We start from the raw sequence: 52,433 nt of genomic DNA, 5'->3' as shown, positions 1-52,433 counted from the left end.
CCCCCGGAACCCCCGGCGCCACCAGCAGTGACGCCGTTGCCGTTCGCGCCGTTCGCGCCGGCACCACCCGCCCCGCCGGAACCCAGCAGCCAAGCCGAGCCACCGGCTCCGCCGGCCCCGCCGCTGGAACCCAGGGCGGTGGCCGTTCCACCCGCCCCGCCGATCCCGCCGTTGCCGTACAGCCATCCGCCGTTGCCGCCGGCCCCACCGACTGCGCCCGCGCCGCCGCTGCCGCCGGCCCCGCCGTTGCCGATCAACCCCGCAGACCCACCGGCACCGCCGGCCGCCCCGGCCGTGGTCTGGGAAAAGCCGTTGCCGCCGTTGCCGTACAACAACCCACCAGCGCCGCCGTTCGGACGGGCCGCCGTCCCGTCGGCGCCATCACCGATCAGCGGGCGGCCCAGCAACAACTGGGTCGGGGTATTGACGAGGTCCAGCACCGGCTGCAACGGCCCCGCGTTGAACGACTCCGCCAAGGCATACGAATTACCGGCACCGGTCAATGTCTGCACAAACTGGGCATGGAACGCCGCCGCCTGTGTGCTGGCGGCCTGAAAGGCCGCGCCGTGCTGGCTGAACAGCGCCGAAATGGCAACCGACACCTCATCGGCGGCGGCCGCGGCAAGTTGGACCGTCGGAGCCACCGCCGCCGCGTTCGCGGCCTCGATGGTGGCTTTGACACCAGCCAAATCATTCGCCGCAGTTGTAATTGCCCACGGATTTACAAATGAAAACGACATGCGCGGACTCCTTCGACGGACGGGAGCCTACCGCTGTTCCACCAATGGATAACGTCTTTTCGTCACCGGACTAATTAGCGGTTGAGTCAGATAATTGCCGTGCCAACCGGGCAACGAATTCGCCGACGTCGGCGGGACTGTCCAAGGCGAACAAAGCAGCGGTGGCGCGATCGCCATCGTCATTGTGCCGCACCACAATTGGGATGCCGTCGGCACGTACCGCGTCGAACGCGTCTTCGTCGGTGATGTCGTCGCCGAGATAGATCGGTGTGAGCGCACCGGATCCATCCTGCTGCATCTGATCGATCACCCAGCGCAACGTCTTTCCCTTGTCCCAGTCGACATCAGGGCGCAACTCGATGACTTCGCGGCCCGTCGTCACCCGCAACTCGTCCCGCCGACCGGCGGCACGCACCGCGGCGGAAACCTCGCCGATCCGGTCGCGCGCCGCGTTGCGATAGTGCACAGCCACGCCAAATCGCTTGTGTTCCACCACGACACCCGGGATCGTCCGGAGCTGATCACGCAGCTCGGCGGCGGCCTGCTCGAGTATCGGGATGGCCTGCGCCGCCGCGTCGTTCTGGTGGTGCGTGCCGTCGGGTGCGGTCAGCTCGAACCCATGGCTGCCCGCATACCAAATGCCCGGCAAGCCCACCCGGCGCGACACATCGGCAAGATCGCGACCGCTGAGCACTGCGACCGGGCACTGGGCGGCCAACTGCTGCAACGCCTCAGCGGCGCCTGGGGCGGGTACGGCCGCGTCGGGATCGTCGACGATGTCGGACAGGGTGCCGTCGAAGTCGAAGAACACCGCGGGCGACTGGGTGCTCAAGCCGTCGGCCAGACCGAGAGCCTGCAACGCGTCGGGCAGCTCGGACATGCGGCGATCCCCGGATCGCACCAGGATTTCGTTCAGGTCGGTGAGAACGGCATCGGCGCCGGCTTGACGCAATGAATCGTCCTGCCCGCCGACGTCGACACCGATCACCAACGCGAAACCACCGTCCCGCGCCGCCTTGACGCCCGCCGCATCAACCGCCACCACCGCGCATCGACCCGCACGCACGGTAAGGCGTTCGGCTGCCTCGACCACCGGGTTCTCGTCGGAAAACGCGGCGGTGCCGACGCCGACGTCCCGCAACTGCCGGAGCAGCGCTTCCTTACTGGGTAACGAGGTGTCGAACAGCACGGCGTCGTGGCGACGCGGGTCGATGGTGACTGGCTCCAACTTGTGCACGCCCCACCTTCTCACGGTGGTCAACGTGGTTGGGGTGGGTCAGCGGCGCGCTAGGGCGGGGTGCGCGGAAACGCGTCCCCGCGACGGGTGGACGGTGCGCTTGCGGCGGTTCTTGGTGAACAGCAGGACGGAGTCCTGACTCAGCGCCACCAGCCGGGCCATCCCTCGTTCGATGCCGGCGATCAACTGCTCCATGTCGGACCCGGCCTCGTACTCGGCGGTGATGCCGAACACCAACTCGTCGCCGTAGCTCAGGGCGGCGACCCCGGTGCTCAGTTGCTGAGCGGTGGGCGGGATGGGCAGCAACTGGTCGACGCGTTGGCCCATCAGCTGCAACCGACGCCGCGGACCCGCTACGTTGGTCGCCAGCGTGACGAAGCGCTGGGGTAGCCGGGTAAGGGTTTGAAATGCTTTGGCGGCCAGGATGAATGGCGTGTCGAAGCCGTTGGTGGCCGGACGTTGTGCATGCTGGCTCAACCGGCCGTGTACGGCCCGAAGTTGTGCGACCGGGTCGTCGTGCTCGACGGGGAGGTAGGGCAGCAGCGCCGAGATGCGATCGTCGGCCTTGGCGACGGTGCGCAGTGAATCCGCACGCGGCTCTTCGCCGCGTTCGAGTAGGACCGACCGGAAACCTTCGGTGATCACGGCCAACGCAACATCATTGGCGGTCACGCCGAACTTGCGGCTCACGGCTTCGACGTCGGCGCGGGGAACCCGCACCGTGCCGTACCGGCGTCTGGTGGCCACCGACTCGGCCGGCGACATCCAGATCGCGGGCCAGGACAGCACGCGCGCCGCGGTCTTGAATACGGTGGCGTACGCGCTGACGACGGTCTCGGCCCAGCTGCGCGGCGGCGGCTGCGAGGGTGACCCCGATTTGACGGCAACGTCAGTAGCGAACATGTCGGCGTCGGTGTCGGCGTCATCGCAGAGTCGGGTGAGCAGGTGGGCCGGAGAAATCTCGTCGGCCATGCAGTGGTGGATCTTCATCAAGATCGCCCACCGATCGTCTTGAAGGCCTTCGATGATCCAGCACTCCCACGGCGGGCGGTTCAGCGCGACGGGGCGCTCCAAGGCGTGCGCGATCACCTGGAACAGTTCGCCGTCGTCCCCCGGTTGGGGTAGCGCCACCCGCTGGATGTGCTGGGTGAGGTCGAATTCCGGATCCGCCGTCCAGCCGGTGCGGAGCACCTGCATGCAGCGCGGCACGTCCTGAATCCGTTGCGCAAGAAAGCTTTTGAACTGATCAAAGTGGGGAAGGGGGCCGTCCATGATGGCGACCGCTCCGATTGACATGCTGGCGTCTTGGTCCGGCTCCGAGGCTCTGAAAAAGGTCGTATCCAAGCTCGTCAGTTGTCCCACAATTACCCCCCAAGTGCTGTTTTCTCAACGTGTACCAGTATCTGTTGCGAACGGTCGCGACGGTAGACCCGCAAGGTTAACAACATGTTTTGCCGATAAAGTCATGTTTAACAGCGGCGATAGACCCTCGGCTTGTGCCCCGCTCACAATTGCTCAGCCATGGTTTAACACCATGGTACAAGCGCGACCAGAGCCCGCTATCGAACAAACTTTCGATAGACTGTTGCGCATGGGCTGGGGCAACGGTCCGCCGAGTTGGGCCGAAATGGAGCGCGTGCTGGACGGCAAACCGCGTCACGCGGGTGCGCCGGCCCCGGCGGTGCCCGCCGATGATGCCCCGGTGTCGCACAAGCGCGGGGCGTACCGGCCGGCGGCAAAGGATCGGGTCCGCTCCTCCGTCGCCTATGCCGAGCTGCACGCGCATTCGGCATATAGCTTCCTCGACGGGGCCAGCACGCCCGAGGAGTTGGTCGAAGAAGCGGCGCGGCTTGATCTGCGCGCACTGGCGCTGACCGACCACAACGGTTTGTACGGGGCGGTCCGGTTCGCCGAGGCGGCCGCCGAGCTCGACGTACGGACCGTCTTTGGGGCAGAGCTGTCGCTGTCTGCCTCGTCCGCATCGGAGCCCCGCACCGAGCAACCGGACCCGCCCGGTCCGCACCTGCTGGTGCTGGCCCGTGGCCCGGAAGGGTACCGGCGGTTGTCCCGGCAACTGGCCGCGGCGCATCTGGCCGGCGGCGAGAAAGGCAAGCTGTGCTACGACTACGACGCACTCACCGAAGCGGCCGGCGGGCACTGGCACATCCTGACGGGTTGTCGGAAAGGCCATGTGCGCCAGGCCCTTTACCAAGCAGGACCGGAAGCGGCCGAACGGGCGCTGGCCGACCTGGTAGACCGGTTCGGCGCCGAGCGGGTCAGCATTGAGTTGACCCGTCATGGTCAGCCGCTCGACGACGAACACAACGCGGCACTGGCCGCGCTGGCACCGCGATTCGGGGTCGGCGTCGTCGCCACCACCGCAGCGCACTTCGCCCATCCGTCCCGCGGGCGGCTGGCCATGGCGATGGGCGCAATCCGGGCCCGGCAGTCCCTGGACGCCGCCGCCGGATGGCTGGCTCCGCTGGGTGGCGCCCACCTGCGGTCGGGTGAGGAGATGGCCAGGTTGTTCGCGCAGTGGCCCGAGGTGGTGACCGCGGCGGCCGAACTCGGCGAGCAGTGCGCCTTCGGGTTGGCGCTGATCGCACCGCAGCTGCCGCCGTTCGACGTGCCCGACGGGCACACCGAGGACAGCTGGTTGCGGGTGTTGGTCATGGCGGGTGCCGACGACCGCTACGGTCCGCCGGAGCGGGCGCCGCGCGCTTACGCCCAGATCGAGCACGAGCTGAAAGTGATTGCCCAGCTGGGCTTTCCCGGCTATTTCCTGGTGGTGCACGACATCACCCAATTCTGCCGGCGCAACGACATCTTGTGTCAGGGCAGGGGGTCGGCGGCAAATTCCGCGGTGTGTTTTGCCCTCGGGGTCACCGCCGTGGACCCGATTGCCAACGAGTTGCTGTTCGAGCGCTTCTTGTCACCGGTCCGCGACGGGCCGCCCGACATCGACATCGACATCGAGTCGGATCAACGCGAGAAGGTCATCCAGTACATCTACGACAAATACGGCCGCGACTATGCCGCCCAGGTCGCCAATGTCATCACATACCGGGGGCGCAGCGCCGTGCGTGACATGGCCCGCGCCCTGGGTTTCTCCCAGGGGCAGCAGGACGCCTGGAGCAAGCAGATCAGCCACTGGAGCGGCAGGGTCGATTCTCCCGACGTCGAGGGCATCCCCGAGCAGGTGATCGACCTGGCCAACCAGATCCGGAACCTGCCGCGACACATGGGCATTCATTCCGGTGGCATGGTGATCTGTGACCGCCCTATCGCCGACGTGTGCCCGGTGGAGTGGGCCCGCATGGAAAACCGCAGCGTGCTGCAATGGGACAAGGACGACTGTGCGGCAATAGGTTTGGTGAAATTCGATTTGCTCGGGCTGGGCATGCTCTCGGCGCTGCACTACGCCCGAGACCTGGTCGCCGAGCACAAGGGCATCGAGGTGGACTTCGCCCGGCTGGACCTCTCCGAGCCCGCGGTGTACGAGATGCTGTCCCGCGCCGACTCCGTCGGTGTGTTCCAGGTTGAGTCACGAGCTCAGATGGCCACCCTGCCAAGGCTGCGGCCACGGGTGTTCTACGACCTGGTGGTGGAGGTTGCGTTGATCCGTCCCGGCCCCATCCAGGGCGGGTCGGTGCACCCGTACATCCGGCGGCGCAACGGCATTGACCCGGTCACCTACGAGCACCCGTCGATGGAATCGGCGTTGCGAAAGACCCTGGGCGTACCGCTGTTTCAGGAACAGCTGATGCAGCTTGCCGTCGACTGCGCCGGCTTTACCGCCGCCGAGGCCGACCAGTTGCGGCGCGCCATGGGGTCAAAGCGCTCCACCGAGCGCATGCGCCGGCTACGCGGCCGGTTCTACGAGGGCATGCGCACACTGCACGGCGCCGACGAGGACACCATCGACCGGATCTACGAAAAGCTGGAAGCGTTCGCCAATTTCGGCTTCCCGGAAAGCCACGCGCTGTCCTTCGCGTCCTTGGTGTTCTACTCGTCGTGGTTCAAACTGCACCACCCGGCGGCCTTCTGTGCCGCGCTGCTGCGTGCCCAGCCGATGGGGTTCTATTCACCGCAATCGCTGGTGGCCGACGCGCGCCGGCACGGCGTGCTGGTACACGGGCCCGACGTCAACGCCAGCCTGGCGCACGCGACGCTGGAGAACGCGGGAACCGAGGTGCGACTCGGGCTGGGCGCGGTCCGTTTTATCGGGGATGACCTTGCCGAGAAGTTGGTCGAAGAACGAGAAGCCAACGGCCCGTTCATTTCTCTGTTGGACTTGACATCGCGATTGCAGTTGACCGTGCCGCAGACCGAAGCGTTGGCGACGGCCGGGGCGCTGGGTTGCTTCGACATGTCGAGGCGGGAGGCGCTGTGGGCGGCCGGTGCCGCGGCCACTCAACGACCGGATCGACTGCCCGGTGTGGGTTCGTCATCGCATATTCCGGCACTGCCCGGGATGAGTGAATTGGAGTTGGCTGCCGCCAACGTGTGGGCGACCGGTATCTCCCCGGACAGTTATCCGACGCAGTTCCTGCGGGCGGATCTGGACGCGATGGGGGTGGTGCCCGCCGCGGCGCTGGGATCGGTGCCCGATGGTGATCGGGTGCTGGTCGCCGGCGCGGTGACCCACCGGCAGCGTCCCGGGACGGCCCAGGGGGTGACGTTCATCAATCTCGAAGATGAAACCGGGATGGTCAACGTCCTCTGTACGCCGGGGGTGTGGGCGCGACACCGCAAGCTGGCGAACACGGCGGCGGCGCTGTTGATCCGTGGCCAGGTCCAGAACGCCAGTGGCGCAATCACCGTGGTGGCCGAGCGGCTGGGGCGCATCAGCCTCGCCGTGGGCTCGAAATCGCGGGACTTCCGCTAGCTCGCGGGACCTCCGCCAGTCCTGGGCGCGAGCGCGCGCAAAATGCCAGCCGCGACGGCGTGTCGCCGTACAAACGCGCGCGCTCGCGGAAGGAGAAGGCGGCCCAACGGTACAATTTATGCAGCATGTGCTGCGTTTGACAGGGTTTGACGGGTCCTGTCCATGAGGGTCGCCGGCCCCGAAAAGGGTGTCCGAGACTTAACAGCAGCCAGTAAATCGACAGCTTTGAACTCGGCCCGGCAGGGCCCGGAAAGGGTGCCGCTTGTGAGCGCGTTCCTCACCACAGCGGCTCAGCCGCGCAACCCCGAGGCAGACGTCGTGGCCTGGCACGCCATGACCCCGGCGGAGGTGCTGGAACGCCTTGATTCGAGTGAAGACGGCCTGACCGAGGATGAGGCCCTGCGGCGCCGGGCACAGTACGGCCTGAACCAGCTTGTCCGGGCGAAGTCACAGAACGTGCTGGTCCGCTTCCTCCGTCAGTTCCACAACGTGTTGCTGTACGTCATGTCGGGCGCCGCCGTGATCACCGCGCTGCTGCAGCACTGGGTGGACACCGCGGTGCTGTTCGCCGCGGTTGTCATCAACGCCATCGTCGCCTTCATTCAGGAGGGCAAGGCGGAGGCGGCGATGAACGCGATCCGGGCGATGCTCTCCCCGCACGCGACGGTCGTGCGTGCCGGCCGGGACAAGGACATCGAGGCCGCCGAACTGGTCCCCGGGGACATCGTCAAGCTGGTGCCCGGTGACCGGGTACCAGCCGATCTGCGGCTGATCTCCGTGGACGAACTGCAGGTCGATGAGGCGGCCCTGACCGGCGAGTCCCTGCCGGTGGACAAGTCCACCGAGGCCGCGCCCGTCGACGCGACCATCGGGGACCGGTTCGGCATGGCCTACTCGGGCACGATGGTGCTGCACGGTCAGGCCGTCGGAATCGTGGTCGCCACCGGCAGCGCCAGCGAGATCGGTCAGATCGACCAGATGCTGAAGAAGATCTCGACGTCGAGCACCCCACTGCTGCGTCAGATCAGCCACTTCGGCCGCGTGCTCGCGCTGGTCATTCTGCTGTTCAGCCTGGGCGTCTACGCGTTCGGCGTGCTGTGGCACGGGCACAGCGTCAAAGAGATGTTCACCATGACGGTGGCGCTCGCGGCGTCGGCCATCCCCGAGGGGCTGCCGGCGATCATCACCGTGACGTTGGCGATCGGTGTACAGCGAATGTCGCGTCGACGCGCGATCATCCGTCGCCTACCGGCGGTCGAGGCGCTCGGGTCGGTGACCGTCATCTGTTCGGACAAGACCGGAACGCTCACCACCAACGAAATGACCGCACAGCACGTCATCTGTGCGGGGCAGACCTTCGATGTCGAGGGAGCGGGATATACGCCCAAGGGTGAGCTGGCGCTGGACGGGCAGGTGATCAACCCGGCGGACTACCCGGCGTTGATCGACACCATCCGTGCCGGGGTGCTGTGCAACGACTCCACGCTGCGACACGAGGACGGCGCCTGGACCGTCGTGGGGGACCCGACCGAAGCGGCGCTGCTGGTGTTGGGCATCAAGGTGGGAATGCCCTACCGCGCCACCGAAGCCGAATTCCCGCGGGTCAGCACGGTGCCCTTCGAATCCGAGCGTCGCATGATGGGCACGCTGCACGCCGATCCCCATGGTCGCCCGCTGATATTGGTGAAGGGCGCGCCCGAACGCGTCCTCGATCTCTGCGTGGTCCAGCGCGACCAGCACGGCGACAGCCCCATCGACACGGAGTATTGGCACCGGGTGGCCGCCGAGACCGCGGCACGAGGCTTGCGGGTCCTGGCGATCGCCGAGCGGCACGGCATGCCGAGGACTCCGGAGACATTGGAGTTCGAGGATCTCGACGGCGGCTTCACCCTGCTGGGTCTGGTCGGAATCATCGACCCGCTACGCCCCGAGGCGATCGCGGCCGTTCGCGAATGTCACCGCGCCGGAATTCGGGTCAAGATGATCACCGGTGACCATGCCGGCACCGCCCGCGAGATCGGCAACCAGCTCGGTATGAGCGGTGACTCACCGGCCGTCACCGGTACCGAGATCGCCACGATGAACGACGCCGAATTGCAGGCCGTGGCCCGTGACTGCGACGTGTTCGCCCGGGTCAGCCCGGAACACAAGCTGCGTTTGGTTCGGGCATTGCAGGCCGAGGGCGAAGTGGTCGCCATGACCGGCGACGGTGTCAACGACGCGCCCGCGTTGAAGAAGGCCGACGTCGGCGTCGCCATGGGCACCAATGGCACCGAGGCCGCCAAAGAAGCGTCGGACATGGTGCTCGCCGACGACAACTTCGCCACGATCGCCGCGGCCGTCGCCGAGGGGCGGACGGTCTATGACAACATCCGCAAGTTCATCCTGTTCATGTTGCCCACCAATGGTGGTGAGGCGCTTGTTGTTATCGCCGCGATCCTCTTTCAACTCACCCTGCCGTTGACGCCCGCGCAGGTGCTTTGGATCAACCTCGTCACCTCCGCGACACTCGGGTTGGCCCTTGCCTTCGAGCCGCCCGAGTCCGATGTGATGGACCGAAAGCCACGGCCGCGCAACGAAAGTCTGCTGTCGCGATACTTCGTGTGGCGGGTGGTTCTGGTCTCGGTGCTGATGGCCGGCGGCGCCTTGAGCATGTTTCTGCTGGAGCTCCGGTTGGGCACCAGCGTAGAGATGGCGCGGACCATGGCGGTCAACGCAATCGTGGTCGCGGAGATGTTCTACTTGCTGAACAATCGGTTCCTGATGGCCCCGGTGCTCAACCGAATCGGCTTGTTCGGCAACCGAATTGCCCTGCTTACCGTGGTGGCCTGTGTGGCGTTGCAGCTCGCGTTCACCTACGCCCCGGCCATGAACGCCTTCTTCGGGTCCACCCCGTTGGGCTACGTGGAGTGGATCAAAGCCGCGGGGGTGGGTGCGTTGGTCTTCGTAGCAGTGGAGGTCGAAAAGGCCATCGTGCGGCGCCATCGGGCCAGGCGATGAGCGGCCCGCAACCCGTGTCATAGCGGTTCGAAAACGTCGCCCGACAAGCGCGTCGGCTCCCGCGGGAGCATAGTTGGACACGCTTGTTGCCACGCTGCCTTCGGCCCGAGAGGACGGACATCTTGCCCCAACGCGACGACGCCAAAGTCTGGTTCCTCACCGGAGCATCACGGGGGTTCGGGCTCGAGATCGCACGCAAGATCTTGAGCCAGGGAGACAAGGTCGTCGCCACCGCGCGACGCGCAAACCAAATCCGCGAGCAGCTTCCCGACGCGGGGGACAACCTGCTGACCGTCGACCTCGACGTCACCAACGGCGAACAGGCCGCCGAAGCGGTCGAGTCCGCGGTCGAGAAGTTCGGACGGGTCGACGTACTGGTGAACAACGCCGGGCGCGGCCTGCTCGGAGCCGTCGAAGAATCGTCCGACGTCTCGGCCCGTGCCGTCTACGAGGTCAACGTGTTCGGCACGCTCACCATGCAGCGGGCGGTGCTGCCGGTGATGCGTCGCCAACGTTCCGGGCACATCATCAACATCAGCTCGATCGGCGGACTGCTCGGCTCACCCGGGTGGGGCGTGTACTGCTCCACCAAGTTCGCGGTGGAAGGTTTCAGCGAAGCGCTGGCCAAAGAGGTTAAGCCACTTGGCATTTGGGTCACGATCGTGGAACCGGGCTACTTCCGCACCGACTTCCTCGACGGGTCCAGCCTCGGAACCGAGGAAACCATCATCGCCGACTACGAATCGACCGCGGGCGCGGTGCGTACTCGCGCCGCCGAACTCAATCACGAGCAGCCCGGCGATCCGGTGAAGGCCGCGGCCGCGATCGTCGACATCGCCGCGGTGGCGGAGCCCCCGGTGCACCTGCTGTTGGGCAGCGACTGCGTCGCGGCCGTCGAGAACAAGATCCAGCAACTGCAAGCCGAGATCGACGCCTGGCGGGCGGTCTCGCTCTCGACCGACCACGACTAAGCGGGCGGGATTTTGCCCCCGGCTGAGCGGGAAGGCCATCCCGGTAGCCTCCACGTATGACCCTCAACCTGTCCGTCGACGAAGTCCTGACCACCACGCGTTCGGTGCGCAAGCGCCTCGACTTCGACAAGCCGGTGCCGCGCGAGGTGTTGCTGGAATGCCTCGAGCTGGCGCTGCAGGCGCCCACCGGTTCCAACTCCCAGGGCTGGCAGTGGGTGTTCGTCGAAGACCGCGACAAGAAGCAGGCGATCGCCGACGTCTATCGGGGAAACGCCCTGCCCTACCTCGGTACACCCGCACCCGAGTATCCCGAGGGCGACCCGCGCAACGCACAGATGGGACGGGTCCGCGACTCGGCACGCTACCTCGCCGAGCGCATGCACGAGGTGCCCGTCCTGCTCGTTCCCTGCCTGAAAGGACGGCCGGAGGAGTCGCCGTTGGGTGGCGTCTCGTTCTGGGCTTCGCTGTTCCCGGCGGTGTGGAGCTTTTGTTTGGCACTGCGATCCCGCGGGCTGGGATCCTGCTGGACCACGCTGCACCTCCTCAACGACGGCGAACGCAAAGTGGCCGACGTACTCGGCATTCCGTACGAGCAATACGCCCAGGCGGGCCTCTTCCCGATCGCCTACACCAAGGGCACCGACTTCCGGCCCGCCAAGCGGCTGCCCGCCGCGGACCTCACGCATTGGAACAGCTGGTAGCGGCTGGTAGTAGTCCAGTTTCGCCAGTAGGGCGCGCTGACCGCTGCTCTCTGGTTATATGTCTGCCAAACGCAGCGCTGCGTTATGGGGCAGCAGCTCCGCTCTGCGGCTGGTGAGCTGGTAGCGGCCCCTCGTAATGAGTGGTAAGTGAGGTTGTCAATGCACTTTTCGGCCCCGGTGGGCAGCCCTGCGCACGGTCTCGTGATGTCAGTTCTGGTGTTGGTGGGCATCATTGTCGCCACCGCGGTGTGGGTGTACGCGGATGCCAAGGCGTTCAGCGGGCGCGGCCGGCCGATCGTCTCGTCGCTGGGTTCGGTCCAGCTCGACACGCCGATGGCGTGGTTCCTGGCCTGCCTGCTGATGTGGGAGATGGTCTTTCCCCACTACATCGACAGTCGGAGCATGTCCTAGCCGCAGGTCAGATCGCGCCTGAGTACGCGTGCTGTCGCCAGGCCTCGTAAACCGCGACGGCGGCGGCGTTCGACAGGTTCAGTGAGCGCCGACCGGCCAGCATGGGAATGCGCACCTGGGTGGTGATGTGCTCGTCGGCCAGGGTCGCCTCGTCCAGACCGGTGGGTTCGGGCCCGAACATCAGCACGTCGCCGGCTTGGTAATGCACGTCGGAGAATCGACTGCCCGCCGATGTCGTAAAGGCGAACACCCGTGCCGGCATCAGCGCCGCCCACGCGGCCGAAAGCGACGCATGGACGGTCACCGAGGCCAGGTCGTGGTAGTCCAGGCCCGCCCGGCGCAGCTTCGGTTCGGACAGGTCGAAGCCGAGCGGCTCGACCAGATGCAGCTCGCAACCGGTTGCCGCCGCCGTCCGGATGGCGTTGCCCGTGTTCGGCGCGATACGGGGGGAGTAGAAGAGCAACCGGAACACCGGTCGATCATGCCCGACCAAGCGAGTCGAACCTGACAGCAGTCGCTTCGACGCCCGTACGGCTTTCTCTGGCTTCTTGTCGCTGCATGGACGGGGGACTCGAAGCTGATTTGTTGACAGTGGGTCTAGGTTGCTAAGTGTGTCGTGACAGGGAGCAGAAATGAGTGCACCGCAAACCCCGCCGGGGTGGTACCCCGACCCCTCGGACCCGAAGAAACAGATCTACTGGGACGGCACCGCGTGGACCGTACCTGCCCCGGCAGAGAACTCCGGCAACCGTAAGGAAACCGCGGTTGCGATCGGGGTGTGTGTGCTTGTCGTCGTTGGTCTCGTGATGTCGATGCAATCAGTGAGCCTCTTGACCGGTTCGGGTCCCGTCTGGACGGGAGTTGCTGTCGTAGGAGTGGGCACGGCAGTTGCATTCTTTCTAGGGGCTGCGAAGTGGGTCCGCGTCTTGGCTGCCCTGGTCTTGGTCCTTGCTCTCGCAAATGGCTTTTACATCGAGAACCAGATGGACAAGAAACGTGAAGAACTGACACACATTTTCGACCGCTAGTTCCTGTTCGTGAGCATGTGCCGGAACGAGTCCGCAGTGGGTAGCCCCGCTGCGTTTATCACGGGGGTGGCCTGTTGGGCGTCTCCGGCGAACTGGCTCAAAGCCTGCATGTACACGCTCAAACCGTTGGGGTAGTACCACCACCGGAGTTCTTGCGGGAGAAGGAAGCCAGAACCGAAGGATCGTTGGTCTTGCGGAGAGTCGACCCAGGCGGCAGTCGCTTCGACGCCCGTGCGGAACGGTGTGGCGTCGGCTAAGTCTGACCGGACACGGGCGACGCGTTTCTGAGCACGACGCGCTACCGCGGGATGGAACCCCGACACGACCCGGCCGGTGAGCAGCGCCGCCGTGCCACGTGGGCGAAGAGCAGCAGCGGGAGCACACCACGAGGAAGAGCGCCATCCCGGCCAGCAAGTTGATGATCCGTGCCCGGCGCAGCGCCCCGCGGAAGATGCCGCAACCCGTTCGGCGCGGTGTGCGCCCGTGGTGCACCAGGGTCACCGCGTGGGCCAGCTACTGCGACGCGGCGAGGGCGTAGCCCAGCACCAGCCCGATGGCGAAATCGACCCAGGTCCGGTGGCTGATTGCGGGCCCTGCGGGACGGCCGAGGCTCAAGGAGGCGATCCCAGCGACCACGGTCGTGACCACGGTGATGCGACCCGGCCATGATCGCAGCACCTGCATGGCGGCGCGATACGCGAGGCGGGCGAGGGTGTCGATGCCGTGAAACTCGATGAGTCTGCGGCTGAACACCACCCGCTTGACGGCAACCTCGTCCGTGACTCGCATCGTCCCCCCTTCGTCGGTCATCACTGAAGTCTCAAGGGGTTCTCGCGGAATCCTTGCCCCTTCCTTGACGCCTTCCTGCCGCCTGGCTGGCGGGAAGCCCCAGGCCAGAGGCTTTGAGAAGTCCGCAAGAACTCTGCAAGGACGGTGCAGAAATCTCTGTGTCAAGCCAGAACGACAGCGCGACCCACAGGCCAGCACAGGGGGAACCACCAAATGACCGTCGAAGCAGTGCACGTCACCAACGTCTACCCGCACGCCGACAGCCGGTACGAGAACGTGGAAGCGACCGTCACCTTCGCCGTGGACCCGACACACCTGGCGAACCAAAGCATCGCCGACCTCGAGCTCGCACCCCGCGACGACGACGGCCTGGTCCGCTTCGACGCCGACCTGCGCCTGACCCGTCCGGTCGACGGCGGCAACGGCAAGCTGCTGTTCGTCGTGCCCAACCGCGGCGTGCCCACCAACGCGCCCTGGCTCAAGGGCGGCTTCCTGCTCAACCGCGGCTGGACCATCGCCTCGTGCGGCTGGCAGTGGGACGTGCAGCGCGGGCCGGCCATCCTTGGCCTCACCGCGCCGCAGGCCGCGGCGGACAAGGTGGAGCCCGGCTTCATCCGCCTGGAATGGCGCTCGGACAGCGCCAAGGACGTGCACCCGCTGAGCTTCACCGCACCCGAGTTCGAGTCGATCCCGGGTGCGGACGTGCTGTTCAAGTTCACCGACTACCCGACCGTCGACGTCAACGACCAGCAAGCCGTGCTGACCGTGCGCACCGCGCCCGACACCGAGCCCACCGTCGTCCCGCGGGACACCTGGCGGTTCACCGACGAGACGCACGTCGCTCTGGACGGCGGATTCCAGCCGTTCCACTGGTACGAACTGGTGTACCGGACGGCGCTGACCCCCATCGCCGGCGCCGGGCTGTTGGCGATCCGCGACCTGGTCTCCCACCTGCGCTCGGACCACAAGCTTTCCGGCGGCATCGACCACACCTTCGCCTACGGGGTCTCCCAGGCCGGTCGGTTGCTGCGCCAGTTCCTGTCCGACGGCCTCAACGTCGACGAGGCCGGCATGCCGGTCTTCGACGGCATCTTCAGCGACTTCGCCAGCGCCAACCGGGGTCAGTTCAACCAGCGGTACGCGCAGCCATCGACCCCGGGCGGCAGCGCCTCGGCCAGCAGCGGCCGGTTCGGCAACGCCGACCTGCTCGCCCGCCAGCGCGAACTCGGCGGCGTGCCCAAGACGATCTTCACCAACAGCGCCACCGAGTACTGGCAGGGCGACGGCGCGCTGGTCCACGTCGACCCCGACACCGGCCAGGACCTGCCCGAGGACCCCGACGTCCGCACCTACCTGCTGGCCGGGACCGACCACTTCGGCAGCAGCAAGATGAAGGACGCGCTGCCCGCCGCCAACCCGGTCCACCACCTCGACGTCACGCCGGTCACCCGGGCACTGCTGATCGCGGTGGAGAACTGGGTCGTCGAGGGCATCGAGCCCCCCGCCAGCCGGGTGCCCCGGACCAGCGAGGGCACCGCCGTCTCCCGCAAGGAGGTGCTGTCCGCTTTCGGCTACGCAAAGACCCCGGCGCCGGCGTGGTTGCCGTTCGCGCGCTCCGGAGAGTTCGGCGGCGCCCATGTCGACCTGGTTTCGGCGGTCGACGCGGACGGCAACGAGGTGGCCGGGATCCGGCTTCCCGCCGTCGCGGCACCGCTGGCCACCTACACCGGCTGGAACGCCCGCCGGTTCGTCGAGGAACTGCCCGATGTCATGTACGAGCGCATCGGCAGCAAGCTGCCCTTCCCGCCGGGCCGCCCGTCGGTCGCCGACCGCTACCCGACCGTCGCCGACTACGCCGCAGCGGTGCAAAACGCAGCCGAAACCCTTGTGGCACAGCGCTTCCTGCTGACCGAAGAGGTCGACTCGGTGGTCAAGAAGACGGTTGCCCAGTACCCGGTCACCGCGTCCGCGTGAGCGCTGCGCTGGCGTGACGTTCGGTGGCGAGCGCCGCGCTGGCGTGACGCTCGGCGGTGTTGTTTGCCGGCGCTCACGGGACGGCTTCGCGGGTCGGTTGCGGCGTACCTTATCTACTCAGTAACAATTGTGTGCAGCACGGCCGATTAACAGGGGAGCCTGTCATACTCGTCGGATTGCCAGGCGTTTAGGTAGGCGCCCGTCGGTTTGGCGAATAAAGCAGGAAGTTTCATGAATTTCGCGTTTCGCATAGCGCTGCACGTTGGGGCATGTCATGCGTCAATGGCCGGTCGCACGGCCGCCAACCCATGACCATGTTCGCCCGCCCGACCCAACCGGTCGCGGCGGCTCCACCGGTCAGTCCCGCCGAACCCGCACCCGGGAAGCGGCCGCCCGCCTGGTCGCTGCGCAATTGGCCGGTGCGGTGGAAAGTCTTTGCGATAGCGCTGATTCCACTGATCTTGGCCACCACTTTCGGGGTGTTGCGGGTGCGCGCGGAGTGGGACAGTTCCGACGAACTCCGGCTGGCCGCCGCGCGCGCCAACATGATTCCGGCGATCACCAATTACATGTCGGCACTGGACGTGGCGTTGTTGGCCGGCTCCACCGGTCGCGATGTGGAAGGCGCCAAGAAGAACTTCGCCGCCCGCAAGACCGAGTTGCAGCTGCGCCTGGCGGATACGAACGTGATCGCCGATGTTCGCTCAGGCGTCAACACCCTGCTGAACGACGGTCAGTCGCTGGTGGACAAGGTGCTCTCCGACAGCATCCCGGTGCGCGAGCGGATCACCAGCTACGCGCCGCTGCTGTTGACGGCCGAGGACGCGATCAATGCCTCGGTGCGCGCCGACACCGAGCAGATTCGCGCCCAGGTGCAGGGGCTGAGCCGAGCGCTCGGCGCGCGTGGGCAGATGACCATGCAAGAGATCCTGGTGACTCGTGGCGCCGAACTTCCAGAGCCGCAACTGCGTTCGTCGATGATCACGCTGGCCGGCACCGAACCGTCCACCCTTTTCGGGCTCAACCAGTTGCTCGGCATCGGATCCCCGGAGACCAAGACCCTGCAGCAGCAGATGGTCTCGCGGCTCGCGATCCTGTCCGATCCGGCGAATGAGCTGGTCGACAACCCTGATCTGCTGCGCTCGATCGAGACGACCAAGCGGATCGCCGAGCAGGTCATCAGCGACAACGCGACGCCGGTGACGAAGTCGGTGCAAAGCCAGGCCATCGCACGTCGCGACGCGGCCACCCGTGATGCCGTGCTCGTGTTGGGCGCCATCGTGATCGCCTTGGCCGCGGTGCTGCTGGTGGCCCGAACGCTGGTCAGGCCGCTGCGCGTGCTGCGTGACGGCGCCCTGAAAGTCGCCCACACCGACCTCGCCGGCGAAATCGAGGCGGTCCGAGGGGGTGCAGACCCGGTCCCCGTGCCGCTGGCCGTGTACACCACCGAGGAGATCGGGCAGGTCGCTCACGCCGTCGACGAACTTCACACCCAGGCGCTGCAGTTGGCCGGCGACGAAGCGCGGCTGCGGCTACTGGTCAACGACATGTTCGAGACCATGTCGCGGCGCAGTCGATCCCTTGTCGACCAGCAGTTGAAGCTCATCGACGGGCTGGAACGTAAGGAAGAGGATCCCGAGCGGCTGGAAACCCTGTTCCGGCTGGATCACCTGGCCGCTCGGCTGCGCCGCAACAGTGCCAATTTGCTGGTGCTCGCGGGCGCGCAGATCACCCGTGACAACCGCGAACCGGTGCCGCTGTCGACCGTGCTCAACGCGGCGGTGTCCGAGGTCGAAGACTACCGGCGGGTCGAGATCGCGGACCTGCCCGACTGCACGGTGGTCGGCTCGGCGGCCGGCGGTGTCATCCACATGCTCGCCGAATTGATCGACAACGCGCTGCGCTACTCGCCGCCGACCACCCAGGTGAAGGTATCCGCCGTCCGAGGCAAGGACGGCGGAGCGTTGCTGCGAGTCGCCGACTCCGGCTTGGGCATGACCGAGTCGGATCGGCGGATGGCCAACATGCGACTGCAGGCCGGCGGCGAGGTGACCCCGGACAACGCGCGGCACATGGGCCTGTTCGTGGTTGGGCGACTGGCGAGCCGGCACGGTATCCGGGTGGGGCTGCGCGGCCCGGCGGCCGGTGAGTCCGGCAGCGGCACGACGGCCGAGGTCTACTTACCGGCCGCCGTGCTCGTCGGAACCGCCGCGCCGGAGTCCGCCGCGCCGAAACGGGCCGCCGGTGCTTTCATCGTGTCGCCGCCCAGGCCGTCTGCCGATGAGCGGGGCGATCAACAAGCCGTCGCGGAGCCCGCCGCGAACGGCGCCGGTGCAACCGTTCCGCCTGTCTCGCTGTTGCCCCGACGCACTCCCGGTACCAGCGGCATCACCGACGTCCCCGCCCAGCCGAGCAAGCGGCCGCGGCGCGAGCTGCCGACGCCCTGGTGGGAGAAGGGCATTCAGAAGGAGAGCACGCCGGCCGCCGGGCGGCCCCAGCAGTCGGCCGCCACCCAACCGGCCCCGACACCGACCGCGCAACCGGCCCGGGCGTCCGACACCTCGGCGTTCTTCGCCCGGCGTCCACCCGCCCCGGCTGACTCGCCTGACCCGCCCGTGAAGCCCGCACCCAAGCCGGCGGACCCGGCCGGCCCCGCTGATGACGATGTCATCTACCAGCGGATGCTTGCCGAGATGATGGGCGACCCGCACGACCTGGTCGAGAGCCCCGACTTGGACTGGAAGACCGTGTGGGATCACGGCTGGTCGGCGGCGGCCGCTGCCGAGGAGCAGCCCGTCGAGGCACACACCGAGCACGGCCTGCCGGTGCGCAATCCCGGTGCCCGCCTGGTGCCGGGCTCGGCAGAGTCCGATGCCGACGAGTCCGTGGTCCGTGACCCCGAGGCGGTTCGCGCCTCGATCGGCAGCCACTTCGGTGGCGTGCACACCGGGCGATCGCAGGCGGGCGACATCGCCAACGGATCGGATCGGCCATGACGGGCGGTACCCCGGGAGACTCGCTGGACTGGCTGGTCACGCAGTTCGCCCGCGACGTCCCGGGCGTAGCGCACGCGTTGCTCGTCTCGGTCGACGGGTTGCCCGTCGCGGCCAGCGAGTACCTCCCGCGCGAAAGGGCCGATCAGCTGGCGGCGGTGGCGTCCGGGCTGGCCAGCCTGGCGACCGGCGCCGCTCAACTCTTCGAGGGCGGTCAGGTGCTGCAGTCGGTGGTGGAGATGCAGAACGGCTTCCTGCTGTTGATGCGGGTCGGCGACGGTTCGCACCTGGCGACGCTGGCTGTGAACGGATGCGACATCGGCCAAATCGGTTACGAGATGGCCGTTCTCGTCGAACGGGTGGGTAGCGTTGTCCAGTCTTCCCGGCGCTAGCGACGAGTCGGCGCATCTCGTCCGCCCGTATACGCTGACGGCTGGACGAACGGGCACCGACGTCGAGCTTCCGCTGGAAGCGCCGGTGCAGACGTTGCCGGACGACGGCCGGGACCGGCCCAAGTCGTGGCCGCTCCATGACCCGCGCGCAAGGATCGTCCACCTGTGCGCGGACAGCCCGTCGGTCGCCGAAGTCGCCGCTCGTCTCGATCTGCCGGTGGGTGTTGCGCGCGTCTTGATCGGTGATCTGGTCACCGCCGGTTACCTTCGAGTGCACAGGACCTTGACCGACCGTTCGACGCGCGACGAGCGTTCCGAACTCATAGGAAGGACCCTGCGTGGCCTCCGCGCCCTTTGACAACCGTTCCGTCGAGCACGACACCGCGTCGACGAAAATCGTCATCGCCGGTGGGTTCGGTGCCGGCAAGACGACATTCGTCGGCGCGGTCTCCGAGATCATGCCGCTGCGGACGGAAGCGATGGTCACCGACGCCTCGGCGGGCGTGGACATGCTCGAGGCGACCCCGGACAAGCGGACCACCACGGTGGCCATGGACTTCGGGCGCATCACCCTGGCCGACGATCTGGTGTTGTACCTGTTCGGCACCCCGGGCCAGCGCCGGTTCTGGTTCATGTGGGACGACCTGGTGCGCGGCGCCATAGGCGCGATAATCCTGGTCGACTGTCGGCGCCTGCAGGACAGCTTTGCCGCGGTCGACTTCTTCGAGCACCGCAATCTGCCATTTCTGGTTGCGGTGAACGAGTTCGACGGCGCGCCGAGATATCCCCTCGACGAGGTGCGCAAGGCGCTGACGTTGCCCCCGCAAATTCCGTTGATCAACGTCGATGCCCGTAATCGACGTTCGGCGACCGATGCGCTGATCGCGGTGAGCGAGTACGCGCTGACCAGCCTGACCCGCGGCTGAAACGTGGCGGCGCCGCTGACCCGGATTCTCGCCTCGTGCCCCAATGGGCATTGTGCACAAGTGATTAGGGCAGCTTTGGTAACAATGCACTCGCTTGTGCCAACTGGCTGACGGGCAGAATCAATTGGTTCAAACTTATCCCTACGGTTGGCAGGTCTTCGCCAAGCGGCGCAGCTGGAAGAGGGTGCGGCAACCGGCGATTGTCGCGGATATCTGAGAAAAGGCCGGGCGATGAATTCCGCAGAGTTGCGTCCGAACACAGGACTCGCGTTTGGGTGTATCGGTGCCGGGGGATCGCTGACGCGGGCGGAGGTATTCGTCGATCAATTGCATAGCTAGCGACTTGGTTGTGTTCGCATCCCGGATGCTGGAGGAATTCTCATGTCGCTAATGGTGGCCCCGGAGTTCGTGGCAGCCGCGGCAACAGATTTGGCCGGGATCGGGTCGGCGATCAGCGCGGCGAATGCCGCTGCGGCGGGCCCGACCAGCAACCTGCTGGCGGCAGCCGCCGACGAAGTGTCTACGGCGATCGCCGCGTTGTTCGGCACGCACGCGCAGGAGTACCGGGCGCTGAGCGCTCAGGCTGCGGCATTTCATGCGCAGTTCGTGCAATCGCTGGCTGCGACCAGCAACACGTACGCGATCGCGGAGGCGGCAAGTGCGTCGCCATTCCAAATGTTCGAGCAGGCCGTGCTGGATGTGATCAACACACCAACTCAACTCTTGTTGGGCCGCAAGTTGATCGGAGACGGGGTCAGTGCGGCGCCCGAGAGCGGGCAGGCCGGCACGCCTGGGGGTCTGTTGTGGGGCCATGGCGGCGCCGGCGGTTCCGGGGCGCCCGGTCAAATCGGTGGGCCGGGTGGCGCTGCCGGGCTGTTTGGCAACGGCGGGCCCGGCGGCGCCGGCGGCGCCGGTGCTAATGGCGGCGCAGGCGGGGCCGGCGGGTGGTTGAACGGCAACGGAGGCGTTGGTGGGCCTGGCGGCGTTGGTGGCAACGGCGGTGCCGGCGGCAGTGCCGGGCTGTTCGGTTCCGGCGGAGCCGGCGGGGTGGGCGGCCTCGGCGGCAATGGTGGCGCCGGAGGTAACGGCGGGCTCATCTGGGGCAACGGCGGGACCGGTGGGCAGGGCGGCGTCGGTACGGCGGGCGGGTTTGGCGGCAACGGTGGCAACGGCGGCGACGCCGGGGGGTTGTTCGGCAACGGCGGAGCCGGCGGGACCGGCGGGCCCGGCGCGCCCGGTGCCGCCGGTATCAACGGCACCGGCGCCGACGGCGGGAATGGTGGCAATGGCGGGAACGGCGGCAACGGCGGTCGCGGCGGGACGTTAGTCGGAAACGGTGGCGCCGGCGGCGCAGCCGGTATCGGCGGGGATGGTGGTGCCGGCGGCTCAGGGGATCCGACCTTCGTGTTCAACAGTGGTGCCGGCGGGAAGGGCGGTAACGGCGGCGACCCCGGCACGGGCGGGGTAGGTGGCGGTGCCGGAGCGTTGGCAGGCCTGCCCGGTGCCACCGGCGCCACTCCGACCAGCGGCGGCAACGGGGGTAACGGTGGGGCCGGCGCAGCCAGTATCAATGCCAACCTCGCCGGCGGGGCTGGGGGCAACGGCGGCAACGGTGGATCCGTCGGCAACGGGGGTAACGGCGGTGCCGGCGGGGCCGGTCATGAAGGCATCGCCGGCAGTAGCGGCGGCGGCGACGGCGGTAGCGGGGCTATCGGCAGCAGCGGGGGTAAGGGCGGCAATGGCGGTAACGGCGGCGCGAAGGCCGGCAATGGCGGTGCCGGGGGTAACGGCGGAGACGGCGGCAACGGTGGCGTTGGCGGCAACGGGCACGATGCCTCCGCCCTGAACACCGGCGAAAACGGCGGCAACGGCGGCAACGGCGGCACGGGCGGGACCGGCGGTTCCGGAGGTGACGGCGGCACCGCTGTCGCCGGCCTCAACGGCAAGGGAGGGAACGGCGGCAAAGGCGGCACGGGCGGGGTGGCCGGAAACGGCGGTCACGGCGCCAACGGCGACCCGACTCTCGCGCTCCTGCAGGGCAACGGTGGCAACGGCGGCAACGGCGGTAACCCCGGCGCGGGCGGCGTGGGCGGTGCCGCCGGCCTGGGCGCCACCCCCGATTTGAATGGCACGCCCGGGGCCAACGGCACTTCACCTACCAGCGGCGGCAATGGCGGCAACGGCGGCAACGGCGCCACCCGCACGGGTGCGTACCCCAACGGCGCCAACGGCGGCAACGGCGGCAATGGCGGCAACGGCGGGTTGGTCGGCGACGGTGGTCACGGCGGTAACGGGGGCAACGGTGCCAGTGGCACCGACACCGGCAAGAACGGCGGCAACGCCGCCAGCGGCGGGGATGGCGGTAACGGGGGTAACGGCGGCAACGGCGGGGCGCTGAACGGCAAGGGCGGCAACGGCGGCAAGGGCGGCGACGGCGCCGCCGGAACCGACGGGGACGACAACATCGGAGCCGCCAACGGCGCCAACGGCGGCAACGGCGGCAACGGCGGCAAGGGCGGAAACGGCGGTAAGGGCGGCGACTCGTTCGCCATGTTCGCCAAAGCCGGCAGCGGCGGCGACGCGGGCAACGGCGGCGCCGCGGGCAACGGCGGCGACGGCGCCGCCGGGGACCCCACCGGGGCCAACAAGGCAGGGGCCGGCGGCAACGGCGGTAACGGCGGCAACCCCGGCACCGGAGGCGTTGGGGGTGCCGCAGGCAAGGGCTTCATTCCGGCCATGAAGGGTGCGGACGGCGCCGACGGCACCGGGCCCACCAGTGGTGGTGACGGCGGCAACGGGGGCAAAGGCTCGAACACCAATGCAGGAACCCAGGCCGGTAACGGCGGCAACGGCGGCAACGGCGGCAAGTACGGCAACGGCGGCAACGGCGGCGACGGCGGCACCGCCAGCGGCGTAGGCAAGAACGGCGGCAACGGCGGCGCCGGCGGCACCGGCGGATCCGTGAGCGGCAACGGTGGCAACGGCGGTGCCGGCGGTAACGGCACGACCGGTAGCGCTTCAGCGCCCGGCGGCAATGGTGGGGTCGGAGGTAATGGCGGCAACGCCGGCGGTTCCGGTGACGGCGGCAAGGGCGGCAACGGCGGCGCGGGTGGAGCCGGTGTCGACGGAACGCCGGCGAAGAGCACCGGTGTCTCTGGCACCTCCGGCACCAGTGGCGGTTCCGGCGGAAACGGTGGAGCCGGCGGCGCGGGCGGGATCAACGCCGGTAAGGGCGGTAACGGCGGCAACGGCGGCGCGGGTGGTTCCGGTGGCCACGGCGGCGACGGCCTGACCGGCGCCGACGGCAGCAACATCTTCCCCGGCGACGGTGGCAACGGCCAAAACGGCGGTAACGGCGGTAACGGCGGCAACGGCGGCAACGGCGGCGACGGCGGTCTAGGCGGCGCGGCGAAGGCGGCCGGATACGCCAACGGCACCAAGGGCCTCGGCGGTGACGCCGGCAACGGCGGCAACGGCGGCAATCCGGGCGACGGCGGCAACGGCCAGGCCGGCACCAGCAGTTCCGACGCCAGTGCGGTCGGCAAGGGCGGCAACGGCGGCAACGGCGGCAACGCGGGTGTCGGCGGTACCGGAGGCAAGGGCGGCGTCGGACCTCAGACCGGCACCGATGCCAAGGGCGATCCCATCTACTTCAAAGGGTTGGACGGCACCGACGGCACAACCCCCATCGGCGGCAAGGGCGGCAATGGGGGCAACGGTGGCTCCGCCCAGGCAGCGGCGGGCGGTACCGCCATGCACGGCGGGGCCGGTGGTAACGGCGGCAACGGCGGTTCGGGCCTCCACGGTGGTAACGGCGGCAACGGCGGCAATGGCGGCGGCGCACTGGACCAGGCGTTTTTCGTAGGCACCGGCGGTAGGGGCGGCGACGGCGGCGACGGCGGCGCCGGACTGATCAACGGCGGTCTGGGCGGCTTCGGCGGCACGGGCGGCAGCGGGACCAACGCTGGAACGTCTGCCGGAGTCGGCGGTGCCGGCGGCGACGGCGGCGACGGCGGACAGGGCGGCACCGGGTTCGGCGGCCCAGGTGGCGCCGGCGGTCCCGGCGGTAACGGAGACAGCGTGAGTGGCCCCGGCGGCAACGGCGGCAAAGGCGGCAAAGGCGGGGACAGCACCAACGGGATCGGTGGCTACGGCGGCCAGGGCGGCATGGGCGGAACCGGAAACTCAGGTGGCCACGGCGGCGCCGGCGGCGCCGGTGGCGACGGCGAGTACGGCGGTGGCGAAGGCGGTGGCGGCGGCTTCGGCGGTCAGGGCAACTTCACTGGTNCCGGAGGCAACGGTGGCGCCGGAGGCGTCGGCGGAAACTCCAGCAAAGGGTTCGGTGGTGCCGGTGGCACCGGTGGCTACGGCGGCGCGCCGGGCATCAACGGCCACGGCGGCAACGGCGGCAGCGGTGGTAACGGCGGAAACGGCGGCACCGACACGGTCGGCGGCGTCGGCGGTGCCGGCGGCAAGGGCGGCAACGGTGCCAACGGCGCGGACACTGGCCGCGGCGGTGACGCCGGTGCGGGTGGCAACGGCGGCAACGGTGGCAAAGGCCTCGACGGCCCGGGCGGCAACGGTGGTGCCGGTGGTGCCGGTGGTATTGGCGGCACCAGCAACGGCAATACGACGGGGAAGGGCGGTTCTGGCGGCAACGGCGGCAACGGCGGCGACGGCACGAATGGTGCGGGCGGCGACGGCGGCAAGGGTGGTGCCGCGGGCGCCGCAGGAGTTGCCAACACCAACGCCGTGGGCGGGAACGGTGGCCATGGCGGTAACGGCGGCCATGGCGGCAACGGCACGACGGGTGGCGCCGGTGGTGCCGGGGGCAACGCCAGCAGCGCCGCCAACAGCGGCTCTGGCGTAGTCAACGTAACGGCCGGCAACGGCGGCAACGGCGGCAACGGTGGCAACGGCGGCCACGGCTCGGCCGGTGAAGGCGGTAAGGGCGGCGCCGGCGGCAGTGGCGGCAACGGCGGCCACGGCGGCGGTTCGGACGGCGGCAACGGCGGTAGCGGCGGCAACGGCGGAAACTCCGGCAACAGCACCGGCGTCGCGGGCGTCGCCGGTGGCGCTGCCGGGGCGGCCGGTAACGGCGGTGGCACCAGCGCCATCGGCGGGCGGGGCGGCAGCGGCGGCAACGGCGGTAGCGGCGGCAACGGCGGCAACGGCACCACCGGCGGTGCCGGGGCCAACGGTGCCAACGGTGGTGCCGCCGCCGGCAATGGTTCGACGGCCCTCGGGCGCACCGCCGGCACCGGCGGCAGTGGCGGCAACGGCGGTAATGGCGGTGCCGGTACTGCCGGCCCTGGTGGCACCGGCGGTCACGGCGGCCATGGCGCCGACGGCGGTAGCGGCGTCGGCGGCAACGGCGGCAACGCCGGCTCCGGCGGCAAGGGGGGCAACGCCGGAAACGGCACGTCGGGCGCCGGTGCTGCCGGCGGCAACGGTGGCAACGGCGGCAACGGCGGCGGAACCGCTGCCGACGCCGGATACGGCGGCAGCGGTGGCGCCGGCGGCGCCGGCGGCAACGGCGGTGCCGGCGTTAACGGCGGCGCGGGTGGCGCCGGGGGCACGGGTGGATCCGGGGCCGCCGGCGGCAGCGTAAGTACCGGTCAGTCTGGCGGCCACGGCGCCAACGGCGGGGCCGGCGGCAACGGCGGAATGAACATCGGCATTGGCGTCGGCACCGGCGGTGCGGGCGGCGCGGGCGGCGCGGGTGGTAACGGCGGTGACGGCACCGGCGGCAACGGCGGAAACGCCGGCTCGGGCGGCGCAGGCGGCGCCGGCGGCGGCAACGTCAGCTTCTCCGGCACCACCGGTGGTGCCGGTGGTGCCGGCGGGAAGGGCGGCACCGGTGGCAGCAGCAACGGCAATGCCTACGGCGGCAATGCCGGGCATGGCGGCGCCGGCGGTGCCGGCGGCGCGGGAGACATAGGCGGCAACGGCGGCAACGGCGGCAAGGGCGGGGTCGGCGGCCGCGGCGGCGTTGGTAGCGGCGGTGCCAGTGGCGGCCAAGGTGGAAACGGTGGCAATGGCGGCGCCGGTGGCTCGGGCGTCTCGCTCGGGGGCAATGGCGGCAACGGTGGCCACGGTGACCACGGCGGCCCCGCCACGAATGCCGGTAGCGGGACCAAGGGCGGTAACGGCGGCGCCGGCGGCCACGGCGGCGCCGGAGGCGATGCGACGGGAATCGGCGGCAAGGGTGGTAACGGCGGTCACGGCGGTAACGGCAGCTATGGCGACACCAGCGGACCCGCCTCGATCGGCGTCGAGGGTGCAACCGGTGGCGCCGGCGGCAATGGTGGCAAGGGCGGCAGCAACCCGAACGGCTCTGGCGGCGACGGCGGCAACGGCGGCAGCGGCGGTGCCGGTGGTAACGGCGGGTCCGGGGGAGCCAACTCTGGTATCACCGGCGGCTCCGGTGGTGCCGGCGGCATGGGCGGCGCGGGTGGCAACGGCGGCAACAACGTCGGCAACGTCGGCGGCAAGGGCGGCAGCGGCGGCAACGGCGGCGACGGTGTCGGCGGGAACAGCAGCGTCACCAGGGGTGGTACCGGCGCGGCTGGTGGCGCCGGTGGTGCCGGCGGCAGTGGCTACGTGGGCGGTGCCGGTGGCACCGGCGGTGATGGCGGCGACGGTGGCCCTAACAGCGGTGGAACCATCGGCACTGTCTCCGGTGGCGGCGGAAATGGTGGCGCCGGCGGCGCGGGCGGTGCCGGCGTTGTGCAAGGCGGGCTAGGCGGCAACGCCGGTCACGGCGGTAACGGCGGCGGCGGGGGAGGCTCCACCGGCGGCAATGGCGGGGTCGGCGGCGTGGGCGGTGCCGGTGGGAACGCCGCTGCCGGCGGCACCGGCGGTAACGGAGGTAAGGGCGGCGACGGCGGCGACGGCGGCCAGACGTCGAGCCTGACCGGCCTCAACGGCAACGGCGGCAACGGCGGGAACGGCGGCAAGGGCGGCAACAGCGGCGCCAATCCCGGCGGTCCCGGCGGCGGCGGCACAGGCGGCCAGAGTCCGGGTGGCAATTTAGGTCCAACCCAGCCCCGCGGCGGGGGGACCGGCGGCGCCGGCGGCCTCGGTGCAACACCGTGATGGCGAGCGGTTGATGGCCATGTCGAAGACGAACGCGGAATGGGAGGCAGCATGACTTTCCCCTTGCTGCCTCCCGAGATCAACTCGGCGCTCATCCACACCGGGGCGGGGCCTGAGCCGCTGTTTGCCGCCGCGGCGGCCTGGGATGAGCTGGCCGCCGAGCTCAGCTCGGCTGCGGAGTCATTCGGCTCGGTCACCTCGGGGTTGGCGGGTGGAGCCTGGCAGGGAGCCTCGGCGGTTGCGATGGCGAGCGCGGCCGCTCCGTATGCCGGATGGCTGAATGCGACCGCGGCCGCCGCGGCGGCCGCGGCCGGGCAGGCGCGGGTCGTGGCGGAGGTGTTCGGGGCGGCGTTGGCCGCGACGGTGGATCCCTTGCTGATCGCGGCCAACCGTTCGCAGCTGGTATCGCTGGTGCTGTCGAATCTGTTTGGCCAGAACACTCCGGCGATCGCGGCTGCGGAGTTCGACTACGAGCTGATGTGGGCCCAGGACGTCGCCGCGATGTTGGGCTATCACGCCGGCGCTTCGGCGGCCGTCGAGGCGTTGGCACCGTTTGCTCAGCCGTTTGCCATCGCCGGCGCGGCCGCTTCCGACCCGCTCAAGACACTCGTCGTCAATCTGGGCCTGGCCAACGTCGGCACCTTCAACGCCGGCCTCGGGAACATCGGCAGCTACAACGTCGGCAACGGCAACGTCGGTGGTTTGAACCTGGGCGGCGGCAACGTCGGCAACAACAACGTCGGGTGGGGCAACATCGGCCTGCGCAACGTCGGGTTCGGCAACTCGGGTCTGCCGGCAACTGCCGGGGGCTTGGGCAATTTCGGATTCGGCAACACCGGTGACGCCAACTACGGCTTCGGGAACCTCGGTATCGGCAACATCGGCTTTGGCAACACCGGCAACGGGAACATCGGCATCGGGTTGACCGGCAACAACCTGACCGGGATCGGTGGGCTCAATTCCGGTAGCGACAACATCGGCTTGTTCAACTCCGGAACCAACAACGTCGGGTTCTTCAACTCCGGCACCGGCAACTTCGGCCTGTTCAATTCCGGTAGTTACAACAGCGGAATCGGCAACTCGGGCATCGGCAGCACGGGTCTGTTCAACGCGGGCGGATTCAGCGCGGGTATTGCCAACGCCGGTAACTACAACACCGGCAGCTTCAACACGGGCGCTTTCAACACGGGCAGCTTCAACCCGGGCAGCATCAATACGGGTTGGCTCAACACCGGTGACACGAACACCGGGCTGGCGAATTCCGGCAATGTCAACACCGGCGCGTTTCTGTCGGGTGACTACAGCAACGGTTTCTTGTTGCGGGGCGAATACCAGGGTTTGCTCGGACCCATATCGGGCGGAATCGGTTTGCTGGGCGACATCCCCATCAGCGTCGATGTCAACGGCGGCGTCGGCGCCATCACGATAGAGCCCATCCACCTGCTTCCCGAAATCCCGATCAACATCGACCACACCTTCTATCTGGGCCCGTTGGTCGTTCCGCCCATCCACATCCCGGCGATCTCGCTGGGTGGCGTCATACCGAACCTTTCGATCGGTCCAATCAAGATCGATCCGATACCCCTTTTGCCGGCCCAACACGCCGAATTCCTCCTGAACGCCGCGTGGCCGCAGTCGACGATAACAATTCCAGCGATCAGCCAGGTATCGCTTTCGCCCAACCCCGTGCCCACCACAATAATCGGCCCAATAACCATCAATATGGGCTTTTCGGTCCCGTTCACCTTTAGTTATTCCACGCCCGCGATTACGCTGTTGCCGAACGGCCTGAGCATTCCCGACACGCCACTTACGCTCAGCCTCGGTGCGGCGATAGGGACCGACGCATTCACCATTCCGGGATTTTCAATTCCCGAGCAGGCGCTGCCGATCACGTTCAATCTGATCGGCCGTATCGACTCGCTGAGCACCCCGCCGATAACGATCAGCAACATTCCCTTGAGCTTGCATGCCACCGGTAGCGGCGGCCCGATCAGCATGCCCGGGTTCACCACTCCGCTGGTGCCGGGCTACGGGAACACCACCACCACACCTTCGTCGGGATTCTTCAACAGCGGGGCCGGTGGATCTTCGGGCTTCTTCAACTCCGGCACGCACTTGTCGGGCTGGTTCAATCAAGCACCCCAAACCGCGCAGACACTGCTGGGGACGGCCTCGGGCTTCTTCAATTCCGGCCCGTTGGTGTCGGGAATCTTGGCGGGCGCGAACCTTGGCCTGAGTGGCCTCAGCGACGGCAACCTCGGCAGCGGCAACATCGGGTTGGGCAATGTCGGGGTGGGCAATATCGGGTTCGGGAACTCGGGTCTTTCGGTCGGCATCCCCGGCTTGGGCAATGTCGGATTCGGTAACGCCGGTGACGCCAACTACGGCTTCGGGAACTTCGGCGTGGGCAACATCGGCCTCGGCAACACCGGCAACGGGAATATCGGGATCGGGCTGACCGGAAACAACCTGACCGGGTTCGGCGACTTCAATTCCGGTAGCGGCAATATCGGGTTGTTCAACTCGGGCACCAACAATGTCGGGTTCTTCAACTCCGGCACCGGTAACTCTGGCTTGTTCAATTCGGGGAGCAACAACACCGGTATCGCCAATTCGGGTATCGGCAACATCGGTGTTCTAGCCACCGGCGCAAGCGCTGGACAGCTGCTCCCGCTCCCCACAATCGAGTTCCCGCAATACATTCCGCTCGGCGGAATTTCAGAAATCCCCATCAACCTCCACGTGATCGGCACCCTAGGTCCCATCCACGTCGAACCCATCCCCATCCCCGAGTTCAACGTGGAAATCACCGGAGCCTTCATCGGCGTGCGCGAATTCACCCTCCCACAGATCACGGTTCCCGCTGTCCCGGTTCACGTCACGGGATTCGTCGATCTGGAGGGCTTCAGCGTATCCGCGACACCGCTCATGTCAGACCTGAGCGTCAGTGCACAGTTCTTCGCGAACCCGTTTGCCCTACCGAGTCCGTTCCTCACGCTGGCCAACTACGGCCCGCCGCTAGGCCCGCCCGGAGCGAAATTCCCGCACGGACCGTTCTACCTGAGCATCAGCGACCTCAAGGTCAACGGACCCGTCATCGGCAGCGGTACCAACCCGGGGATCGCCGGCCCGATCAACGTCGGTTTCGATCTGACCACAACGCCGATGACCTTGTTCCCCAACGGATTCAGCATCGGTGACCAAAGGCTGGTGACCGTCAACTTGACCGGCGGTCTGGACGGCTTCACGTTGTTCCCGGGCGGCTTGAAGTTCCCGGAGAACCCGATTGTCAGCCTCACCGACTTCACTGCCGGCACGAGGGCATTCACCCTGTTCCCGCAGGGTTTCACAATCGACCCCATCCCGGTGGACCTGCAGGTCAGCATGGGTATCGGCCCCATACCTCTGCAATGGGGCTACTACCCGCCAACGCCGGCCAACGGCCCCATTCCGGCGATCCCCGGCGGTTTCGGCATCACCAGTGGGCTGTTCCCGTTCCACTTGGCCATGACCGGCGGCATCGGCCCTGTCAGCTTCCCGGCCACCACCGTCTTGGACGCGTTGACGCCACTGCTCACCGTCACGGGAAACCTCGAGGTCGGCCCCTTCACGATCCCGGAAATTCCCATCCCTGCCATCAATTTCGGTCTCAACGGCGTTGTCGACGTGGGACTCACCGCGCCCAAAACAGTTCTTCTTTCCGGCCTGGGAATGACGGGAAAGCTCGATATCCCGTCAATTCAGATTCAAGCCATTTCCACCCAGCCGTTCAAGATGTACATGGGGATCGGCGACACCCTGCTGCTGTTTGACTTCAGAGACGGCGTCGCGATGCAACCCGTGGTAATTCCATTGAGCGGTGAGACGTTCAGCATGCCGCCCCTCAGCATCGAGCTGCCGGTCATCAAGGAATCCATTCCGCTGAATCTGTCCTTCGGTTCGCCGGCGTCCATCGTGGAGAAGACGGTTCTCCATATGTCGGAGCTTCTTAACTTCTCCGTGGACATCAAAGAACCCGTGATCATTCCGGCGACCACCCTCCTGTTCGACAACAGCCCGATAATTCCGCTGAATTTCGACCTCACCACCGCTGTCGGCCCCCTCAACATCGGGATCATCGAGCTGCCGGGGTCTGACAGCGGCGGCACCACCGGCGGCCCGGCGTTTGATCCGTTCAGCGCTTTGAGTGCACTGCTATTGGGAGGTTTGAGCGCCCCGGGCGTGGGGCTGGGCATCTTGAGCCTGTTCGACGGGAGCATCGGAGACGCCCTGATCTCGGGCCTCGGTTCGGCCGTCGGGATCGTCGGCCCCAATTTGGGCCTGAGCGACCTGGGTGGCGGAAACGTCGGGCTCGGCAACATCGGCGACTTCAACCTGGGCGCCGCCAACGTCGGCAACTTCAACTTCGGCGGCGGCAACATCGGCGACAACAACTTCGGGTTGGGCAACCTCGGTTTGGGCAATGTCGGGATCGCCAACTCGGGTTCGGGTGCCGGTTCCTTCGGCATCAACAATTTCGGGTTCGCCAATATCGGCAGCGGCAACTACGGCCTGGCGAACATCGGCGTCGGCAACATCGGGTTCGCCAACACCGGCAGTGGGAACGTCGGCATCGGGTTGACCGGCGACAACCTGACCGGGTTCGGAGCCTTCAACACGGGCAGCGGCAACATCGGGTTGTTCAACTCGGGCACCGACAATGTCGGGTTCTTCAACTCCGGCACCGGCAACTTCGGCCTGTTCAACTCGGGCAGCTACAACACCGGCATCGGCAACTCGGGCATTGCCAGCACCGGCCTGTTCAACGCCGGCGGCTTCAACACCGGCCTGGCGAACCCGGGCAGCTACAACACGGGAAGCTTCAACGCGGGCAACGCCAACACCGGCGGCTTCAACCCCGGCAACACCAACACGGGCTGGTTGAACACCGGCGACACCAATACTGGGTTGGCCAACTCCGGCAACGTCAACACCGGACTGCTCATCTCGGGGAACTACAGCAACGGCGCTTTCTGGACGGGCGATTACCAGGGCTTGGCCGGCTTCTACTACGACATCGGCAACTTGGCTCCCGAAACATACCTCGTGTACATCCGCGAAACCCTGAACCTCGGACCCATCCACATCGACCCGATCCCCGTCGACATACCGCCGTTCTTGGACATCGACGAAACCTTCTACTTCGGTCCATTCACGCTGGATCCCATCACCATTGGCGCAATCCCGCTGGATATCCATAAGACGTTTGAGCTTGGCCCGTTCGTCATCTTGCCGCCCATGAACATTCCGGCGACCGTGATCCACGACGTCTCGACGTCACCGGGCGGCCCTTCCGCCATACCCCCGCTGACCGTTTCCGCCGTTCAGAATGTGTGGCTTTCCACCGTCGACTTCGCCAACGGCAACACCGTGCTCGGCCCATACCAGGGCGGCCTGTTCCCGTTCACCATCAAGTTCGGGGACTCTGGACCGTCATTCTCGGCGCTGAATCTGAGCATCCCGCCCATTGCGATTCCGGGGCTGACTATTCCTTCCCTGCCGCTGCGTCTCGATGTGACCGGCGGGATCCCGGCGATCACCCTGTTCCCCGACGGCCTCACCTTCCCGCAGATTCCGGTGCATGTCGACGCGTTCGCCGGAATCGCGCCTTTCACGATCTTCCCCGACGGATACACCATCGACCCCCTTCCGCTCGAGCTCAACATCGACCTCCTGCTCGGCCCCATGGCACTCTCGCCGATCCACATTCCGCCTGTCCCGGGGTTCGGAAACACGACCGCCACGCCGTCGTCGGGTTTCTTCAATTCCGGTGCCGGGGGAGTCTCCGGAATCGGCAACTTCGGCTCGAACTTGTCGGGTGGGTGGAACCAGGCCAGCCAGATCGCGCAAGGCACGGTTTCGGGTCTCTTCAACGCCGGCACGTTCGGATCGGGGTTGCTCAACTGGGGCTCGGGCGTGTCGGGCCTGTTCAACACGAGCGCGCTAGATGTCGCGACCTCGGCGGTGTTGTCGGGCTTCGGCAATGTCGGTGCCCAGCTGTCGGGTGTGTTGTCGGGCGACAGCGCACTCAACCCAGTCAGCCTGGTCTCGGCCGGGCTGGCCAACGTGGGGGCGAGCAATGTCGGCTTCGGCAACGTCGGCGGCTTCAACCTCGGCGCCGCCAACATCGGCGATTTCAACATCGGCGGCAGCAACATCGGCGACAACAACTTCGGATTCGGCAACCTCGGTTTGGGCAATGTCGGGATCGCCAACTCGGGTTCGGGTGCCGGTCCTTTCGGCATCAACAATTTTGGGTTCGCCAATATCGGCAGCGGCAACTACGGCCTGGCGAACATCGGCGTCGGTAACATCGGGTTCGCCAACACCGGCAGTGGGAATATCGGCATCGGGTTGACCGGCGACAACCTGACCGGGTTCGGAGCCTTCAACACGGGCAGCGGCAACATCGGGTTGTTCAACTCGGGCACCAACAATGTCGGGTTCTTCAACTCCGGCACCGGCAACTTCGGCCTGTTCAACTCGGGCAGCTACAACACCGGCATCGGCAACTCGGGCATCGTCAGCACCGGCCTGTTCAACGCCGGCGGCTTCAACACCGGCCTGGCCAACGCGGGCAGCTACAACACGGGCGGCTTCAACGCGGGCAACGCCAACACCGGCGGCTTCAACCCCGGCAACATCAACACGGGCTGGCTGAACACGGGCCACACCAACACCGGGCTGGCCAACTCCGGCAACGTCAACACCGGGGCCCTCATCTCCGGGAACTACAGCAACGGCCTGCTGTGGCGGGGTGAGTACGAGGGCCTGGGTGGTTTCGTGTTGGACCCCGTGGTGCTGCCCCAAACCGACTTCCTGCACCTGTACTTGTCCGGCGGGCTGGGCGACGTCGTCATCCCGGCCATCGATGTTCCCGCGATCCGCGCGGTATTCGACGCCGACGTCGCCGTCGGCAGCTTCACCATCCCGGAGATCCCGATTCCGCGCGTCGACCTGGACGCCATCACGGTCAGCGCCGGCCTCGGCCCGATCTCGCTCCCGCACCTGGCGATCCCGAAGATCCCCGTCACACTGAACTACTCGTTCGGCTCGCAACCCGGCGGACCCCTCAGCGTCGGTCCCCTTTCGGGCGGGTTCGAGGTACTTCCCGGCCAGCTTTTCACGCTGACGCTGGGTCCGGTGGTGATAGGTTCCAGCTCGTCGCAAGGGAACATCGCGGCTTTCCTGGCGAACCTGCCCTTCAGCACCCCCGTGGTCAACATCGACCGGATCCCGCTGCTGGCCTCCATCACCGGCCACTCCGAGCCCATCACCGTATTCCCGGGTGGTCTCACCATCCCAGCGATGAACCCGCTGAACATCGACGTGTCCGGTGGGACCGGCGCCTTCACCATCCCGGAGATCAAGGTCACCGGAATTCCTTGGTACCTCGAGGCGCACAGCACAATTGGCCCCGCCCGCATCGTCTTCGCCAACATCCCGGCGCTCCCGGGCATCTTGAATACGACGGGCACGCCGTCGTCGGGCTTCTTCAACGGTGGTCCCGGTGGAGTGTCGGGAATCTCGAACGTCGGGTCGAACGTTTCGGGCCTGCTCAACCAGGTCCCGGCGGGGTTGCAGGGGATGGCGTCGGGCTTCTTCAACGCCAGCAGCCTGGGATCGGGCTTGTTCAACATCGGCTCGGGACTATCGGGCCTGTTCAACACGAGCGCCGTGGATGCGGGGACCTCGGCGGTGATGTCAGGTGTCGGCAACTTCGGTGCCCAGTTGTCGGGAGTGCTTTCGGGCGCCAGCCTGGGGTTGGGCGATGTGGGAGCCGCCAACGCCGGGTTGGGCAATGTCGGCGGGTTCAACCTGGGCGTGGGCAACATCGGCGACTTCAACCTGGGCGCCGGCAATATCGGCGACAACAACTTCGGCTTCGGCAACCTCGGCTGGGGCAACATCGGCATCGCGAACTCCGGTTCGTTGCCGGGCCCGTCGGGCATGCCCAACATCGGCATCGCCAACGTCGGCCAGAGCAACTTCGGTATTGCCAATATCGGCGTGGGCAACATCGGGTTCGCGAACACCGGCACCGGGAACGTCGGAATCGGCTTGCACGGTGACAACCTGACCGGAATCGGAGCTCTCAATTCGGGTAGCGGCAATATCGGGCTATTCAATTCGGGTACCGGCAACATCGGGTTCTTCAACTCCGGTACCGGCAACTTCGGCCTGTTCAACTCGGGCAGCTACAACACCGGCATCGGCAATTCCGGAATCGCCAGCACCGGGGTGTTCAACTCCGGCGGGTTCAACACGGGCCTGGCCAATGCGGGCAACTACAACACCGGCGGGTTCAACGCCGGCGACAGCAACACCGGCGGCTTCAACACCGGCATCGCCAATACGGGCTGGTTGAACGCCGGCGACAGCAACACCGGACTGGCCAACTCGGGCAACGTCAACACCGGCATCCTGAACAGAGGCAACTACAGCAACGGCTTCTTCTGGTGGGGCGACTACCAGGGCGTGATCGGGTTCTCCTACGACGAAACCATCATTCCGAACTTCAACGTCGCGAATGTCCACGCGACCGGCTGGGCCGGGCCGATCCAGATTCCGTCGATCCACATTCCGGCGATCCCGCTGGACATCACCGCAACCGGCGCAATCGGTGGCTTCAGCATCCCGTCCATATCCATTTCGCCGATCACGGTCGCCATCAACCCGGTATTCGAAATCGGCCCCATCACCATTCAGGACATCGTCTTCCCGGGTCTGGGCCTCGACCCCGCAAGCAGCATCACCGTCGGCCCGATGTTCAGCTCCGGCTCCATCATCGACCAGTTCCCGATCAAGCTGCTGAATTTCATCGACGTCAACGTCGGTCCCATCCAGACGACGGGCAGCGAGATGCAGCCGTTCACGCTGTCCCTGAGTTCGCTCGGCATAACCACCCTGCTGCCGGAATTCGTCATCCCGGGTATCAGCATTCCCATGGAGCCGATACACATCGAGCTGCCGCTGTCCGTCACCATCGGACCCTTCGTCAGCCCAGAAATTCCGATACCCCTGTTCCCGCTGGGCCTCGCGCTGTCCAACGGCACCCCGCCCTTCAACTTCCCTCCGCCGATCACCATCGACCGCATCCCGGTGCTCCTCGACGTCGACGCCTTCGTCGGGCCGGTCAACGGCGGCTTCTTCATCCCGCTGGTCCCGGGCTTTGGAAACCACACCACTTTCCCGTCATCGGGCTTCTTCAACTTCGGTTACGGTGGCGGGCTGTCGGGCATTTCGAACTACGGAACGGGCGTTTCGGGCATCCTGAACCAGGCCGCGGCCCCGTTGCTGGGTGCCGTCTCCGGCATCTTCAACTACGGGACGCAGGTGTCCGGCCTGCTCGAGCAGGGTGCCGGCCTCTCCGGGCTGTACAACGGCAGCGTCCTCGACCTGGACCTCATCACGTCGGCCTTCACGTCCGGTGTGATGAACTTCGGCCGGCAGCTCTCCGGCCTCTTGTTCCAAGGCGCCGGGCCATAGCCCACCGGCCGGCCATGAGCCGCGGCCGACCTAGAGAGGGGGAGTTGAGCTGAACTCGTTGCACTGGGTCGACCGCGAATTCACCGGGCAGGATTTCCGAGACCTCCAGGACGGGGACCTCAGCCGGCTGCGCACCGAACGCGCGGTGTTCGACGAGTGCGATTTCAGCGGCGTCAACCTGGCCGAATCCGAGCACCGCGGGTCGGCGTTCCGCAACTGCACCTTCCGGCGGACAACGCTGTGGCACAGCACGTTTGCCCAGTGCAGCATGCTGGGCTCGGTGTTCGTGGAGTGCCGAATGCGGCCGGTCAGCTTCGAGGAAGTGGATTTCACCCTGGCGGTCCTGGGCGGCAATGACCTGCGCGGCGTCGACTTGACCGGGTGCCGGCTGCGGGAGGCCAGCCTGGTGCAGACCGACTTGCGCAAGGCCGTGCTGCGCGGCGCCGACCTCAGCGGCGCACGGACCACCGGCACCCGGCTGGAGGACGCCGACCTGCGCGGCGCCAAGGCGGACCCGTCGTTGTGGACCAGCGCCAAGTTGGCAGGAGCGCGCATCGACGTCCCGCAGGCACTCGCCTTCGCGCTGGCGCACGGGCTTCGGTTGGACGCGCAGTAGTGGTGGTGGGCATGCCGGGAACGGCGGCCGTGGTGTCCGGATCGTGCGGTCGCGGCGGAGGCCGGAATCGCGGCCGGGACGGGTGCTTGCGCGGTCGGGCGGGGGATTGCAGCGGCGGATCGTCCGACGGCGGAGTCACCGGAGTCGGGTCCGTCGGCGGCAACAGGCCAACGATGCCCTGGTGATGACCGACCTCGAAGGCGACCCGCGGTCCGTCGGGCCGGCCCAGGTTGACCGTCAGGCCATCGCGGATGTCGACCGAGCCCACTCGAATGCCGTCGACGAAAACTCCGCTCGAGGAGGAGTTGTCGATCGCGACCCAGCGGTCTTGATCGAAGCGCAGCAACAGGTGAGCGCGGGCGATGAGCGGGTGTGCGACGCGCACATCGGCGTGCACGTCACTGCCGACGACAACGTTGCTACCAGCGGCGAAGGCTCGCTGAACCTGGCCGGAGCGAACGGTCAGCACCGGATGGTGGCCCTGACTCATTACTCAAGTCTGCCCGCGCCGGGCGGGCAAGAAGGCGCATAACGAATTGGCGCCGTTAGGCACGCCAGGTCAGCGACGCTTCAGCCGGATCCTCCACCAGACGATGGCGCTGTACACGAGGCACAACACCCCGAGCATCGCCATGTCGAACAGCCACGCACTGGGCTTGTGATCCCAGTGCTGGTCCTTGGGGCTGGTCGGACCCGGCGTCAGGCGATGGACGTCGATGGTGGACGACGCCGCCGCGTACCCCCACCGGGCAGGCGTAGCCCACGACAGCTGGTCGAGCACGGTGCGGTTGGTCACCCAGATCATGCCTCCGGAAAACACCAGCTGCGACATGATGGCGGTGACCAGCAACGGCATGATCTGGTCCTGGGACTTGGCGATCGCCGACAGGGCCATGCCGAGCACCGCCGAGGCCACACAGGTCGCCGCGACGGTGACGAACAACTCGAAACTTACGTCCGGTAGGAGCACGGGGTCCGCGATGGGCGTCCCCCAGCCGACGACGGCGATGGTGGTGGCGACGGCGGCCTGCATGGTCGCGAAAGCGCAGAAAACCACGATCTTCGCGGCCATATAGGCGCCGGTGGACAAGCCGACCGCCTGCTCGCGTTTGAAGATGGGGCGTTCACCGACGAGATCGCGGATGGTCAGGGCGGTACCCATGAACACCGCGCCGACGTTGAGCATGACCAGGATCTGTCCCGGCTGGTTGGGGGCGCTGCTGTTCGGATCGGCCATGTCGAAACCGGTCTTGCCGCGGACCGTCAACGTCAGCACACCGATGAGGAACGGCAGCAACGCCAGGAACACGGTGTAGCCGCGGTCCGAGATGACCAGTCGCACCTGGCGGCGGGCCACGGTCGAGAACTGGCGGAGTCCGCTGGTATGTACCGGTTCGCCGAGGTCGGCCGCCGGGCTGGAGGGGGCCAGCCCCCTCGGGGGCTCCCGTTGTGCAAGGAAGCGGCGGTTCGCCTCGTCGGGGTCGGCGCCCACCTTGGTGAAGATGTCGGCCCAGTTCGTGGTGCCCATGGCCGCGCCGATGCCGTCGGGCGGCCCCAGGTACGCCGTCTTGCCGCCGGGGGCCAGCAGCAGGATCTGGTCGCACACGTCCAGGTAGGACACCGAGTGCGTGACCACCAGCACCACCCGACCCGCGTCGGCGAGCTGGCGCAGCATCATCATCACCTGGCGGTCCAGCGCGGGGTCCAGACCCGAGGTGGGTTCGTCCAAAATCAGCAACGACGGGCCGGTCAGCAGCTCGAGCGCCACCGAGGCGCGCTTGCGCTGCCCGCCCGAGAGCTTGTCCACCCGGGTGTCGGCGTGCTTGGTCAACTCGAGCTCTTCGAGGACCTGAGCCACCACCTGGGCCCGGTCGGCCTTGCTGGTGTCCGGCGGCAACCGCAGCTCGGCGGCATATCCGAGCGCCTGGTTGACGGTCAGTTGCCGGTGCACCACGTCGTCCTGGGGGACCATGCCGACCCTGCTGCGCAGCGACGCGTACTCGGCGTGAATGTCGTGGCCCTCGAAGGTGACATTGCCCGTAGTGGGGCTGGTGTAGCCGGCGATCAGCCGCGACAGCGTGGACTTGCCGGCGCCGGACCCGCCGATGATGGCGGTGAGGGTGCCGGGCCGGGCGGTCAGCGAGATGTGGTCGAGCAGCTGCTTGCCGCCCTCCACCGTGAACGTGACCGAATTGACCTCCAAACCGCCGGTGCGGGTGGCGGCTTCGGTGCGACGGACCAGCGTCCCCCGGGAGTAGACCAGGTCGACGTTGCCGATGGTGACCACGTCGCCCTCGCTGAGGATGGCGGACCCGACCCGGACACCGTTGACGAAGGTCCCGTTGACGCTCTGCTCGTCGCGAATTTCCGCACCCAACGGCGACATCGTCAACGTCGCGTGGTGGCGCGACGCCAGGACGTCCTGGATGACGATGTCGTTGTCGGTCGAGCGGCCGATGGTGACGGCGTTGGCGGGCCGCTCGTGTGACCCCGTCCGGGTGCGTAAGGCCTGGAACATCTTTGTCGCCAGGTTTGCCGACTGCGGTGGAGACGAGTGCGGCGGAATCCGTTGCGGTGCCGCCCGGGGTGGAGCCGCTCGGGGCGGAAAGTTGGTTGCCGACGACGTTGCCGGGACGGGCTGACCGGGTCCCCGTGGAGGCCCGCCACCCGGATATATCGGCGGCGCACCACCGGGATAGGGCGGCCCGCCCGGCTGGGGGCGCGCCGGAGGTGGGGGACCCCAGTTCGACCCGCGGGCCGGCGGGGGCGGCCCCGGCGGACCCGCCGGTACGCCGGCCTGGTCCCAGGGTGCTTCGGTATTGATGATCGGCATCGAATTGGTCTGAGGCGGGCGTCCGGCCAGGCCGACGTGTCGGCCGACCTCGAAGATCAGCAGGGGACCGTCTGGATTTCCGATGTTGACGGCTTGGCCGTCATGGATGTCGACCACGGGCACCCGACGGCCGTTGACGTACGTCCCGTTCAGTGAATTGTTGTCGATTGCCAGCCAACGACCCTGATCGAAGCGCAACAGCAGATGGGCACGGGAGATCAGTGGATGGGTGATTCGCATGTCGGCGCGCAGGTCGCGTCCGACGACTACGTCGTGGCCCGCCGCGAACGTGCGCTCCGACCCGTCGTACCGAACGGTCAGGGTTGGCGGGGCGGGTGAGGACATCGCCACAACTCTAGCTTTGTCTATATAGCGCACCAACTGCATCAACCGCGGGGTGGCGGTCGCGCCTGGCGTTGAGGCTGCGTCCTGGGCGGCAATGTGCGAGAAAACCACGCCCTCAGCGCAGAGTCAACAATCGCCGAGCGGCGGTGCTCCTTTCGTGAGCACTGTGCACTTTGCATAGATAGAGCGGAAATGCCTGGATAAATTGACCTAGGGCGGCCGGCATCGTGCGCGCACTATATGCATAGACGTCACCCGCCTTCACGCTGCCCAGAGGTATCGCAGTTCGGTCCGCCTTTAACGCGGCGCGCCCTATACCTCCGCGCCGGAGGGCCAAACCAGTCCCAGGCGCAAAGTGCGGAAGGTAGATTCATGTTCGTGGGAGGGCTGTCGAAACGCTTCGATGTCTGCCCCGACCAGCACGAAGATAAATGTAAGAGCGTCGTCGTGCCTATCGAGGCCGGTTACCGGCTTCGGCCTCGTCGACGTCCCGATCTTCGGCGCGACGCAGGGTGCTGCTTCGGGATTCCACAACTTCGGAACGCAGCTGTCCGGTGCGCGGCTATCGGGTTTGACCTTCGCGGTTCGGGCCTGTGACAACGCGTCTCGGGATGCGCTGTTCGTTGCGCATGCGCAATGAACTCTTACTTAAGAATTTCCTATTTCTCATGCGGCAGTGCCTCGTTGATGAGAGCATGTCGAACGCGCGCTGGGGTGGAGGTGGGTAATGGGCTTTCACGTATTGCCCCCGGAAATCAATTCCCTGTTGATGTACGGCGGTGCGGGTTCGGGGCCCATGTTGAGTGCGGCTGCGGCCTGGGACGGTTTGGCAGCTGAATTAGGTTCAGCGGCAGTGTCATTCAGCCGCGTCACGTCGGAGTTGGCCAGTGGGGCTTGGCAGGGTCCGGCGGCGGCGGCGATGACGGCCGCGGCCGTGCCATATGCCGGGTGGCTGGGTGCGGTGGCGGCGGCCGCCGAGGCGGCGGCGGGGCAGGCCCGGGTGGTGGCCGAAGTATTCGAAGCGGCGTTGACGGCGACGGTGAATCCCGTTGTGGTGGCGACCAACCGGTTCGAGTTGGCGTCGTTGGCGCTATCGAACATTCTCGGGCAGAACACCCCGGCGATCGCGGCGACCGAGGCCGCCTACGAGTCGATGTGGGCGCAGGATGTGGCCGCCATGGCGGCCTACCACGCCGGCGCCTCGGCGGCGGTATCGGCCCTGCCGGGCTTCGAAGAGGTGGGTGCCGTCCTGTCGGCTCTGGTGGGCGGCGCCACCGCGGCGACGGACGAATTGGCTGCCGTGCCCCGGCAACTCGTGCTCAATGCCGGGTTGGCCAACGTAGGCAACTACAACGTCGGTGGCGGCAATATCGGCTTGTTGAACTTCGGCGTGTCCAACATCGGTACCGGCAATGTGGGCAAGGCCAACATCGGCAACTGGAACTTCGGTTTCGCGAACATCGGCGACTTGAACCTGGGTTGGGGCAACGCCCCGCTGGGCTCGTTCAGCGGCGGGAATATCGGGTTCGGCAACACCGGTGCCAGCAACCTCGGGTTCGGCAACATGGGCCTGGGCAACATCGGATTTGGCAACACCGGCAACAACAATGTCGGGTTCGGGCTCACCGGCGACAACCAGTTCGGTTTTGGGGGCCTGAACTCGGGGACCGGCAACATCGGGTTGTTCAACTCGGGTACCGGCAACGTCGGGCTGTTCAATTCGGGGACCGGAAACTTCGGGTTGTTCAACTCGGGTAACAGCTACAACACCGGATTCGGCAACTCGGGCCACGCCAGCACTGGAATCTTCGTCTCCGGCAACTTCAGCACGGGTATCGACATTTCCGGTGACTACAACACCGGGTTGTTCAACTCCGGCAATGCCAACACCGGCTGGTTCAACACCGGCAACGTCAACACCGGCTGGTTCAACACCGGCAACATCAATACCGGGATCGGGAACTCCGGCAACGTCAACACCGGCTTCTTCATCAGGGGCAACTACAGCAACGGGTTCTTGTGGGCGGGTGATTACCAGGGCCTGATCGGGTTCGACGCCGGATCCTCCATACCGGTGATTCCGGTCAATATCGGTTTGTTCGGCGCGGTCGGTCCCATCACCCTGCTGCCCATCCAGATCCTTCCCACCATCCCGCTGAACATCCACCACACCTTCAATCTGGGTCCGCTGCATGTTCCCGACATCGTTATTCCCGCGTTCGGCGGCGGCACCGGCATACCCATCGACATCGGCCCGATCACCATCTCGCCGATCACCCTGTTCCAGGCGCAGCATTTCAACACCGAATTCCCGATCGGCCCCTTGTTCGCCCTCGGCGTGGTGAACATTTCCGAGATCCAAATCGTCGATCCGCAAGGCGCGGTGACCCAATTCGGGCCCATCGCCATCGACACACGCATTTCGCAGACATCGTTGCGAATCGACTGGAATACTCCCGCTATCACGCTCTTCCCGAATGGGATCAGCATTCCCAACAATCCGCTGTCGCTGCTTGCCCGCGCGTCGATCGGTACCCCGGGCTTCACCATTCCTGGCTTCAGTCTCCCGATCGAACCGCTGCCGCTCACCATCGACATCGACGGCCAAATTGATGGCTTCAGAACACCGCCCATCACTATCGACGCCCTGCCCGTCAATATCGGGATCAAATTCAACATCGGTCCCATCCCGATTCATGGGCTGCATATCCCGGCAACGCCGGGCTACGGGAACACCACCACCAACCCGTCCTCGGGCTTCTTCAACAGCGGCGAAGGGGGCGTCTCGGGCTTCGGGAACTTCGGCCAGGGCGTCTCGGGCTGGTGGAACCAGGCGAGCGCCGCGGTGGCCGGGACCAGCTCCGGGCTGGCCAACTTCGGCTCGTTGCAGTCCGGGTTCCTGAATTTCGGCTCTGGCGTATCGGGTCTCTACAACACCGCCGCCGTCGGGGCGCCCGCATTGGTCTCGGGATTCGGCAACATCGGCGAGCGGGTGGCGGGACTGTTGTCGTCGGGCGATGGGCTCAACCAACAGTTGGTCGCCAACATCGGCTTGGCGGACGTGGGCAAATTCAACGTCGGACTCGGTAATCTCGGAGACCTCAACCTTGGTGCCGCCAACCTGGGCATGCAGAATCTCGGTTTCGGCAATGTCGGTGACGGCAACATCGGGTTCGGCAATATCGGCAACGGCAACCTCGGATTCGCCAACCAGGGCAACAACAACTTCGGTATCGGCCTCGTCGGCGACAACCAGACCGGCATCGGCGGGCTGGCCGCTGGGCTAGGTTCCGGCCTCAATGCCGGCCAAGGCAACATCGGGTTGTTCAACTCGGGCGACAACAACATCGGGTTCTTCAACTCGGGCAACGGGAATTTCGGATTCTTCAACTCCGGTGATTACAACACCGGCATCGGTAACGCCGGTATGGCCAATACCGGGTTGTTCAACGTCGGCAATTTCAACACCGGACTGGCCAATCCCGGCCACTACAACAGCGGCAGCTTCAACATCGGCAGCTACAACACCGGCGAATTCAACCCGGGCAGCATCAACACCGGCTGGTTGAACACCGGCAATTCGAACACCGGTATCGCGAACTCGGGCAACTTCGACACCGGCGCCTTCATCACCGGCAACTACAACAACGGCATCCTGTGGCGCGGCAACTACGAAGGCCTGGTCGGCGCCTACTACGCGGTCACGGCCGACCGCTTCCCGGTGACCATGCACGCCATCGCCGGTGTCGGCCCGCTACACATAGATCCCGTTCCGATTCCGGCGCTGCACTTCTCGATCACCAACGCGGCAGTCGGACTGGGACCGTTCACCCTTCCCGAAATCCACATCCCGAAGATCCCGATCGACGTCCTGGGATCCGTAACCCTTGCGGCCAACACCATCGCGCCGATCACCGCCCTGAACCCGATCAGTGCTGGGGTCGGTCTCCTGGTCGGTTCCTTCCAGTTCAACAACCCGTTCATCAGCATCGACCATTTCGGCAATCCAAATCCGCCGATCATCGGCTTCTACTTGTCCGACCTGTCGATCACCGGACCCAGACTCAGCGGGTTCAACATCGGGGACCCGATCCCGCTGATGCTCTCGGTGCAGTCCACAGTGGTGACGCTCCTCCCGAACGGTTGGAACATCCCCGATCAGGTTCCGGTAACCCTCGCCCTGTCCGGCGGCAACGACGCGTTCACGATCTTTCCGGGCGGCCTCACATTCCCCAAGGCCTTCGCGGGGGTCTCCAACCTGTCGGGCGGACTCGACGCGTTCACCCTGCTGCCCAACGGCTTCACCATCAACACCGTCCCGGCCATCGTCGACGGCCATGCCATGGTCGGCGAGATCCGGATGTCGGTCATCAACATCCCGGCGGTCCCGGGTTTCGGGAACACGACGACCACCCCGTCGTCCGGTTTCTTCAACAGCGGCGCCGGCGGGGGATCGGGCTTCGGGAACTTCGGCGCCGGCGTGTCGGGTTGGTGGAACCAGGCGCACGACATGTTGGCGGGCGCGGGGTCGGGCGTCGGCAACTTCGGTTCCCTGCACTCGGGTTTGCTGAACTTCGGTTCGGGGGTCTCGGGTGTGTACAACGCCAGCACCCTCGCGGCCGGCACATCGGCGGTGCTCTCCGGCGCCGGCAACGTCGGTCAGCAGCTGTCCGGGCTACTGGCTGCCGGTACCGCACTGAATCCCGGAAGCAGCATCACCAACCTCGGGTTGGCCGATCTGGGTGTCTTCAACCTCGGTCTCGGCAACGTCGGGGACTTCAACCTGGGTGCGGCCAACGTCGGCTGGCAGAACCTGGGATTCGGCAATATCGGCAACGGCAACTTCGGATTCGCCAATATCGGCGACAGCAATTTCGGGTTCGGCAATTCGGGTCTGTCGGCGGGCTTGGCCGGCATCGCCAATATCGGGTTCGGCAATGCCGGCAGCAACAACATTGGCTTCGCCAACCTGGGTGTGGGCAACATCGGGTTCGGCAACACGGGCAACAACAACTTCGGCATCGGCCTCACCGGCGACAACCAGTCGGGTATCGGCGGGCTGAACTCCGGCGCCGGCAACTTCGGTCTGTTCAACTCCGGCACCAACAACGTCGGATTTTTCAACACGGGCAACGGGAACTGGGGGCTGTTCAACTCCGGCAGCTACAACACCGGTATCGGTAACTCCGGCACGGCAAGTACCGGGTTGTTCAACGCCGGCAATTTCAACACCGGTTTGTTCAACCCCGGCCACTACAACAGCGGCAGCTTCAACGCGGGGAACACCAACACCGGCGATTTCAACCCCGGCAACATCAACACCGGTTGGTTCAACACCGGCCACTCCAACACCGGGATGTTCAACTCGGGCACCCTGAACACCGGCATCTTGATGACGGGCAATGCCAGCAACGGCTGGTTCTGGCGCGGCAATTTCGAGGGACTGGTCGGTGCGCACTACGGCATGACGATCGAGGAGTTCCCCCTCCACATCACCACCACCGGCGGATTCGGACCGATCGTCATCCCGGACATCGAGCTGCTGCCGCCACTGCACCTAGGCATCTCCGGTGGCGCGAACTACGGGTTCACCGTGCCCGACATCCCGATCCCGGCGATCCACATCGGCATCACCGGCGGCGCCAACGTCGGCTTCCAAGCCCCAGCCACCACGCTGATGTCCGCAGTGGACCTCCAAGGAGGCTTCCGGTTCGGCCCGCTCACGATTTCGGACCTGCAGCTCAATCCGTTCAATGTGGTGCTGACCTTGCCCTTCCTGCACGACATTGATCCGAATATCTTCCCCGATCCCAAGATTTCGCTGCGGATCAACGTCCCGATACCGTTCCATTCGGCGACCGCATTGGGCTTTTTCTTTCCGTTGTCGGAGCAGATCGAGCCCATCACACTGGATGCGATCGCCTTCAGTGAGTTCATACCGATCGACATTCCGCCCATTGACATCCCGGCGTCGATTGTCGAGGGGCTATCGATGGCCGGTTCGTTGCCCATAGATTTCTCCCTGGATATCCCGGCGGTCACCATCCCGGGGATGACGATCCCCGCAATTCCGCTGGACTTCGACATCATCGCCAATGTCGGACCCTTCGATATTTCGATAATCGACGTTCCGAAGGTTCCGGGTTTCGGAAACACGACCGAACTCGTGTCGTCGGGCTTCTTCAACGCCGGTGTTGGCGGCGGATCGGGCCTTCAGAACGCCGGCGCGGGCATTTCGGGCATCTTCAATTTCGGGTACGAGGCGATGAAGGGCGGACTGTCCGGTTTCGGCAACGCCGGCAGCCTGGCGTCCGGGATGTTGAACTCCGGCGTCGACATCTCCGGCTGGTTCAACGTGAGCACGGTCGGCAGAGACACTTCGGCGTTCATCTCCGGCATCAGCAACCTCGGGCACAACGTCTCCGGGATGTCGTACCAAGGATTGCTCGCGATGTTGACCCACCCTCAGGACTCAGGGTCTGGCGAGCCAAACCTGATCGACTTGGCCCTCGCCGAGTTGCGACACATGCGCGTCCTCAACTTCCTCGACCTGGGAAACATCGGCGGCTACAACTTCGGCTTCGGCAACACCGGCGACTACAACTTCGGCGCGGGCAACGTCGGAAACCTGAACCTCGGCGGCGGCAACATCGGCCTGCAGAACCTGGGCTTCGGCAACATCGGCGACGGCAACTTCGGCTTCGGCAACCTCGGCGACAGCAATATCGGGTTCGGCAATTCCGGTCTCGCCACGGGTTTGGGCGGTCTTGGCAACATCGGCTTCGGCAATGCCGGCAGCAACAACTTCGGCTTCGCCAACCTGGGCGTGGGCAACATCGGCTTCGCCAACACCGGCAACAACAACGTCGGCATCGGGCTCACCGGCGACAACCAGTCGGGCTTCGGCGGCCTGAACTCCGGGCAGGGCAACCTTGGCCTGTTCAACTCCGGCACCAACAACATCGGCTTCTTCAACACCGGCAACGGGAACTGGGGGTTGTTCAACTCCGGTAACTACAACACCGGAATCGGTAACTCGGGAATCGCCAGTACCGGGTTCTTCAACGCCGGGAATTTCAACAGCGGGCTGGCCAACGCCGGTCACTACAACACGGGCAGCTTCAACGCCGGCAACACCAACAGCGGCGACTTCAACGCCGGCAACGTCAACAGCGGGTGGTTCAACACCGGGCACACCAACACCGGCCTGTTCAACACGGGCAATGTCAACACCGGCGCCTTCAATTCCGGCAACTTCAACAACGGGATGTTGTGGACGGGCGAGTACCACGGCCTGCTGCACTTCGAATACCGCATCGAAATTTCCGGCAGCACGGTCCTGGACCTCAACGAGGCGTTCAACTTCGGGCCGGTCACCATCCCGCAGATCGACATCCCCGGAATGTCGCTGTTCGACATCAGCGAACTGATCAATATCGGCCCGTTCAACATTCCCGAAATCCACGTTCCCGCATTAGACCTGGATATTCACGAGGTCATCGAGATCCCGCCGATCGTCTTCCTGCCCAGCATGCAGATCGGCGGCCAGACGTACACGATTTCGCTCGACACCCCGGCCGCGCCCGCTCCGCCGCCCTTCCGGCTGCCGCTGCTCATTGTTGAGGCGCTCGGGGATACCTGGATCGTCGGCGCGACCAATTCAACGGGTTTCGATGGTCTTGGCTTCGTCACCCCGCCGACGCAGGGCATCCTCATCCATTCCGGCCCCACCTTCGGCAGCACGGGCAGTCTCGAACTGCACTTCCCGAGCATGACGATTCCGACGATCCAGACGTCGCCCGTACCGCTACGTATCGATATCACCGGCGGTCTGCCGGCTTTCACGCTCTTCCCCGGTGGCCTGTCGATTCCGCAGGACGCGATCCCGCTGAACATCGAGGCGTTCGGCAGGCTCGATCCGATCACCATTTTCCCGGGCGGCTTGACCATCGACCCGCTGCCGCTGACCGTCCTACTCAACATCACGGTGCCGGACAGCAGCGTCCCGATCATCAGCATTCCGCCGGCGCCGGGTTTTGGGAACATGACCAGCTCCCCGTCGTCGGGCTTCTTCAACAGCGGCGCCGGTGGGGTCTCGGGCATCGGAAACTTTGGCGCGGGCCTGTCGGGTGGCTGGAATCAGGCCTACACCGCGTTGGTGGGCGGGACCTCGGGCGTTGCCAACTTCGGCTCGCTGCAGTCGGGCCTGCTCAACGTCGGCTCGGGCCTGTCAGGGTTCTACAACACCAGCGTGCTGCCGCTAGGCACGCAGGCGTTGGTGTCGGGTATCGGCAACTTCGGCGAGCGGCTGTCCGGCCTGCTGGCCGCGGGCAACGGCGTGAACCAAGCGCTGGTCGCCAACATCGGGTTGGCCGACGTCGGCAACTTCAACCTCGGCTTCGGCAACGTCGGGAACTTCAACCTGGGCGCGGCCAACGTCGGTGGGCAGAACCTCGGCTTCGGCAACTTCGGCGACGTCAACATCGGCTTGGCCAATATCGGCGGCGGCAACATCGGGTTCGCCAACGCGGGCGACAACAACTTCGGATTCGGCAACCTGGGCCTGGGCAACATCGGTCTCGGCAACTCCGGCAACAACAACGTCGGTATCGGGCTCAAGGGCGACAACCAGTTCGGTATCGGCGGTTTGAACTCCGGCTTCAACACCGGTGAGGGCAATATCGGGTTGTTCAACTCCGGTACCGGCAATGTCGGGTTCTTCAACTCCGGCACCGGCAACTGGGGATTGTTCAACTCGGGCAGCTACAACACCGGCATCGGCAACTCCGGTATCGCCAGCTCCGGGTTCTTCAACGCCGGCAACTTCAACACCGGGCTGGCCAACACAGGCCACTACAACACCGGCAGCTTCAACGCCGGCGACACCAACTCTGGCGACTTCAACCCCGGCAACATCAACACCGGCTGGTTCAACACCGGCCACTCCAACACCGGCATCGCCAACTCGGGCAACGTCGACACCGGCGCCTTCATGTCCGGCAACTACAGCAACGGCATCCTTTGGCGGGGCAACTACGAGGGACTGTTCAGCGCCTTCTACAACTACCCGGCGCCCAGGATCGAAATCCTGGAGCTGCACGGAAACGTCGCCTTCGGGCCCGTCATCATTCCGCCCATCCCGATACCGACGGTGCATATGCACTTTGGCGGCAATGTCGCGATGGGCGCGTTCACAATTCCGCAGATCGACATCCCCGCCCTGCACCCGAACGTTCTGGGCAGCGTCGGTTTCGGGCCCGTCGAGATCCCTTCCGTGCACATTCCATCCATCACCGCGTTTACAGCGATCCTCAATCAGGCGGTGACGATCGGGTCTACGACACAGATCGAGCCGTTCCTGTTCTGGACGTCAAGCGGCCTCATCGGTCCGACTTTCTACGCAGTGGGGCAGAGCTACAGCTTCGGCAATGTCTTTCCGTCGGGCAACATCACCTCGGGCATCCCGAATCTCAGCACCAGCGGACCCCTGCACGCCGTGTTCAAGCTGGCCACCGACCAGGGTTTCGACACGCCGGCGTTGCACATCGGCCAGATTCCGTTGGGCTTCCACGTGCCGGGCACCCTCGACGCAATCACCATCTTCCCGGGCGGTCTGCACTTCTCGGCGGCCTCGCTGCTGAATCTGAACATCTCCGCCTTCGCCGGAGGCGTCGACATCCCAGCGATCACGTTCCCGCAGATCCCGGCGAGCGCCGACGGCTCCCTGTACTTCATCGGCGGCAACATCCCGTTCGTCAACGTGCCCCCGACACCGGGTATCGGCAACACGACGACGCTGCCCTCGTCGGGGTTCTTCAACCTCGGCGAAGGTGGGGGGTCGGGCTTCGGCAACTTTGGCTCGAACGTTTCGGGCTTGTGGAACCAGGCGCACACCGCCATGGCGGGGGCGGGGTCTGGCGTCGCCAACGTGGGCTCGCTGTTCTCCGGCATGCTCAACGTGGGCAGCGGTCTTTCCGGGTTCTACAACACCAGCACCCTGCCGCTGGACACGTCGGCGCTGGTCTCGGGCATCGGCAACTTCGGCGACCACCTGTCGGGGCTGTTGGCGGCCAACGCCGGCCAGAACCCGATCACCATCGTCAACCTCGGACTTGCCGACGTCGGCAACGGCAACATCGGACTTGGCAACGTCGGAAACCTGAACCTGGGCGCGGGCAACGTCGGCGATCTGAACCTGGGCCTCGGGAACCTGGGCAGCCGCAACTTCGGGTTCGGCAATGTCGGTGACCTCAACGTCGGGTTCGGCAACGCGGCTCTGGGCGCGGTGCTGGGCGGCAACGTCGGGTTCGGCAACGCGGGTGCCGGCAACTTCGGCCTGGCGAACCTGGGCGTTGGCAACATTGGTTTCGCCAATACCGGCAACAACAACTTCGGCATTGGCCTGGTGGGCGACAACCTGACTGGATTCGGTGGCTTCAATTCCGGTGAGGGCAACCTTGGCCTGTTCAACTCCGGCACCGGCAACATCGGGTTCTTCAACAGCGGGACCGGTAACTTCGGGTTGTTCAACTCCGGCAGCTACAACACCGGCATCGGCAACTCCGGCATGGCCAGCACCGGGTTGTTCAACGTGGGCAACTTCAACACCGGTCTGGCGAACGTCGGACACGCCAACACCGGCACCGCAAACGCAGGCAGCTACAACACCGGCGGCTTCAACCCGGGCAGCATCAACACCGGTTGGGTCAACACCGGTAACTCCAACACCGGTTTCGCCAACGCCGGCAACGTCGACACCGGCGCCTATATCACCGGCAACTACAGCAACGGCTTCCTGTGGCGGGGGAACTTCCAGGGGCTGAACGGGTTCGCCTACGGATACACCGTCCCGTTGTTCTCCGCGCTCGGTGCTGATGTGCACGCCGGTGTCGGGCCCATCACCGTGATCCCGCCGATCCACATCCCGGCAATCCCACTGGGATTCACCGCGATTGGCGACATCGGTCCGGTGAACATTCCGTCGATTCCCGTCCCGTCCATCCACCTGAGCCTCAACCCGACCTTTGACGTCGGCACGATCACCGTCGCGCCCTTCAGCTTCACCGTTCCGGGCGTGAACTTGGAAGCCGCCATCTCGGATCTCAACCTGAGATCCGGGAGCAGCTCGGGCTTCCAGGTCAAGGCCAGCTACGTTCCGTTCTCCGTCGGTTCCGACTTCGACCCGGGCGGCGGGGTATCGGTGTTGAAGGCTTTCACCGTTGGACCAATCGTCTTGGGCGCCACGACGTTCCACATTCCGGGATTCACCATTCCCGTCGATCCCATCCATATCGGCCTGCCGTTGTCGCTGACCATCCCTGGGTTCGACATCCCTGCAGGTGGCCTGCCGCGATTGCCGCTGGGCCTCGCGTTGACCGATGGCACGCCGTTCTTCGACATCCCGACGGCCGTCATCGACCGCATTCTGATCGAATTGCACGCCACCAGCACCATCGGCCCGATCGATGTGCCCGTCTTCGGCACCGGCGGGAGCCCGGGTTTCTGGAACTCGTCCACGACGCCGTCATCGGGCTTCTTCAACAGCGGCGGTGGCGGCAACTCGGGCTTCTTCAACGACGGGGCCAGCCTGTCCGGCTGGTACAACGCGATGTCGGAGGCCTCGAACGGATGGGCGTCGGGCTTCTACAACTTCGGCACCCAGCTGTCTGGATTGCTGAACCGCGGCGCCGGCATGTCGGGTCTGATCAACACCACCACGCTGGACCTGGTCACCGCGGCCTTCACCTCCGGCTTCATGAATGTTGGCGAGCACCTCTCCGGCCTGATTTTCAAGGGCGTCGGGCCGTAGTGGTGGCGGCGCCGCGAGTCGCTGGGCCGCGTGTCGCTGGGCCGCGAGTGTGGGGGATATGTACCTGCGCGGGCTGCGGTTTCAAGCCATCGATGCAACACCTCTTTGAGTGAGGAGTGTTGTGATGCCCCATCGTGCGATTCAGCCTTCG

21 protein-coding genes and 1 pseudogene are annotated in these 52,433 nt (G+C 66.3%); 15 read left to right on the top strand and 7 right to left on the bottom strand.

All coding sequences use genetic code 11. The annotated features are described in order from the left end of the window. From BST27_RS16035 to BST27_RS16025, 3 genes are all read right to left on the bottom strand, one after another. Positions 1 to 740: PE family protein (locus tag BST27_RS16035; RefSeq protein WP_139805183.1), on the bottom strand; the 740-nt coding region annotated here is incomplete at its 3' end. Between the two features lie 70 nt (positions 741 to 810). Then, complete coding sequence (gene otsB, locus BST27_RS16030) at positions 811 to 1,977, bottom strand: trehalose-phosphatase (protein ID WP_069422145.1); 1,167 nt, start codon at positions 1,975 to 1,977, stop codon at positions 811 to 813. A 39-nt stretch (positions 1,978 to 2,016) separates the two neighbouring features. After that, a complete protein-coding gene (locus BST27_RS16025) occupies positions 2,017 to 3,339 on the bottom strand; it encodes a wax ester/triacylglycerol synthase domain-containing protein (RefSeq protein WP_079220281.1) in 1,323 nt (440 codons plus the stop codon). A gap of 229 nt (positions 3,340 to 3,568) precedes the next feature. Here BST27_RS16025 and BST27_RS16020 point away from each other — a divergent pair, with 229 nt between their 5' ends. The 5 genes from BST27_RS16020 (at position 3,569) to BST27_RS16000 (ending at position 11,948) form a co-directional block, all read left to right on the top strand. Continuing rightward, positions 3,569 to 6,865 carry an error-prone DNA polymerase gene (locus tag BST27_RS16020; protein WP_069422144.1) on the top strand — a complete coding sequence of 1,099 codons (3,297 nt, stop codon included), beginning with the start codon at positions 3,569 to 3,571 and terminating at the stop codon, positions 6,863 to 6,865. Positions 6,866 to 7,198: 333 nt separating this feature from the next. Then, positions 7,199 to 9,865, top strand: coding sequence for a cation-transporting P-type ATPase (locus BST27_RS16015; protein ID WP_069422147.1), 2,667 nt, complete (start codon positions 7,199 to 7,201; stop codon positions 9,863 to 9,865). A 122-nt stretch (positions 9,866 to 9,987) separates the two neighbouring features. Next, positions 9,988 to 10,836, top strand: coding sequence for an oxidoreductase (locus tag BST27_RS16010; RefSeq protein WP_069422143.1), 849 nt, complete (start codon positions 9,988 to 9,990; stop codon positions 10,834 to 10,836). Positions 10,837 to 10,892: 56 nt separating this feature from the next. Next, positions 10,893 to 11,537 carry a nitroreductase family protein gene (locus BST27_RS16005; protein ID WP_069422142.1) on the top strand — a complete coding sequence of 215 codons (645 nt, stop codon included), beginning with the start codon at positions 10,893 to 10,895 and terminating at the stop codon, positions 11,535 to 11,537. A 204-nt stretch (positions 11,538 to 11,741) separates the two neighbouring features. Then, positions 11,742 to 11,948 carry a hypothetical protein gene (locus BST27_RS16000; protein WP_139805182.1) on the top strand — a complete coding sequence of 69 codons (207 nt, stop codon included), beginning with the start codon at positions 11,742 to 11,744 and terminating at the stop codon, positions 11,946 to 11,948. 7 nt (positions 11,949 to 11,955) lie between these two features. Here BST27_RS16000 and BST27_RS15995 read toward each other — a convergent pair whose 3' ends face one another. Continuing rightward, entirely contained in the window at positions 11,956 to 12,420 is a 465-nt protein-coding gene (locus tag BST27_RS15995; protein ID WP_069422140.1) for a tRNA (cytidine(34)-2'-O)-methyltransferase, read from the bottom strand. 160 nt (positions 12,421 to 12,580) lie between these two features. Between BST27_RS15995 and BST27_RS15990 the strand changes: the two genes are divergently transcribed. Further along, on the top strand, positions 12,581 to 12,976 hold the full coding sequence (locus BST27_RS15990; RefSeq protein ID WP_069422139.1) for a DUF2510 domain-containing protein: 396 nt from the start codon (positions 12,581 to 12,583) through the stop codon (positions 12,974 to 12,976). Between the two features lie 513 nt (positions 12,977 to 13,489). Here the strand turns inward: BST27_RS15990 and BST27_RS15985 are convergent. Beyond that, positions 13,490 to 13,786: a hypothetical protein gene (locus BST27_RS15985; RefSeq protein ID WP_069422138.1), complete on the bottom strand. Its 297-nt coding sequence runs from the start codon at positions 13,784 to 13,786 to the stop codon at positions 13,490 to 13,492. Positions 13,787 to 13,978: 192 nt separating this feature from the next. Here BST27_RS15985 and BST27_RS15980 point away from each other — a divergent pair, with 192 nt between their 5' ends. From BST27_RS15980 to BST27_RS15945, 8 genes are all read left to right on the top strand, one after another. After that, positions 13,979 to 15,739, top strand: coding sequence for an alpha/beta hydrolase domain-containing protein (locus BST27_RS15980; protein ID WP_069422137.1), 1,761 nt, complete (start codon positions 13,979 to 13,981; stop codon positions 15,737 to 15,739). A gap of 308 nt (positions 15,740 to 16,047) precedes the next feature. Then, positions 16,048 to 18,735 carry an ATP-binding protein gene (locus tag BST27_RS15975; protein WP_069422136.1) on the top strand — a complete coding sequence of 896 codons (2,688 nt, stop codon included), beginning with the start codon at positions 16,048 to 16,050 and terminating at the stop codon, positions 18,733 to 18,735. Continuing rightward, complete coding sequence (locus BST27_RS15970; RefSeq protein ID WP_069422135.1) at positions 18,732 to 19,124, top strand: serine protease inhibitor; 393 nt, start codon at positions 18,732 to 18,734, stop codon at positions 19,122 to 19,124. The genes BST27_RS15975 and BST27_RS15970 overlap by 4 nt, the downstream gene beginning before the upstream one ends. Further along, positions 19,102 to 19,482, top strand: a complete 381-nt coding sequence (locus tag BST27_RS15965; protein WP_069422134.1) for a DUF742 domain-containing protein — start codon at positions 19,102 to 19,104, stop codon at positions 19,480 to 19,482. The genes BST27_RS15970 and BST27_RS15965 overlap by 23 nt, the downstream gene beginning before the upstream one ends. Continuing rightward, complete coding sequence (locus BST27_RS15960; protein ID WP_069422133.1) at positions 19,463 to 20,050, top strand: GTP-binding protein; 588 nt, start codon at positions 19,463 to 19,465, stop codon at positions 20,048 to 20,050. Before BST27_RS15965 ends, BST27_RS15960 begins: the two co-directional genes overlap by 20 nt. 381 nt (positions 20,051 to 20,431) lie before the next feature. Next, entirely contained in the window at positions 20,432 to 27,148 is a 6,717-nt protein-coding gene (locus BST27_RS15955; protein WP_139805181.1) for a PE family protein, read from the top strand. A gap of 51 nt (positions 27,149 to 27,199) precedes the next feature. Then, positions 27,200 to 36,679 carry a PPE family protein gene (locus BST27_RS15950; protein WP_083148541.1) on the top strand — a complete coding sequence of 3,160 codons (9,480 nt, stop codon included), beginning with the start codon at positions 27,200 to 27,202 and terminating at the stop codon, positions 36,677 to 36,679. Between the two features lie 58 nt (positions 36,680 to 36,737). Then, positions 36,738 to 37,295, top strand: coding sequence for a pentapeptide repeat-containing protein (locus BST27_RS15945; RefSeq protein WP_069422149.1), 558 nt, complete (start codon positions 36,738 to 36,740; stop codon positions 37,293 to 37,295). Positions 37,296 to 37,578: 283 nt separating this feature from the next. On the opposite strand, the pseudogene BST27_RS35065 reads toward BST27_RS15945, so the two are convergent. After that, positions 37,579 to 37,785, bottom strand: a pseudogene (locus BST27_RS35065) (FHA domain-containing protein); the annotation flags it as partial. Positions 37,786 to 37,854: 69 nt separating this feature from the next. Beyond that, positions 37,855 to 40,473, bottom strand: coding sequence for an FHA domain-containing protein (locus tag BST27_RS15935; protein ID WP_069422153.1), 2,619 nt, complete (start codon positions 40,471 to 40,473; stop codon positions 37,855 to 37,857). Between the two features lie 727 nt (positions 40,474 to 41,200). On the opposite strand from BST27_RS15935, the gene BST27_RS15930 reads away from it, so the two are divergent. Next, on the top strand, positions 41,201 to 52,282 hold the full coding sequence (locus tag BST27_RS15930) for a PPE family protein (RefSeq protein ID WP_083148537.1): 11,082 nt from the start codon (positions 41,201 to 41,203) through the stop codon (positions 52,280 to 52,282). Positions 52,283 to 52,433: the final 151 nt, after the last annotated feature.

It is taken from the genome of Mycobacterium intermedium (assembly GCF_002086275.1).
GTDB lineage: Bacteria > Actinomycetota > Actinomycetes > Mycobacteriales > Mycobacteriaceae > Mycobacterium > Mycobacterium intermedium.
This window is presented reverse-complemented; position numbering and strand designations above follow the sequence as displayed.

What these genes read in the sequence shown, in the direction of transcription:
- BST27_RS16020 (WP_069422144.1), top strand. Translation starts at nt 3,569, where the DNA reads ATGGGCTGGGGCAACGGTCCGCCGAGTTGGGCCGAAATGGAGCGCGTG.
- BST27_RS16015 (WP_069422147.1), top strand. Translation starts at nt 7,199, where the DNA reads ATGACCCCGGCGGAGGTGCTGGAACGCCTTGATTCGAGTGAAGACGGC.
- BST27_RS16005 (WP_069422142.1), top strand. Translation starts at nt 10,893, where the DNA reads ATGACCCTCAACCTGTCCGTCGACGAAGTCCTGACCACCACGCGTTCG.
- BST27_RS16000 (WP_139805182.1), top strand. Translation starts at nt 11,742, where the DNA reads ATGTCAGTTCTGGTGTTGGTGGGCATCATTGTCGCCACCGCGGTGTGG.
- BST27_RS15990 (WP_069422139.1), top strand. Translation starts at nt 12,581, where the DNA reads ATGAGTGCACCGCAAACCCCGCCGGGGTGGTACCCCGACCCCTCGGAC.
- BST27_RS15985 (WP_069422138.1), bottom strand. Translation starts at nt 13,786, where the DNA reads ATGACCGACGAAGGGGGGACGATGCGAGTCACGGACGAGGTTGCCGTC.
- BST27_RS15980 (WP_069422137.1), top strand. Translation starts at nt 13,979, where the DNA reads ATGACCGTCGAAGCAGTGCACGTCACCAACGTCTACCCGCACGCCGAC.
- BST27_RS15975 (WP_069422136.1), top strand. Translation starts at nt 16,048, where the DNA reads ATGACCATGTTCGCCCGCCCGACCCAACCGGTCGCGGCGGCTCCACCG.
- BST27_RS15970 (WP_069422135.1), top strand. Translation starts at nt 18,732, where the DNA reads ATGACGGGCGGTACCCCGGGAGACTCGCTGGACTGGCTGGTCACGCAG.
- BST27_RS15950 (WP_083148541.1), top strand. Translation starts at nt 27,200, where the DNA reads ATGACTTTCCCCTTGCTGCCTCCCGAGATCAACTCGGCGCTCATCCAC.
- BST27_RS15935 (WP_069422153.1), bottom strand. Translation starts at nt 40,473, where the DNA reads ATGTCCTCACCCGCCCCGCCAACCCTGACCGTTCGGTACGACGGGTCG.
- BST27_RS15930 (WP_083148537.1), top strand. Translation starts at nt 41,201, where the DNA reads ATGGGCTTTCACGTATTGCCCCCGGAAATCAATTCCCTGTTGATGTAC.